This is a genomic window from Dysgonomonas hofstadii (genome assembly GCF_014196915.1).
Taxonomy (GTDB): Bacteria; Bacteroidota; Bacteroidia; order Bacteroidales; family Dysgonomonadaceae; genus Dysgonomonas; species Dysgonomonas hofstadii.
Genome location: NZ_JACIEP010000004.1, coordinates 173015 through 230685 on the forward strand (window position 1 = coordinate 173015; position 57671 = coordinate 230685).

Sequence of the window (57671 nt, forward strand, 5' to 3'; positions counted from 1 at the left end):
ATTATACACTGTATGGCGCTATAGTCACTGCTTTTCTGCTGACAGGAAACCTGCATGCATCCGAATGGACGCTTCCGGTGGATAATACAAATGTTGTAAGCCGTATTAGTACAGATTATGCTTATACGACAAACCGTCCGTCTAAAAAAGACAGATTATTTTCATCTACAGCAGTAGAAAATGAAATAGTCAGGATTAAGAAACTTCTTACCAACAAGAAATTGGCATGGATGTTCGAAAACTGTTTTCCAAACACCCTTGATACCACAGTCAGGTTTTCCAAAGTAAATGGTAAGCCCGATACAAGTGTCTACACAGGAGACATCCATGCTATGTGGTTGCGCGATTCGGGCGCGCAGGTGTGGCCTTATGTGCAGTTTGCCAATGAAGATCCTGCTTTGCAAGAGATGCTGGCAGGTACTATCCTGCGTCAGTTTAGCAGTATTAATCTAGATCGTTATGCTAATGCATTCTATACCGATACCAATGAAACAGGTCACTGGAAGTCTGACATCACCGATATGAAGCCCGGAGTACATGAGCGCAAATGGGAGATAGATTCTCAATGTTACCCTATCCGCCTGGCTTATCAGTATTGGAAGACAACAGGCGATACAAGCGTTTTTCAGGAAGAGTGGCTGAATGCGATTGTAAATATACTGAAGACACTCAAAGAACAACAACGAAAGGATGGTGTGGGTCCATACAAATTCCAACGGAAAACAGAAAGAGCCCTCGATACGCTCAATAATGACGGATTGGGCGCTCCTATAAACCCTGTAGGATTGATCGTATCTTCTTTCCGTCCATCGGATGATGCCACAACACTTCAGTTCCTTATCCCTTCAAACTTTTTTGCAGTAACATCATTACGTAAGGCTGCCGAAATATTGACAGCGGTAAATAAAAATGCGATATTGTCTGAGGAATGTACAGAACTGGCCCAAGAAGTAGAAACTGCTTTGAAGAAATATGCGACATATAATCATCCTAAATATGGGACGATTTATGCATTCGAAGTAGATGGTTTTGGCAATCATCTGCTGATGGATGACGCTAATGTTCCAAGCCTTCTGGCCATGCCTTATCTTGGCGATGTGGATGTTAATGACCCTGTTTATCAAAATACAAGAAGGTTTGTGTGGAGTGAAGATAATCCTTATTTCTTCAGGGGTAAAGCCGGGGAAGGTATCGGTGGACCACATATCGGTTATGATATGGTGTGGCCGATGAGCATAATGATGAAAGCTTTTACCAGTCGGGATGACGAAGAGATCAAATGGTGTATAAAACTACTAATGGATACCGATGCAGGGACAGGTTTCATGCACGAATCTTTTCATAAAGATGACCCTGCTAACTTTACCCGTGCCTGGTTCGCTTGGCAAAATACTTTATTTGGGGAACTTATTCTTAAATTGGTGAATGAGGGTAAAGTTGATTTGTTGAACAGCATAGAAAATAAGTAATATCAATCAACATCCTCTTTTCAGGGGAGCTTTATTTCCGTTTTGAAATATATATCATGAAACAACCTCGATTATTTATTTTTATTCTATCCATGTTTCTGTTTACGGGAGTAGACATACATTCCCAAATAAATATAAACATCCTGTATAAATTAGTCAGCCCCTCGGGTTTAGTTCTCGATAATATGGATAATCCGGCTGATAATGCACCTTTGTTTTTGGCTAAAGACCGTAAGAAAAATGAAGGGCAGGCATGGAAGTTAACAAAACTTGATAATGGTTATTATCTTATATCCAATCCTTTTATTAATAAATCGGTAGATAATGCCAATAAAGCATCGGGGAACGGAAATCAGCTTATTCAATGGAGTACCGATGCCGGAAATACAAACCAGCACTGGAAACTGACTGTTACAGGAACCGGGGCGTATACTATTACCCAGCGAAACAGTGGTATGAACCTTGCATTTACAGGTGAAGATGCAGAAGGGACAAATGTTTACCAGTTGCCCGGTGTTTCCGGTTTATGGAGATTGGTTCCTGCTAAAATGGAAGCACCAAAAGAAGGAGAGAAAAGGAAGAGCAAAAATGATTGGGAAAATGAAGAAATATTTGCTGTCAATAAAGAGTCCGGGCATGCTACATATTATATTTTCCCTTCAGTAGAGAGCCTGAAAGCAGATAAAACATTCGACAAGCCGTGGGAAGAACCGTCTTCTCCGCTAATGTTATCATTGAATGGCAACTGGAAATTTAATTGGGTGAAACAACCTTCCGAACGCCCGAAAGATTTCTATAAGCCGGGCTATAATGTTTCGGCATGGAAAGAGATACCTGTGCCCTCTAATTGGGAAATGCACGGGTATGGAACACCTATTTATACCAACTTTACTTATCCTTTCAAGAACAACCCTCCGTTTATACAAGCTCAACGGGGGTATACCAACGAAATAGAAGTCAACCCGGTAGGGTCATATCGCCGGAATTTTAATGTGCCACAGGATTGGGACGCGAAAGAGATCTTCCTTCATTTCGATGGTGTATATAGTGGTATGTATGTGTGGGTAAACGGGAAGAAAGTCGGATATAGTCAGGGCGCGAACAATGTAGCCGAATTTAATATTACCGATTACGTGAAAGCGGGCAATAATGTGATCGCTGTGGAGGTTTATCGCTGGACAGACGGTAGTTATATCGAAGATCAGGATATGTTTCGCTTGAGCGGGATTCATCGTCCGGTGTATGTGTATGCGACACCCAAGGTGCATGTGAGAGATTATTTCCTTAAATCTGAATTTACAGGAGATGACTATTCCAAAGCTTCTTTCATTGTAGAGACCGATGTGAAAAATTATGGCAAGAAAAAATCTCCGGTAACTACAGTCGACGTTTCACTGTTAGATGCCGGAGGAAAAGAAGTTGTTCGTTTTGTACAAAATATGAAAGAACTGAAATCGAAAGAGAATATGGTCGGCAGCATGAAGGCTGTTATAAACAATCCTTCGCTATGGTCTGCCGAACAGCCTTATCTCTACACTGCTGTAATCTCACTGAAAGATCAGAATGGTAATGTAATAGAGGCTATGTCCTCTAAATTCGGGTTTCGTAAGATTGAGATTAAGAACAAACGGGTATATATAAACAATAAGCAGGTCTTCTTTAAAGGAGCAAACAGGCATGATATCCATCCTCAGTTCGGAAAAGCTGTTCCTACGGAATCTATGCGTCAGGATATACTGCTGATGAAACAGCACAACCTGAATACGATACGCACCAGTCACTACCCTAACGATCCGCGCATGTATGCCATGTTCGACTATTACGGGTTGTATGTAATGGATGAAGCAGACCTGGAGAATCATGGTAACTATTCGATAGGGGATAATCCAAGCTGGCTTCCGGCATTTAAGGATCGGGTAGAAAGAATGATCCACAGGGATAAGAACCATCCGTCTGTTATTTTCTGGTCGATGGGTAATGAGGGAGGCAACGGGAAAAACTATGATGCGGTGTGCAAATTTGCCCGTGAACTTGATCCTTCGCGCCTCGTGCATTATGAAGGGCGAAATGAATCTGCCGATATCGATTCGCAGATGTACCCGTCGATGGAAAGTATGGCGTCGTTTGATCAACGGGATTCGGATAAGCCTTACTTCATCTGTGAATACGCTCATTCTATGGGAAATGCTACAGGTAATCTGGCCGAATACTGGGATTATATAGAAAATAAGTCGCAGAGGTTAATCGGTGGTTGCATTTGGGATTGGGTCGATCAGGGTATAAATATGTACGGAAAACCTGCCGATCAGTATTATCTGGGCGGGGACTTTGGCGATAAACCGAATGACTTCGATTTCGTTTGTAACGGGTTAACTACACCCGATAGAAGAATTACAGCGAAGTTGCTGGAGGTAAAGAAAATTTATCAGTATATCAAGTTATATCCCTTAGCCATAGGCAGTGGAAAAATAGGTGTGGAGAATAAATATGATTTTATAAACCTCGAAGAGTTTAATATATCATGGGAAGTATTGAAAGATGGAGTGATATCCGAGTCGGGAACACTTGCTCCTGTATTTCTCGATCCGGATGATAAAACGGTGTTGACAATTCCTTTTAACAGGAATCTGGAAGCAGGGAAGGAATATCATCTTAATGTATATTTCTCGTTAAAGGGAGATCGGAATTGGGCTAAAGTGGGACATATAGTGGCTTCGGAACAATTTGCCCTTACAAGGCGGTCATTACTGACTCCGGTCGATAATGCCGGACTAACAGAAATAGAAGTGACCGAGAAAGGCAATACCCTGTCTTTACAAGGTTCTGATTTTAAAACAGTATTCGATACCCAAACAGGAAAAATGATTTCCTTGCAATTCGATAACAATGAAATGCTCCATGAGCAAAAAGGGTTTGATCTGAACTGGTACAGAAGTATCAATAATGATAAGTATGCTGATCAAAAATACTATCCGGTGAAAAACAGTGAAATACTATTCACATGGAAAAAGTCGGAAGACGGAAAGTCGGTAATAGTATTGACATCGGCTACTGCTACGATACAAAAAGATAAGCTTGTGGAAATTCCATATCAGGTAAAATACCGGATTTATGCCAATGGTGTCATAGATGTAGACGCGAACTTTTCTTCTCCTGCCGATCCGGCAGTTCACCGGCTGGGATTACAGGTTGTTCTTTCTCCCGAAATGGAAAATGTCAGATATTATGGGCGTGGGCCTCATGAGAATTATTCAGACAGAAAACATTCGGCATTCTTTGGCTTATATAATACAACTGTTACTGGAATGGAACAGGAACATTATGTAAGAACGCAGAGCATGGGAAACAGGGAAGATATAAGGTTTATTGAAATATCGGATGGAAATAACGCTGGTTTGAGAATAGAATCTAAAGACCGTTTAAGTTTCAGTGCGTTACATTTTACAGATGAGGTATTGTGGAAAGCTGTAAACCATTTTAAATTAGACGATATCCGCCGGGCTGAAGTGTATTTGAATCTGGATTGTATTCAGGAAGGGGTAGGCAATGCTAGTTGCGGCCCTGTTACATTACCCGAGTATCAGGTGCCCAAGGCTCAGAGTGTAAGTTACTCGTTCAGAATTAGTAAATTGAAACACTAGATGGTAATTGCATTTTTCTTTGGAAACTTTATCAATGAAGAAAACAATGAGCGAATGTGGCAATATGCCAATGTGAAAATGAAAGAGATGAAAAATAAAGAGGATAAAACATGTAAGAAACAACGTTCATCGGAACGTAGAGTAGCTAATTGGCTCCGCTTTGCTCTGCCGAACGTTGTTTGTCAGGTTTTGTTACTTGTTATGCCGGAGCGAAGCGAAGCATCTGACAACGAAGATCCTTCGTTCCTCGGGATGACAGAAGAAAATAAAAAATGAAATATGTGTCAACTTTGTCAAGTTTTAACAATTTTAATAAAAAGCTGATAGCAAAAAAATGTGTCGGGCAACAAAACAAGAACTAATGAAAATCCTTATCTTATTATTTTGCGGAGTATTGTCTCTGGGTGTATTAAATGCTCAGCAGCAACCACCGGTCGATTATGTAAATCCTTTGGTGGGTACGCAGTCGAAAAGAGAATTATCTACCGGTAACACTTATCCGGCAATTGCCCGTCCGTGGGGAATGAATTTCTGGACACCCCAGACGGGAAAAATGGGTAATGGCTGGACTTATACTTATGATGCGGACAAGATCAGAGGTTTTAAGCAAACCCATCAGCCTAGTCCCTGGATGAACGACTACGGACAATTTTCCATTATGCCCATAACAGGAAAGACGGTGATTGGTGAAGATGAACGGGCCAGCTGGTTTTCTCATAAATCGGAAATTGCAAAGCCCTATTATTATTCTGTTTATCTGGCCGACCATGATATTACAACAGAAATAACGCCGACATCACGTGCAGCTATGTTCCGCTTTACATTTTCGGAAAGCGATAGTTCTTATGTTGTAGTAGATGCATTCGATAAAGGTTCATATGTAAAGATTATTCCTGAGGAGAATAAAATAATAGGCTATACTACAAAAAATAGCGGAGGTGTTCCTCAAAATTTTAAAAACTACTTTGTAATAAAGTTTGATAAGCCGTTCACATTTGCAGCTTCTTTCGCAGGGAATGATATTAAAGAAGGCCAATTGGAGATGAAAGACAATCATGCCGGGGCAGTAATCGGCTTCCCGACTAAAAGACGGGAACAAGTACAAGCCTGTGTTGCCTCCTCTTTTATTAGTTTCGAACAAGCCGAACTCAATCTCAGGGAACTTGCCGATAATAGCTTTGAAGAGATAAAACAGCAGGGTAGGGACGAATGGAATGATATATTAGGCAGGATTGTAGTTGAGGATGATAATATCGACAACCTGCGTACATTCTATTCTTGCCTTTACCGTTCGGTACTTTTCCCACGCAGTTTTTATGAATACAACGCCAGAGGAGAAGTTGTACACTACAGCCCATTCAACGGGAAGGTGTTACCCGGCTATATGTTTGCCGATACAGGTTTCTGGGATACATTCCGCAGTTTATTCCCTTTTTTGAATTTGGTTTATCCTTCGATGAACGAAAAAATGCAGGAATGGCTGGTTAATTCATATGAGGAAAGCGGTTTTTTACCCGAGTGGTCGAGTCCGGGGCATCGTGATTGCATGATAGGAAATAACTCGGCTTCGGTTGTGGCCGATGCATATATCAAAGGTTTAAGAGGTTATGATACCGAAAGCCTGTGGAACGCAATGATGAATGCAACCACACAACATCTGAAAGGTTCGGCTTCGGGGCGTGTAGGGCACGAATATTACAACCGTATCGGATATATACCCAGTAATGTGAACATCAGGCAAAATGTGGCTCGCACATTGGAATATGCATATAACGATTGGACAATCTACCAATTTGGAAAAGCAATAGGAAAACCTGAGGCAGAGCTGGATGTGTTTAAGCAGAGGGCTATGAATTATAAAAATGTTTTCGACCCGGAACATAAACTCATGGTGGGACGGGATGATAAAGGACGTTTTAATCCCAACTTCGAGCCGGAAGACTGGAGCCGGGATTTTACTGAAGGCAACAGCTGGCACTGGAGTTTTTGTGTTTTCCACGACCCTCAGGGGCTTATCGACCTGATGGGAGGGAAGCATGAGTTCAATACAATGATGGATTCGGTATTTATTATTCCTAGCTACAAAGGAATGACCAGCCGTTCGATAATACACGAAATGCGGGAGATGCAGGTGATGGATATGGGACAATACGCGCATGGCAACCAGCCTATCCAGCACATGGTTTATCTCTACAATTATTCGGGGCAAGCCTGGAAAGCCCAATATTGGGTGCGCGAAATTATGGATAAGCTTTATAATCCCAATGCTGATGGCTATTGCGGTGATGAAGATAATGGACAAACCTCTGCCTGGTATGTGTTTTCGGCGATGGGGTTCTATCCGGTTTGTCCGGGTACAGATGAATATGTGTTGGGATCACCTTTATTCAGGAAGGTGATAGTGAAACTTGAAAATGGTAACCAGATAGAAATAACAGCTGATAACAAAAATAGTACCCGTTATGTGGATTCTGTGACAGTAGCCGGCAAACTGTATGAGAAAAATTATCTCACACATGGCATGCTGATGTCGGGTGCAAAAATAAATTATAAGATGTCTCCCGAACCGAATACCATACGGGGAACAAAACCGGAAAGCTTTCCATATTCGTTCTCAAATGAAAATAAGTAAAGAAAAATTTATCAATAATAAGTGATTTTTGATCTCAAAAGCCTTAAAAAGAGGTTAGAAACTGTGGTCTGATCATATTTTACTTTTTATTGAATAGTTTTTACCAGTATTATTTAGTAAATAAACCGATTTTTGTATCGGTGAAGAATTGGGGATTTAACCTAAATAAATCCATGAAAAATCAGGCTATTCTGTTTTGTTGAAAACAATCACTGATATATAAGGCAATTTAAATCAAGAAACAATATATTATGAAAAGAAAGCTTCAGACCTTATTTACTCTATGTTTAATCTGTGCTCTATCCCTTTCGGCACAGGACTGGCAACTAAAGCAAGCCCGTATTATGACTCCTTGGGCAGAACAGGTAGATCCGAACAATCCGTTGCCTGAATATCCCCGTCCTCAGATGGTTCGCGATAGCTGGATGAACCTTAATGGATTATGGGATTTTACCAAAGTCAGTCAAATGGCTTATAGTCCGTCCCAAAGCTTCGGTCAAAAGATACTTGTTCCATTTCCGATGGAATCGGCTATCTCAGGGATAAAAGACACGAATCATGAGGAAAATAAAGGTAAAATATTCCTTTATCGCCGCACATTCGATTTGCCATCGGAAATGAATGGGAAGAATATCCTGCTGCATTTTGGCGCCGTAGATTGGAAATGCCAGATATATGTCAATGGAAAACAGGTAGGAGAGCATAAGGGAGGATTCGATCCTTTCTATTTTGAAATAACCTCAGCTTTGGATAAAACAAAAAAAGAGCAGGAAGTTCAGGTATTTGTACAGGACTATCAGGAATATGGCGGATACCCCCATGGTAAGCAAAAAATCAATGAAAAGGTGATCTGGTATACACCTGTAACAGGTATATGGCAAACGGTATGGATTGAAGCCGTATCGGATATTCATATCGACAAGCTTGTAATGAATCCGGATATTGATAATAAGAAAATTAATATCAAAATCGTGTCGGCTAAAATCGGAGCGTCAACAAAAGCGAATGTGAAGATTTTTGACGGGGAAAAACTGGTCGCATCGAAAACCGGTGTGAATGCAAATGAAAATATAGATATACAAATACCAAATCAAAAGCTGTGGAGCCCGGAATCCCCCTTCCTGTATGATGTAAAGGTTGAACTGGCAGATAATGGCCGTAAAGTAGACGCTGTGGACAGCTATTTCGGTATGCGTAAAATAAGTATGGGGATGCAAAATGGTTATCCTTGTATGATGCTTAATAACGAATACTCTTTTCACTATGGATTTCTTGATCAGGGATTCTGGCCGGATGGGATTTATACCGCTCCGACTGATGAAGCACTTAAATTTGATCTTATAAAATCAAAGGAATTCGGCATGAATATGTCCCGCAAACATATTAAGGTAGAACCTGCCCGTTGGTATTATCACTGCGATAAATTAGGAATATTGGTATGGCAGGATATCCCGAATCCGGGATTTGGTAAAGATGGAAATATACTGGGGGAAGATATGAATATAAGAGATAACTTTCACGATGAGATGGTGCGGATAATGGAGTCCCTGCATAATTATCCTTCCATTGTCCTATGGACTGTATATAATGAGAGTTGGGGGCAACCTGATGATAAAACATCGCAGAAAGGAGTTGATATCGCACGCAAGCAAGACCCTACACGTCTGATAAGTATTGCCAGCGGATGGAATGACTCTGAGTATGGAGATATTAAAGATACACACTGGTATCCCGAGCCAAATATGCTTCCTAATAAAGTGAATAAAAGAGTTTCGGTATGTGGTGAATATGGAGGCATTACCCTCATTGTTGACAATCACCGCTGGATTGGAGGCAGTAATATGAAATATACACAGGTTTATAGTCCGGAAGAACTGAAAGACCGCTTTATTCAGTATGTTAACATGATAAAAGACTTACAGGGTAGCGGATTATGTGCGGCAGTATATACTCAACTGACTGATGTGGAGGATGAGGAAAACGGTGTAATGACGTATGACCGCCGGGTGGTGAAAGTAAATGACGCTCAATTGAAGCAGATTCGCAGTGCTATTGAAAATGTATACAAAACAAATTCATTTATTACTCCCGTTATGAAAATTTCTCAAACATACGATGCGAATAATGAGTGGAAATACCTGATGGCTGATGAGCCGTTGAATTCTGATAACTGGAAAGATATCTCTTTTGCAGACTCTTCGTGGAAAACGGGTAAAGCCGGCTTCGGTCAAGGCGTGAATAAAGATTATCTAATAAATACGAAGTGGGAGACACCATATATTTATTTAAGAAAAAATATTACTTTTGATAAAGTATCAGCTAATGATCTGTCTAAGCTGAAATTACATATATTTCATGATGAAGATTGCGATATATATATCAATGGAATACTGGCTGCTTCTGTAACTGGTTATGTAAACCGTTATGTTTATCTTGATATCAATAAAGAGGCTCTTGCTTCAATCAAGCCAGGAAAGCTTAACCTGGTAGCTGTGAAATGTAAGCAAACCTCAGGCGGACAATTTATCGATTTAGGATTTTCCATTAAAGATTAAATATTATAATAAACAATGAAGAAAACGGCTGCTGTTATTTTGCTATTTATTGGAATCGCATCGAACGTTTTTTCTCAGAAAGAGCAAATAAGCGTTGTAGAGAGACCTTTGACGAATGAATCGAATTCGAATTATGTAACTAATAGGCAGCCTCTTTTACCAGAACATTTTATAAAACTTCCGGTAGGAAAAGTAAAGCCAAAAGGCTGGTTAAGAAAATATCTTGAATTGCAACGCGACGGGCTTACCGGACATCTGGGGGAAATCAGCGCATGGCTCGATAAGAATAATAATGCATGGCTCAATCAGGGTTCTAATGCCGGATGGGAAGAGGTTCCCTATTGGCTGAAAGGCTATGGCAATGTAGCCTATATCCTCGAGGATGAAAAAATGCTGAATGAAACTGAGACATGGATAGAAGCGGTCTTTAAAAGTCAGCAGCCGGATGGCTATTTCGGGCCTGTGAATGAACGGAATGGTAAACGTGAACTATGGGCTAATATGATCATGCTCTGGTGCCTGCAGTCTTATTACGAATATTCGGGAGATAAGCGTGTTACAGATTTAATGACCGGTTATTTCAAATGGCAAATGTCTGTTCCCGACGAAAAGTTCCTGAAAGATTACTGGGAAAACAGCCGGGGAGGGGATAATATATATAGCGTATACTGGCTTTACAATATTACCGGAGACGCATTCTTACTCGAATTGGCAGAAAAAATACATCGTAATACGGCCAACTGGATGATGGATACGACTTTGCCTAACTGGCACAATGTAAATATTGCCCAGGGGTTCAGGGAGCCTGCTACTTATTATATGATGACTAAGGATTCAACACATCTTCGTTCGTCATATAATGTACATGAACTTATCCGCCGGACTTTCGGACAGGTACCGGGAGGAATGTTCGGCGCGGACGAAAATGCACGTCTGGGTTATATCGATCCGCGTCAGGGGACGGAAACCTGTGGGTTTGTCGAACAAATGGCTTCGGACGAAATTATGCTTCGTTATACAGGTGATCCGCTTTGGGCAGATCACTGCGAAAATGTGGCGTTCAATTCTTATCCTGCTGCGGTGATGCCCGATTTTAAGTCGTTACGGTATATTACCAGTCCTAATCATGTACTCAGCGATTCGGAAAATCACCATCCGGGAATCGACAATCGAGGTCCATTTTTATCGATGAATCCTTTCAGTAGCCGTTGCTGCCAGCATAATCACACACAAGGCTGGCCTTATTTTGTGGAAAACCTGATATACGCAACTCCAGATAAAGGAGTAGCGGCGGTGATATATGGAGCATGTGATGCCATAATAAAGGTAGGTGATGGAACCGAGATCAAGATAGCTGAAGATACAAACTATCCGTTTGAGGAAGGAATCAACTTCGTGATAACTACTTCTAAAAGTGAGTCATTTCCATTTTATTTCCGTATTCCAGCCTGGGCTAAAAATGCAGAAGTATTGGTAAATGATAAAAAGGTAAAGGCAGACTTAACTCCGGGTAAATATATACGTATTCACCGTGAATGGAAAAATAATGATAAAATATCTCTTGTCCTGCCAATGTCTTTGGAGTTGAACCGCTGGCAGGTTAATCAGAATAGCGCAAGTGTGAATTACGGGCCTCTCACATTGTCTTTAAATATAAAAGAAGAATACAAAAGGGTAAATAGTGCAGAAACAGCAATCGGGGATTCTAAATGGCAAAAAGGTGCCGATCCGCAAAAATGGCCTACCTGCGAAATATACCCGGCCAGTGCGTGGAATTACGCTTTGGTGCTGGATGGGAATAATCCTTTATCAGATTTTGTTGTGGAAAAACGCGGTTGGCCATCAGATAATTTTCCTTTTGTACAAGCAAACTCACCAATCATAGTAAAAGCAAAGGGACGAAGAGTTCCTTCATGGAAAGTCGATAAATACGGGCTATGTGGTGTTCTGCCAGCACAGGACGTGCAGATGGATAATAAAATAGAAGAGATAACTCTTGTACCGATGGGTGCAGCCCGTCTACGTATTACATCATTCCCTGTTTCTTCGAAATTTAGTCATGGCATAAGAACGGATAATATCAAATAATGTGGTACTTAGCTAGTATCTTTTAACAGGATTTTGTATCTTTGCAGAATGAGAAAGATAAAACGACAATTAACACTTCTATTGTTAATCCTGGCTAACAGTTTTCTGTTGGTTCATGGAGTTTTACCCCATTCTCACCACGATGGTATTGTTTGTTTTTCTTTAGAGGAATTGAAACATCAACACCATTGCTCAGAAAACCATAGTGATATAGGCCATTGCTGTTGTGAGCATGAAAAAGGGCACCATCATTCAAATCAGGAAGACTGTGACCTAAAGGATGTAGTATTGCGTCAGAATAATGATTTGCACGAAGAAATACTTCCATGTCCCAACTGCCTGTCGTTGATGTTTGTCTTGTATCTTCCAAACGAGTTTTATCTCGATATGCCACAACTGGGAAAATGGTTACACGAAAAACCCTATGTAAATAATTATATTCCACCTTTCGTAGGCACAGTCAAAAGCCTGCGTGCACCTCCTGTTTCTTATCTTTTAGCCTGATTGTAATATCAATATTACAATGTTTTTGTCACGGATATCATTCGTGATAGATTATTATTTAAGTCTAAAAAATAAGAATATTAATGAAAAAATATTTAATATATTTTGCATGTCTCATGACTATATTATGGGGCTGCAATTCGAAACAGCAACCAGAAAACGGACCGGAACACGAAACTCATACCGGACATATTCATTCAGATGCTGAAGGAGAAGAATGCAAGGAAGATCACGATCATGAGGAAGCGCATGTTCATGCAGAGGGGGAGGAATGCCAACACGACCATGACCATTCAACAAGCAATAAAGACGAAGCCCACACCGATGAAATCATGTTTACACCCGAGCAGGCAAAAGCTGCCGGGCTGGAAGTAACGAACGTGAACCCATCAACCTTCCATCAGGTGATTAAGACCAGTGGCCAGGTATTATCGGCACAGGGCGATGAGGTTACTATCTCAGCAACTGCAAGCGGTATTGTATCGTTTAATAAATCCTCACTGAACGAAGGATTTTCAGTCAAAGGAGGAGAATCTTTGTTAAGTATCTCTTCCCGAAATATGGTGGGGGGTGATCCTGTATCGGGAGCAAAATCCACCTATGATATTGCACAACGCGAATTTCAACGTGCGGAATCCCTGATCGGCGACAAGCTTATTTCCGAACGGGAATACAACGAGATCAAACTCAATTATGAGAATGCAAAAAACGCTTATCAGGCTATTGGTAGCCGTTCCTCTGCGCGGGGAGTATCAATCTCTTCACCTATTACAGGATATGTGAAAAACAAACTGGTAGGAGAAGGACAATATGTGGAAGTCGGACAGGCATTGATGACTATCACCCAGAACCGTAAATTGCAGTTAAGGGCAGATATCTCAGAACGTTATTATAAGGATATAAGTAATATTACACTAGCCAATTTTAAAACGCCGTATGATGAGTCCGTATACAGTTTGTCGGAATTGAACGGACGTCTTGTATCTTTTGGTAAATCAGCAAACAGCCAGGAGTTTTACATCCCTGTAAATTTTGAATTTGATAATATTGGCCAGATCATTTCCGGCTCCTATGTAGAAGTGTTTCTATTGGGACAAGCCCGTGAAAATGTATTGTCTATTCCGGTCTCTTCATTAACAGAAGAACAAGGTATTTATTATGTTTATCTACAGGTGCATGACGATGCTTATAAGAAGCAGGAAGTAAGGTTGGGTGCCAATGATGGCGTGAATGTGGAAATATTATCGGGAATAAAGAAAGGTGATAAAGTGGTGAGCAAAGGTGCCTATCATGTAAAACTGGCCTCTACATCATCGGCAATACCTCATGCACACGAACACTAAAGGGAGGATTGGATTATGCTGAATAAAATAATACAATTCTCGTTGAACAACCGCTTGGTTGTACTTATCGGTGCAGTGCTTCTTCTTGTAGGAGGACTGTATACAGCTAAGAATATGGAAATAGATGTATTTCCCGACCTGAATGCACCTACTGTGGTGATCATGACCGAGGCAAACGGAATGGCGCCCGAAGAAGTGGAGCGACTCGTTTCTTTTCCTATAGAGACGGCTGTAAATGGTGCGACTGACGTTCGCCGCGTGCGTTCTTCTTCTACTACCGGATTTTCCGTTGTGTGGGTAGAATTTGACTGGGGGACGGATATTTATAAAGCACGTCAGATAGTGACCGAAAAACTGGCGGCATTGGGTGATGCCCTACCCGAAAATATTGGTCAGCCTACTCTTGGCCCTCAATCCTCTATTCTGGGTGAAGTGATGATCATCGGACTAACTGCCGATTCGACTTCCTTGCTCGATCTGCGTACCATTGCCGACTGGACAATCCGTCCGCGTCTGTTATCCACAGGCGGAGTAGCACAGGTTACTGTTATTGGAGGAGATATAAAGGAATACCAGATTCTGCTCGATCCGGGACGAATGAAACATTATAGGATAACATTGGATGAAGTATTGCAGGCTACTCGCAATATGAACCAGAATTCATCCGGAGGCATTCTCTATGAATATAGTAATGAATATATTGTCAGAGGTGTCCTTCAATCTGCCGATGTGGATCAGTTAGGAAAAGCCGTAATAAAAAAACAAGGTGAAAATCCAATACTGATAAGTGATATTGCAGAGGTAAGGATAGGTGCTAAAACGCCTAAGCTCGGTCTTGCTTCAGAAAGGACAAAGCCTGCCGTACTGATAACAGTAACCAAACAGCCGAATACCAATTCGATTGAACTGACCGAAAAACTGGATGCTTCGCTGGCGGAAGTACAAAAGAATATTCCTGCCGATATTAAAATATCTACCGACATTTTCCGTCAGGAGCGTTTTATCAACAATTCGATCAATAACGTTCAGAAGGCTTTGTATGAGGGAGCAATATTTGTTGTTATCGTGCTCTTCATCTTCCTGATGAATGGGCGTACGACCTTTATTTCACTGATGGCCTTACCGTTGTCTTTGCTGTCGTCCATATTGGTTTTAAAGATGATGGGGCTGACTATCAATACAATGAGCCTCGGGGGGATGGCAATCGCTATCGGTTCGCTGGTAGACGATGCGATAATTGATGTGGAGAATGTGTTTAAACGGCTCAGGGAGAATAGGCAACGCCCGATAGAAGAACAGCGAAGTGTTCTTACAGTCGTTTTTGAAGCATCGAAAGAGGTGCGTATGCCGATCCTGAATTCTACATTGATCATTGTTACAAGCTTTATTCCTTTATTCTTCCTGAGTGGTATGGAAGGGCGCATGCTGGTTCCACTCGGAATTGCCTTTATTGTAGCATTGTTTGCATCTACGGTGGTTGCGCTGACTGTGACACCTGTTTTGTGTAGTTATCTGCTGGGTAAGAATAAGAAAGATAAGGAAGAAAAAGAGCCTGTATTTGTTGTAAAACTTAAAGTCTTATATGAAAAAAGTTTGCATTGGGCTTTGGAAAAACAGAAACTGGTACTAGGTATAACTGGAGTTTTATTACTATCGGCTATTGTTATCTTCTTCACTTTTGGACGTAATTTTCTGCCACCATTCAATGAGGGTTCATTTACCATAACAATCAATACATTGCCGGGCATCTCCCTCGAAGAATCGGATGCAATAGGACGGCATGCCGAAGAAGTGATACTTAGCGTACCCGAGATACAGACAGTCGGACGTAAGACAGGCCGCGCCGAACTGGACGAACATTCGTTCGGAGTAAATACTTCGGAGATAGAAGCCCCTTTTATACTAAAAGACCGTTCTCAGGAAGAAATGACCTCTGATCTCAGGGAAAGGCTCAATGCCATTCCGGGTATTAGTGTGGAGATCGGACAACCTATTTCTCATCGTATCGACCACATGCTTTCAGGAACAAAGGCGAATATTGCGATCAAGCTTTTCGGAACAGACCTCAATAAAATGTTTACATTGGGTAACCAGATCAAATCCTCTATCGAAAGTATAGAGGGCGTTGCCGACCTGAATGTAGAACAACAGGTAGAGCGTCCGCAACTAAAAATTACCCCCAAGCGTGAATTGATGGCAAAATACGGTATAACAATGCCCGAATTTTCCGATTTCATTTCCGTGATGCTTTCGGGTGAGGTTATTTCACAGGTATATGATGACGGGAAGAGTTTCGACCTGACCCTAAAAGTAGAAGACGATTATAAAGATCAGGCTGATAAGATACGCAACCTGATGGTAGATGCCGGAGGAACAAAAGTCCCATTCGAATATATTGCGGAGATTACCTCTTCTTCAGGGCCAAATACGGTGAACCGGGAAAATGCACAACGAAAAATTGTGGTTTCGGCTAATGTGGATGGCCGCGATTTGCGGAGTGTGGTAAATGATATTCGCGAAAAGGTTGATAAGGAGATTTCAATGCCCGAAGGTTACCATATAGAATATGGAGGACAGTTCGAGAGCGAACAGGCTGCATCACGCACACTGCTAATTGCATCTGTATTCGCTATCCTTATTATCTTCCTGTTATTGTTTAATCAATTCAAAAATGTGGTGCAATCGGCGGTGATATTACTCAATCTGCCTTTAGCGCTGATTGGAGGGGTATATGCTATATTATTCACTTCGGGTGAGATAAGCATACCTGCCATTATCGGGTTTATATCGCTGTTCGGTATCGCTACACGCAATGGTATTTTACTGATGGCACATTACAATGACTTGGGTAAGATAGGATATTCAGTAAATAAAAGTATTCTGCAGGGTTCACTTGACCGGTTGAATCCTATCCTGATGACAGCATTGTCTTCGGGACTGGCACTTATTCCATTGGCTATTCAGGGTGATCTGCCCGGTAATGAGATTCAAAGCCCGATGGCAAAGGTTATTCTTGGAGGCTTGCTTACCTCTACGCTATTGAATATGTATATTGTACCAATAATATACAGGATGCTTAAAAAACGTAGGGAAGCAATACTGGAGAAAGTTTAATTATATTTTACCATTATGAAAAAAATAATATATATAACCCTCTTGATTGTATTACCTGTAACCGGTTTGCAGTCACAATACGGTTTCGATCCGATATTAAAAAGCATCGAGATAAATAATACTACCCTGAAAGCATACAGGGAGAAGGCCGATGCCGATAAAATAGGAAACCGAACCGGAATAAATCTGGCGAATCCCGATGTGGAAGTCGATTATCTTTGGGGAAATTCTTCGGCAGAAGGGAAATTGGATATGAGTGTAAAACAGACATTCGATTTTCCTACGGCATACCGTTATAAATCACAATTGGCCGATGGCAAGAACAGGCAGATCGACATGGTGTATGAGCAGCAGCGCAAGGACATCTTGCAACAGGCGCGCCTGATTTGTGTAGAGTATACATATCTGACGAAAATGAACGAACAACTGGTGGAGCGCAGACGCCGTTCGAAGGAGTTAGCTGCTGCGCATGCAAAAAGATTTGAACTGGGAGAAATAGACATCCTCGAGCATAACAAGGCTCAACTGGATATGCTGAACATGGCGAAGGCCGTGGATATGAATGAGGTAGAAATAAAATTGCAGTGGAATGAGCTCAAGCGTCTGAATGGAGGACAACCGTTTCCGGATAATATATTGGATTATCCGGCTTATGATCTTCCATTAGATTATGCAGAATGGTTTGAACGCATTAAGGATAATAATCCGTCATTGCTGATTGCGCAGCAAGATATAGAACTAAGCCGTAAGCAAATGCAACTGACCAAATCGTTGAACCTGCCTAAAATAACCGCAGGATATATAACCGAACGCGAAGCGGGCGTATTCTCACATGGAATGTCGGTCGGTATTTCTATTCCTTTATGGGAAGGACGCAATACTGTAAAACATCAAAAGGCGCAGACAATTGCTGCCCAAATGATATACTCCGACTCGAAAAACCAGTTTCAGAATACACTTGGAAGCCAGTACGAAAAAGCCCGTAAACTGTCTGCCTTATTGAAAGAATACAAGCAGATACTGGAAGTAACCAATAATTATGAATTATTGAAAAAAGCTCTGGATAAAGGACAGTTATCCCTTATAAATTATCTGACCGAACTATCGATTTATTACGATACGATGGATAAGTATCTGGAAACCGAGCGTGATTATCAGATGGCAGTTGCAGAGTTGCAACAATGGGAAAAATAGGACTGATAAAGTTTTCAATTTGAGTTAAATAATCGGGTAGCATATCACAATATGCTACCTGAGTTGTTATAATGAAGTTGATTTTTTAACAGACAAAATATTTATTATTATGAGTTTGATCAAAAAATGTTATTTTTGATATTCTAAATTCCGTGCTGATAAAAATTAAATTAGTTTTTGATGACATTGAACAGATATATTATTATAGTAATATTCATAACTCTTGCATTTCCTGTATTCTCTAATAAACCGCACATAGTAAATATAAAAAGGGAAGATTACCGTGCTGCGAATAAGAACTGGTCGATAGGAGAGGATGAGCGAGGTTTCATGTACTTTGGTAACGATGAGGGACTTCTCGAATTTGATGGTATAGAATGGAATCTCAATCGTTTGCCTAACTCTCTGATAACGCGTTCTGTAGCCGTTCTTTCACATAATGTTATCTTCACCGGTAGTTACGAAGAGTTTGGGCGTTGGGACAGGGATATTACCGGGAAACTGGTCTATACATCATTAAGTGATAATTTAGATAAAGCTCTTTTTCGGAACGATGATTTCTGGAAAATATGGATAACCAGCGACTACGTTTATTTTCAGTCATTCACTTCTATATATGTCTATGACTATAAAACCGTAAAGCGTATCTCTTTCGATGGCGGATTCCTCTTCCTTACAAAAGTGAGGGATGAATTTCTTGTTCAGAAGATGCTGGGCCCTTTGTTCAGGCTTAAAGGCTTTATGATGGAAAAAATAGAAGGGAGCGATATTTTCAGTAATACAGATGTCAGGGTTATACTACCATACAAAGAGAAAGAATACCTGATAGGGACAAGTACAAAAGGTGTTTATGTATATGATGGATTTTCTTTCAGGGAATGGAATCCGGCACTTTCTGCCGTAATGACTTCCAATGAACTTAATTGTGGGTTATTGTCATCGAAGGGCACTTATTTTTTTGGAACTATTCTGGACGGGATTTATGAGGTAGACAAAGAAGGGAAAGTTGTAGACCATATATCTTCAAACAATTATTTGCAGAATAATACGGTGCTGTCTTTGTTTGAAGATAATCTGAACAATATATGGGCGGCGTTGGATAAGGGGATTGCCTATATACAATATATCGCGAATATGAGCTGTTATACAGATCCGGGAGGAAATACCGGGGCTGTATATGGAGCTATGCTATGGAACGACAAATTGTTTGTGGGAACTAATCAGGGCGTCTTCTATCTTACACGGGATAATCTGACCCGTTCCGACGCACTTTCAGAAATGACGCTGGTCAATGGTACTCAGGGGCAGGTATGGGCAATGAAGGTTGTGGACGGAAAACTGTATTGCTGTCATAACAAGGGATTGAAAGAGATACACAAAGATCTCTCTGTTACCGATGCATTTTCTATAGGCACTGGGGTATACAATCTGTCAGAAGCCAAAATAAGAGACAAAGATATTTTGCTATTATCTACATACCAGTCATTGAGGATTATTGATAAGAAAACAGGAGAGGTATTCAAACCCGGACAGATATCGGAGCCGATAATTAATGCCGAACTCGATCATATGGGAAATCTTTGGCTCGAACATTTCAACAGGGGAGCCTATCGTTGTCAATTGACAGAAGACTTGTCGGGATTTCGTAGTTTCTCTTATTATGGAGGCAATAACAGCGATGGATTGCCATACAAAATGAAACTTTTTAAAGTGGGAGGACGCATAGTCCTATTGGGTGACAGCAAATTCTATACTTACGATGATATTACCAATGTCATTGTACCGAATAAATTACTTGATGATTGTTTTGCTAATATAAAACATGTAAGACAGGTGATCCCAATTAAGGATAACCTTTTTTGGGCATTAACTAGTTCGTCGGTATATAAGTTTTCATATGACGGATATGAAGCTTCTATCCTCGAAAATTATAATCTCGGGATGAATCTTTCTCTGGTCAATTCGTATGAGAATGTATCTATATTGAATGATTCCACAAGTTTGATCTGTCTGGATAACGGCTTTTTATTATACCGGAGAAATGATGGTGCGGAAACCAGATTAGCTGATAATTTAATGCCTCCCAACATCGAATCGGTAATGACTGAAAATGGCGAAAAAGAAGTTGTTTACAAGGATATTTTTAAAGAAAATGAAATAGCATACGGTTACAATACAGTGACATTCAAATTCTCATCCAGCAATACATTCGCTTCAGATCTGTCTTTTCAATACATGCTCGAAGGTGTGGATTTAGACTGGTCTCTGCCCCTGAAAATTAATAATGTATCGTATGCCCGTTTGCCGGAAGGAAAATATATATTTAAGGTCAGAACCGTCGATAGCCTTGGAAATTACTCCGATACTGTATCTTATGAATTTAAAATACTATCACCGTGGTATCTGACAGTATGGGCATATCTGCTCTATTTCATTATCATAGCTATTGTGCTGTATATAATATGGATGTTGATCTTAAGACGTTATCGTAATCTCCATTTGCAAAAAATCAGACAAAGGGAAACCAGACGTCTGCGCGCTCTTGCCGGAGAACTACAAAATGAGGTAGATCAAAAAAATGCGGAATTACTGACTCAGACATCATTTATTATACAAAAAAATGAACTTATCCTCAGGGTAAGGGATATTGTGGATGATTTTTATACCAAAAATAAAGCCAGCTCACTATTACCCCTGTATCAGAAAATAAATGCACTCCTTAACAACAACATGAATACAGAAGATGACTGGAAAATGTTTTTAATAAAATTTGAAGAAAAACATACAGGATTCTTTAAAAAAATGAAGTCTTTATATCCTCAGTTGACCAATAGTGACCTTCGTCTCTGTGCTTGTCTTAAATTGAATTTAGAAACAAAAGAGATTGCTGCTTTGATGAATTTATCAGTCAGGGCAGTCGAAAATAGTCGCTACAGATTGCGTAAAAAGTTAAATTTACAGCCTTCCCAAAATCTAAATGAATTTTTTCTTACTATTGACTAGTGTTGTGTAAGTATCTGTTTATTATATTTTTACTCCTGAATGAGAGGTAAAAGTGAGGTGCGGGTACTGTTAAAAAATGACCTGGCGTAACGTCGGTGTATTAACTTTTTTAAAGATTTGTTTTGTCTGATTTAATTTTGGTTGTGAAATCTAATATCAGACAACCGGAATGCCATGATGAAGGCTTTAACTATTCCACGAAAGTTAAAGAGGAAAATACATCAAACTATCATTATTTCTCCGTTGTTCATAGCTAGATTTATTTGAAAATGTGTGTTTAAATAAAAAGTAAAACTATGAAAATTAAACCTAAAAGAACATTTACCAAAGGTGTGAATTCTTTTCTGATGAAAGGCTTTTTACTCCTTGCTTGCTTCTTCCTAGTGAGTACTGTAAGTATTTATGCTCAGACTAAGTCTGTTACAGGTACTGTAATAGATGGCCTTAACGAACCTTTGATTGGTGTGAGTGTGAAAGTGCAGGGCACTACAAACGGAACAATAACAGACATTGACGGAAAATATACTCTGTCAGTGGGCAGTGGAGACGTACTTGAGTTTTCTTATGTGGGAATGAAAACCCAACTGGTAACAGTCGGCTCTCAAAATATCATTAATATAACAATGCAGGATGATGCTACCATGCTTACCGAAACAGTGGTAATCGGTTATGGTACTGCAAAGAAACGGGACCTGACAGGATCTATTGCCAGTATAAAAGCTGAAGATATAGCTAACCGTCCGTCGGCCAATCCATTAGCATCTTTACAAGGTAAAATAGCCGGGGTACAGGTTGTAAATACAGGTATCGCCGGACAAGACCCGGAGATCCGTATCCGTGGAACGAACTCTATCAACGGATATAAACCTCTATACGTTGTTGACGGATTATTTAATGATAATATCAACTTCCTGAATTCGGCTGATATTGAATCAATGGAGATACTTAAAGACCCTTCGTCACTTGCTATCTTCGGGGTACGTGGCGCGAATGGTGTTATTATAGTAACAACTAAAAAAGCAAAAGAAGGACAAACATTAGTTAATATCAACACTTCTTTCGGCTTCAAATCTGTTGTCGATAAGATTAAAATGGCAGATGGCGCACAGTTTACCGAATTGTATTCTGAGCAATTAGCAAATCAGGGATCAGATCCGTTCGATTATACTAACTGGAAAGCAAATACCAACTGGCAAGATGAGATATTCCAGACAGCTTTTATCACAAATAATAATATCAGCGTTACATCTTCTACTGAAAAAAATAAATTCTATATGGGTATAGGTTATACTTCGGAAGAAGGAAACCTTAAGCATGAAGAGTTTAATAAAATTACAATCAACTTAAGCAGTGATTATAATATTACAAAGGATTTCCGTATCGGATTCCAATTTAATGGAGCCCGTTCAACACCACTGAATACAGAGTTGGCACTTTATAAAGATGCGGTAAAGAATGCATTGTATTCAGCGCCTATAGCAACTCCTTACAACCAAGCCGAAGGTTTATACAACACTCTTCCTAGCTTCCAAAAAGGACAGATCTCAAATCCGATGTCAATTGTGGAATTACAAAAAGATGTAAATAAAGTAATTGACTACAGAGCTTCGGGTAATATTTATGCAGACCTCACATTCCTGAAAAATTTCAATTTCCGGGTAATGTACTCGTTGGATCACAGGGCTTATGATAGCAGGCTTTACACTCCAAAAAGAACATTATTTGATGTCGATATACAGGAACCATACGTAATGGGTGATGGTAAAACTGCTGTAGAACAACAAAAATTAAATGAAACTAAGGTTCAGGCTGATTATTTGCTTACTTATACTAATAGCTTCAATGGCCATAATATAACAGGAACAGCCGGTTTTACAACTTATTACAACAGTTTGTCCAGCCTTACGGCAAAACGTGGTGAAGGAAATGGGCTGCCTATAGCAAACGATCCGGACAAATGGTTTGTAAGTATTGGAGATGCGGATGCAACTACTACAGGTAGTACACAATGGGAACGCTCTACAGTTTCATACCTTATTCGCGGATTATATAACTACAAGAGCAAATATCTGTTGAATGCTTCATTCCGTCGCGATGGTTCATCTGCATTCTTCTATACAGGAAATCAATGGCAGAATTTCTACTCTGTCGGAGCAGGTTGGATTGTGACAGAGGAAGACTTTATGAAAGATTATACTTTCCTCGATTATCTGAAACTGAAAGGATCATGGGGAACATTAGGTAATCAGAATATGGATAGGGTATATCCGGCCGAGCCGATACTAACAAATACTACATCTGCGGTTTTTGGAGATAATATATATCCGGGATATACGAAAGAATATTTACCGAATCCTAATCTAAAATGGGAAAAGGTTGAAGCCTGGGAAGCTGGTCTTGAAACTTATTTTCTGAGAAACAGACTGAATTTTGAAGGTGTTTATTACAAAAAAAACACAAAAGATCTTTTAGCAGAAGTTCCGGGTATTACAGGTACAGTGCCGGGTTTAGCCAACTTAGGTGAAATAGAAAACAAAGGGGTGGAATTAACTCTTTCGTGGAACGACCGTATTGGCTCTGATTGGAGATATGGTATCAGTGCTAACCTGACCACAATTAAGAACAAAGTGATATCGCTTGTTCAGGATGGTTACAGAATTATAGATGGTACTTCCGGGCTTACACAGGCTTCATATACAGAGGCTGGTTATCCTATCGGATACTTCTACGGATACAAAGTAGAAGGTATATATCAAAACCAGGCGGAAATAGATAGTTCTCCAGAGAATACTTTGGTAGCTGTGCTCCCTGGAGATGTGAAGTTTGCAGACGTCAATGGTGATGGGAAAATCACAACAGCAGACCGTACCATGATCGGAAATCCTACTCCTGATTTTACTTATGGTTTTACTATTAACTTAGGATATAAGAATTTTGACCTATCTGTAGATATGATGGGCGTACAGGGAAATGAGATATACCGTACATGGAATCTTTATGAATGGTCACAATTCAACTTCCTTGAAAGCGCAATGGACAGATGGCATGGTGAAGGAACATCAAACACTCATCCTGTATTGAATAAAAGCCGTTCTATCAATGGAAAAGATTATCCGTCAGAGTTATTTGTAGAAGATGGAAGTTTCTTCCGGATCAGGAATGTACAAATAGGATATACATTTACTCCTGCCCTTCTTCAGAAGATCAGAATGAAATCACTGAGAGTATATGCAAATATACAGAATCTGAAAACCTGGAAAAACAATACAGGCTATTCTCCTGAGATCGGAGGTACGGCGACAGCTTTTGGTATCGATGCCAATCCATATCCTGTACCGGCAGTATATACATTTGGTTTAAATCTTACATTTTAAATAAAATATAAATTGTTATGAAACGTACAATTAATAAATACATATATATAGCAATCGTTGCAATATTAGCTTTTTCGGTTGTCGGATGTAGCGATTTCCTCGACAGAAGTCCGCAGGGAAGCTTCACTGAAGATGATGATACAAGTGGAGGCTTGGAAGCGCAGATTTTCGGGGTATATTCTAAAATGCGCAGTTATAACATTACTGCGGGAATTCCTGCTTTTGCAGTACATATGTTTCGTTCCGAAGATTCCGAAAAAGGTAGTACATCCAATGATGGGCCGGATAATGCTAAATTCTGGGATGATTTCGAATACAATGCATCCAATGGTATATTAGGCACATACTGGAACTTCAATTATGGTATTATTCACGATTGTAATAATGCGATTGACACATTGACTATTATGAATAACCCGGAATTGAATTTGTATGAAGCTGAGGCTAGGTTTTTCAGGGCATATTGCTATTTCAATTTGGTGCGGGCCTGGGGTGATGTTCCTAAAATAGATTTCAAGATAATAGATGCTTCAGAAGCTAATATAGCAAAGAGCCCCGCTGCGGAAATATATGAATTAATCGATGAAGATTTGACTTATGCAGAGAAATATCTGCCGCAAACATGGGAATCTAAATATATTGGCCGTCTTACATGGGGAGCTGCACGTTCCCTTCATGCCAGAACATATATGATGCGTAACGATTGGAATAATATGCTGACAGCATCAGAGGACGTAATCAATTCGGGACTGTATAATCTTGATACACCTGTTGATCAGGTATTCACAGATGCCGGAGAAAATTGTGGACAGTCTATTTTCGAACTGCAATGTACAGCTACTGCAGCCAAGCCTGGAAGTACAGATATTGGTAGCCAATTCTGTCAGGTGCAGGGAGTCAGAGGTTCTGGACAATGGAATCTGGGCTGGGGCTGGCATATGGCTACAACGGAATTAGGAAAGGCTTTTGAATCGGGTGATCCTCGTAAAAATGCAACATTACTATATTTTAGAAGGCCAGGCGAACCAGAAACTCCTGAAAATACAAATACACCGTATAAGGAAGCTCCTGTATCGGAAGCTATGGGTGCCTATTTCAATAAAAAGGCCTATACAGACCCGGCAATGAGAGCTAAATATACAAGAGAAGGTTTTTGGGTGAATATCCGCATCATACGTTATCCGGATGTATTGTTGATGGCTGCCGAAGCTGCTAATGAATTAAGCAAGACTGATGATGCTCTTGACTATCTGGAGCAGGTACGGGCACATGCAAGAGGAGCCGACTCTTCTATCTTGCCGGAAGTAACTACAACAGATCAGGTTGAACTGAGAAAAGCAATACAACACGAAAGAAGAGTTGAATTAGCTCTCGAACCTGATCGATTCTACGACCTTGTGCGTTGGGGAACAGCAAAAGAAGTTTTACACGCTGCTGGTAAGACAGGTTATCAAGACAAGCATGCTCTTCTTCCAATACCTCAGACAGAAATAGATAAATCAAATGGAGTTCTTGTTCAGAATCCAAATTATGCGAATTAAATAAGATTGTTGGTTAGGTATCAAAGTAAGGGCTAGTAATAGCCCTTACTGGTTTTTCGGATTTTCAAAGGTGAATAAAAGATATAAAAGGTAAAAAAATATGAAAAGGTTATTAGTGCTTGTATTAGGCTTTTGTGTTCTTACGATTTCTGCACAGAAGAGTACGGGCTCAAAAGATGCTAAAATGGACAAGTTCATCACTGATCTGATGAACAAAATGACATTGGAAGAAAAAATAGGTCAGCTTAATCTGCCCAGTTCGGGAGATATTACTACAGGACAAGCAAAAAGTAGTAATATTGCCGAAAAAATAAAGAAAGGTCAGGTAGGTGGTCTGTTCAATATAAAAGGCGTTGAAAAAATACGCGATGTTCAGCGTATAGCGGTTGAAGAAACCCGTCTTAAAATTCCGTTGATTTTCGGAATGGATGTTATTCACGGTTACGAAACTGTATTTCCTATTCCATTGGGACTTGCGGCTACATGGGATATGGCTGCTATCGAGCAATCGGCCCGTATAGCAGCTATCGAAGCCAGTGCCGATGGTATCAGCTGGACATTCAGCCCGATGGTAGATATTTCACGTGATGCCCGCTGGGGACGTTTTTCGGAAGGTAGCGGCGAAGATCCGTTCCTCGGTGGAGAAATAGCCAAAGCAATGGTTTACGGATACCAGGGTAGGGGAGATCAGGCTTATAAGCTCAACTCCAACATCATGGCTTGTGTGAAGCACTATGCCCTTTATGGAGCCGGCGAAGCCGGGCGTGATTACAATACGGTGGATATGAGTCGTATCCGTATGTTCAACGAATATATGTACCCGTATCAGGCAGCAGTGGAAGCCGGGGTGGGTAGTGTGATGGCTTCATTCAACGAAGTGGACGGAGTACCTGCTACAGCCAATAAATGGCTGATGACTGATGTCCTTCGCAATCAATGGGGATTCAACGGATTTGTCGTTACCGACTATACAGGTATCAGTGAGATGGTCGATCATGGTATCGGTGATCTTCAGACTGTTTCGGCCCGTGCGTTAAAAGCAGGAATCGATATGGATATGGTCAGCGAAGGATTGTCAACAGTAGGGAAATCCCTGCTAGAAGGTAAAGTTACGCAAGCCGAAATAGATCAGGCTTGCCGTCGTATACTGGAGGCTAAGTATAAACTGGGTTTGTTCGACAATCCTTATAAGTATATTGATGTAAATCGTGCTAAAAAGGAAATATTCACACCAGAGCATCGTGCTGTTGCCCGCAAGATAGCATCAGAAAGTTATGTACTTCTGAAAAATGCAAATAATACACTTCCATTGAAGAAACAGGGAACTATTGCAGTTGTGGGACCTTTGGCTAATACCCGCTCCAATATGCCGGGTACATGGAGTGTGGCAGTAGATCTTGAAAAACCTGCAACAGTTGTTGAAGGGGTACAAGCTGTAGCTGGAAACAAGGCAAAAGTTATATATGCAAAAGGTAGTCATCTGGTAAGCGATGCGAAACTGGAAGAGCATGTTACTATGTTCGGCCGGACGCTTAACCGCGATCAGGAAACACGTTCTAATGAAGAAATGCTGAGAGAAGCATTGGATATATCGAAAAATGCGGATGTCATTGTAGCGGCATTAGGCGAAACCTCTGAATTCAGTGGTGAAGCCAGCAGCCGTACAGATATTGGTATCCCTGATGTACAAAAGGTATTATTACAGGAATTGCTGAAAACAGGAAAACCTGTTGTTCTGGTTCTCTTCTCGGGTCGTCCGATGACACTTACATGGGAAAACGAAAATGTCCCTGCTATTCTGAATGTATGGTTCGGAGGTACGGAAGCTGCTTATGCAATTGGCGACGTATTGTTCGGTGATGTAAATCCTAGCGGGAAGCTTCCGGCAACATATCCTCAGAATGTAGGCCAGATTCCTTTATTCTATAACCATAAGAATACAGGGCGTCCGTTGGCAGAAGGTAACTGGTTCGAAAAATTCCGCAGTAATTACCTCGATGTAAGTAACGATCCGCTTTATCCATTCGGATACGGACTTAGCTATACAACATTCTCATATAGCGATGTTAAGTTAAGTACTGCATCTATCAATAGCACTGGCGAACTCTCAGCAAGCGTAACAGTAACCAATAACGGCAGAGTAGATGGTGCCGAAGTGGTTCAGCTTTATATTCGCGATATTGTAGGTAGTGTTACAAGGCCAGTAAAAGAGCTGAAAGGTTTTGAAAAGATATTCCTCAAGGCTGGAGAGTCTAAAACAGTAAACTTTAAAATCACGCCAGAACTCTTGAAGTTCTATAATTACGATCTTCAATATGTGTTCGAGCCCGGAGATTTTGATGTGATGATAGGAGGAAACAGTAGGGATGTGAAATCGGCAAGGTTCACGCTAAACTAAATGCAAGGATTATAATCCATAAAAGGGATTATAGTTTTCTGTAATCCCTTTTTAAATTTAAAGAAGTATGAAAAAAACTTATATATACGCTACTGTTCTGGCTTTATTGTTGATCGCTGTAAGTTGCAACACCAAAGCAGATAAATCGGAACCGGGAAATAATGCAAACCTATCTGACATATCGGATGAAGCCTTACTCGACAGTGTGCAGCGTCGTACATTCCAGTATTTCTGGGATGGGGCAGAACCTGTGAGTAGAATGGCACGGGAGCGTTTCCATGTAGATGGCGATTATGGTCAACATGATAAAAATACGGTGACCTCAGGTGGTAGTGGTTTTGGCATTATGGCCGTTGTGGCCGGGATAGACAGGGGTTATGTTACCCGGGAACAAGGATTGGAACATTTTACGAAAGTTGTGAATTTCCTCGAAAAAGCAGATTCTTTTCACGGGGTATATCCGCACTGGTGGAATGGCGAGACAGGTAAAGTTGTGGGTTTCGGAGATAAAGATAATGGCGGCGACCTTGTGGAAACGTCTTTCCTTATGCAGGGATTGTTAGCCCTTCATCAATATTATGTGAACGGCACCGATGCTGAGAAGTCACTGGCAACCCGTATCGATAAAATATGGCGTAATGTAGACTGGAACTGGCACCGTAATTCACAGAATATTCTTTACTGGCACTGGAGCCCTGAACATTCATGGGAAATGAATTTCCCTATTCGTGGGTATAACGAATGTCTGATCACATATGTGATGGCGGCTTGCTCTCCCACTCATGGTGTGCCTGCCGAAGTGTATCACGAAGGATGGGCAGAAGGTGGAAAAATTGTCGGTCCGCATCAGGCTGAAGGTTATGACCTGAATATGCGCTATCAAAGTGTGAGTGGTGTAGGTCCCCTTTTCTGGGCGCACTATTCTTTCCTCGGACTTAATCCGACCGGACTGAAAGATAAATATGCCGATTATTTCCAGGAGATGAAGAATTATACGCTTATCAATCGCGCATATTGCATGCGTAATCCGAAAGGCTATAAAGGATATAGTGAAGATGCGTGGGGATTGACGGCAAGTTACTCGGTAAAAGGATATGCTGCTCATGAGCCTAGTGAAGATCATGATCACGGAGTGATTTCTCCTACGGCGGCGTTATCATCTATTGTATATACTCCTGAGGAATCGATGAAAGTAATGAGATATCTCTATAATATGAAAGATGAGGTTTGGGGCCCTTATGGTTTCTACGATGCATATAGTGAAACCGATAACTGGTATCCACAACGATATCTGGCTATTGACCAGGGGCCTATTGCCGTCATGATAGAGAACCATCGTTCGGGTCTGATCTGGAATTTATTCATGAGCCATCCGGATGTGCAAAAAGGACTAAAAAAGCTTGGATTTGAATCCCCCTCATTAAAATAGGTGTTCATGAAGCCAGAAGGTTATGATTTGATTGTAATCTTTTGGCTTTCTTTTTATCTATAGTTTTAGAGTAGTAAGTAGGCAGTAGAAAAAATGAAGAATGAAAAGTGAAATACGTTGTTTACTGATTACTGAAAAAACTGTCACTTTTGTCAGGTTTTAGTTAACTGTCATGCCGGAGCGAGGCGAAGCATCCAAAGAAAGAGATTCTTCATTCCTCAGGATGACAATAAACGAGAAAATTCTGTCCGTTTTGTCATTTTTTAGTTAAAATAATAATGTGGATTTGTTATGAAAATTCTGAAATACAACATATTGATTGCAGTGTTTCTTTTTGGGGGAGGACTTCTTTCCGCTCAGCAAAAGACCTATTGCAATCCTATAAATATAGATTACGGTTACGGACCTATCCCTAACTTTGTGGAATGGGGTAAGCACCGTACTTCAGCCGATCCGGTGATAGTGAATTATAAAGGCGACTACTTCCTTTTCTCTACTAATCAGACCGGATATTGGTGGAGCAGCGATATGCTCAACTGGAACTTTGTTTCCCATCCGTTTCTGCCCGAGGATGTGAAAGCGCAGATCGCTAATAAATGGGACGATCTGTGTGCTCCTGCGGCATGGGTACAGGGTGATTCACTCTGTGTATTTGGTTCCACTTATTCATCTCTTTTTCCTATCTGGGTAAGTACAAATCCAAAAGAGAACCAGTGGAGCAAGGCCGTAGAACATTTCGATATAGGAGGCTGGGATCCTGCATTTTTTGTAGATGATGATGGAAAGCTGTATATGTATAACGGTAGCAGTAATGTATATCCGCTTTATGGTATAGAACTCGACCGTAAGACTTTCCAGCCGACAGGAACACGAAAAGAAATGCTTCTGCTCGATTATAATAAAATAGGCTGGCACCGTTTCGGTGAACACATGGATAATACCTTTCTTAAACCATTTATGGAAGGGGCCTGGATGACTAAGCACAATGGTAAGTATTATCTGCAATGGGGTGGTCCGGGTACCGAATTCAGCCATTATGGTGATGGAGTTGCGGTAGGAAATAACCCACTTGGCCCGTTCGAACATGTATCGTTACCATTCAGTATGAAAGCCGGAGGATTTATCCGTGGTGCAGGACATGGTGCAACATTTCAGGATAATGGCGGTAATTACTGGCACACATCCACAATGGTTATCAATGTGAAGAACAATTTCGAACGCCGTATCGGTATCTGGCCTGCCGGATTTGATAAAGATGATGTGATGTATTGCAATACGGCTTTCGGCGATTATCCATATTATATACCTGATGGAAAAGCTGATCATTTGCGGAGCCGTTTTACAGGCTGGATGCTTCTGAACTATAATAAACCTGTGCAGGTATCTTCCTCATTGGGAACTTATTATGCCAATAATCTTGTAGATGAAGACATAAAAACCTATTGGAGCGCAAAGACCGCCGATAAGGGAGAATGGCTGATAAGCGATCTGGGCGAAGTATCGACAGTGTATGGAATACAGATAAACTATGCCGATCAGGATGCGGAATTCACAGGTAAACAGCAAGGTATTTATCATCAATATATTGTCTACTATTCACTCGATGGAAAGAAATGGCTGGTTCTGATTGATAAGAGCAAGAATAAAAAGGATGTACCTCACGATTATGTAGAACTGGATAAGCCTGTAAAAGCCCGTTACATGAAGATGGAGAATATACACATGCCAACAGGAAAATTTGCCGTTTCCGGATTCCGTGTATTCGGTTTTGGTTCGGGACAAAAGCCGGATGCCGTGAAACAGTTTATGGCACTGCGTTCCGATGAAACCGACAGGCGTAATGGCTGGCTAAAATGGCAGCCAGTGGATAATGCTTATGCTTATAATATTTATATAGGTACAGAGCCGGATAAACTATACAATTGTGTGATGATACACAATAAGAATGAATATTATTACCCGGGAATGGACAGGACAATGCCTTACTATTTTGCAATAGAGGCCATAAATGAAAATGGTACATCGGAATGGGTGAGAGCTGAAGCTTTATAATTATCTTTGAGAATAATATAATTCTAAACTAAATCAGATCATGAAAAAAATTATTCTGTTTTTAACCTTAATTGTTAGCACATTATCTTTGTTTGCGCAGTTCCAGAATGCTTCCATAATGGTCAACGGAAATTCATTGTCGTATAAGATAATGTTTCCCGAAAATTATGATGAAACAAAACAATATCCGCTACTTGTTTTCCTGCATGGGGCAGGGGAGAGAGGTAGTGATAATGAAAAGCAACTTACACATGGAAAGCAGTTTCTGATCGATAATTTTCATACGGGAAATAATCAGGCTATCGTAATAGCTCCACAATGCCCCGAAAATTCATATTGGGCGGGAGTTATCAGGCATCAGATAGGAGATAAAATGCAGATCAAATTTGGTACTGCCGACGAACCTACTCAAACAATGAAAACATTAATGGCTCTTATTCAGGACTGGCTATCTTCGGGAAAAGTGGATACGAACCGTGTCTATATAGGTGGTCTTTCGATGGGAGGTATGGGTACACTTGAATTGCTTTGGCGTATGCCTCAGACTTTTACCGCTGCATTCCCTATTTGTGGTGGTGGCGATCTGAATAAGTTACCGATCTATGCCAAAAGTACAGCTGTATGGCTCTTTCACGGAGATGAAGATAGTGTAGTTCCTGTCGAAAATTCACGGTTGATATATAGCAGACTCAAAGAGCTTGGTTGCGATGTGGAATATACAGAATATAAAGGTGTGAATCATAATAGCTGGGACAATACTTTTCAGGAGAAAGGCCTGGCCGAATGGCTGTTTTCACATAAAAGATAAAATATCTATCAATTGGTTCAGGTAGATAAGGCGAGGTCGTATAAAGGTTGGTTATTTTATAAATAAGCAATATTTTTAGTAATGGTTCAAGGGTTGTATTATCATTATGATAAATACGATCCCTGTTTTTATGAAAATGAATGAGATTTATCTATGTATAGAGAGAGTTAGTAGAAGCCCCCTCTGGTTCTCCTGTGGGGGAGACGCAGAGAGAGTATAAATAGAAATTGAACTAGTACCTTTGCGTCTTTGCGAGAAAATCTGTCATCTTTGTCAGGTTTTAGTTAAGATTATATTCTTCCGTAAAAAATTATTTTTCTCAAATAAAATTTGATAATTAACAAAAAAGAATAACTTTGTATTTCAAAGTTCTTTTTATTTTGTGAGATATGAAAGTTAAACTTATATTACCAGCTTTGGCTGAAGCCGAAAGTCCGTTTTGGAGACCAATAAAATACTCATTATTTCCACCATTGGGATTAGCTACATTAGCAGCTTTTCTGTCTCCAGACGATGAAATAGACTTGCAAGATCAGCATGTCGAGAATCTAAATCTAAATGATGAACCCGATCTGGTAATTATACAGGTTTATATTACAAATGCTTACAGGGCTTATAACATAGCCGATCATTACAGGGCAAAAGGAGCCTATGTATTATTGGGAGGGTTACATGTGACGGCACTACCCGAAGAAGCCGCACAACATGCAGATAGTATATTCCTTGGACCTGCCGAGGAATCATTTCCCCGCTTTCTGGCAAATTTCCGTGATAAGAGGCCACAGAAAGTATATAAATCTGTTACTAGAACATTGAGTAATTTGCCTCCCATCAGAAGAGACCTTATAAAACGGAACAAATATCTTGTGCCCAACTCGCTGGTAGTAACCCGGGGATGCCCTCATCATTGCGATTTCTGCTATAAGGATGCTTTCTTCGAAGGAGGAAAGTCATTTTATACACAACTCGTAGACGATGCTTTGGCGGAAATAGGCAGGCTACCGGGTAAACATCTTTATTTTCTGGACGATCATTTGTTGGGGAATCCACGCTTTGCGCAGGAATTATTCGACGGTATGAAAGGAATGAACCGTGTATTTCAAAGTGCGGCAACTATCGACTCCATTTTGAATGGCGACCTGATAGAGAAAGCTGCAGAAGCCGGACTCAGAAGTGTATTCGTTGGTTTTGAAACATTCTCTCCCGAAAATCTGAAGCAAAGCAATAAGAAACAGAATATAGCACGGAATTATGAAGATGCAGTCAGACGGTTGCATTCATTGGGGATAATGATTAATGGCAGCTTTGTTTTTGGACTCGACCATGATGATAAAGATGTATTCCGGCGAACTGTAGAATGGGGTGTGGAAAATGCCATAACCACAGCTACTTATCATGTTCTTACTCTATACCCGGGTACCCGTTTATTTCAACGGATGGAAACAGAAGGACGGATTATAACCCGTAACTGGGATCTGTATGATACACGCCATGTGGTATATAAAACACATGGATTGACAGCAGAAGAGTTGGAGGAAGGCTATAACTGGTCGTACAAAGAATTCTATAAATGGACAAATATATTCAATGCATCTTTTAAACATGATTCGGCAAAGCACATATTAAAACATCTGTTCTATACAGGCGGATGGAAGAAATTCGAGCCGTTATGGAACTTTATCATTAAAACCGAGGGGCTGAATAAGATGTTGCCTCTGTTGGAGTCAATATTATCGAAAGTGGAGTACGGGAAGAGAGAGCAGGTAAAAGAGATTGAACGGGTAATTGTTTAAAATAAAGGATATTATGACTATGGTATTTACGCTGATTATACTTGTTTATCTTATTATGGTGGAGTCAGTTACATTGTTCATTAAAAACGATTGTATAAGACAGACTATCTCTTCGGCATTTGGGTTTTTATTAAAATCAAAATAGTTTATCTATAGGGAAAAATGGCAATAGATATAATATACCTGCTCTTATATATATTCTTGTCCCATTAGTAGGATTAGCAATATATATAAAGCTGACAATGAAAATGAGAGAAGAGATTGATGATCCTCCTTATTTCAGTATGTTTTTTCTGTTTTATTTATATGGTGGAGTTCTTGTTATAATTTTAACGTCTCTATTTTGGAAATTATCGGGAATGACTGCAATATTAACGTTTTTCCTTATGCTTGCAGGGCCTGTAATAACAGGAATAATAGCTATTTATAATACTAAAAAGAAGAATGACTCTGTTTACCATAAGTGGGTGTTCTATAGTTCAGCCTCTTATGCTGTTGTATTTGCGGGATTACTAATAATGAGTGCGATCATCTCGCTGCTTTAGCTACTTTTTAATCATCAACCTCTCGAAATCCTGCCTGCTTCCATTATATGCATTCAGATCGACAACAGTATTTATACCTTCTATACGTCCACGATTGGTGTATTGCCAGAATGTCCAGTTACGTCCATCGGGAAGATTTGGCTCAGAAAGTATATCACGTATCCAGATGGGGTTTTCGGGAAATTGGTTTATCAGGTAATTTTTGTAAAACTCATTAGTGGTGTAAATAATAGCTTTCCGTTTATAGTGATCCTCTATTATTTCGAGATAGTTCGTTATCTCCAATATAAGATCCTCTTTACGATTGGCTTCCTGACAATTACCTCCATATTCGAGGTCGATCACCGGAGGCAGGTCTATACTGTCGCGGGGAACATAGTGTATGTAATTGCGCGCCTGTTCTTCTCCATCTTTGCAGAAAGTAAAGAAGTGATAGGCCGCAACCGGGATATTATTGCGGATAGCCTCCCGCCAATTCCACTGAAAGAGAGAGTCTTTATGGTTACCTCCTTCTGTAGCTTTGATAAAGGCAAAATGTACGGCTTTTTTATCGATCTTCGACCAGTCTATCGTCTGTTGATGGTGAGATACGTCTATTCCCTGTACGGGATATTCGTCGAATGAAGGGTAATTCATACGGATATATCCGTTAGTATAGGCGATATATAATCCTCCACCGGCAAATATCAGCAGAAGAAAAACGGCTCCAGCAAATAAAATATGTTTCTTTGTCATCAGAGCTTCAAAATTAGTGGGAAATTACAACATTATTCACGAATAATCACACTATTTTTTTTGAAATACTGAAATTATATATATTTTTGATAATAATTATTAATCCAAAACTATTAAACTATGTCAGAGTATAACCAACAAGAAACACAAGAGCCTCAAGAAAGTCAGTTTTCTTCATTTCAGTCGTCTAACACAGATGGCCCCATACAGCCCATCAAACCGGATAACAATTTGGTATTGTCTATTATATCGGCAGTAGTAGGCTTGTGTTCGCCGTGTTGTATCGGTCTCATTTTAGGTATTATTGCCATTGTATTCTCTACTCAGGTAGATTCCAAATATACCGTAGGAGACTACAGAGGTTCTGAGAGTGCAGCTAAAACAGCGAAAATTCTGGCATTAATTGCAATAGGGTTATTCGTATTAAATGCTATCTATGCTATCGTTATGTTTGCTACAGGCGGTATGGATGCTGCATTGGAACAATATAAAATGATTCTCGATCAAATACAATAAGACTGTAACTCTATATTTACTAGAGAAAGGTAATGAAAATTACCTTTCTCTTTTTATATTATGAGAAAATATCTCGGATATATTGTATTTGCAGCGGTTCTCCTGATCGTTGGGTATCTGTATTACTCTTATTACGCCGTCAGTGGCGATTTGTGGAGCAAGCAATGCAGTTTCCATGAATTTACAGGGTTGCACTGCCCAGGTTGTGGAGGACAGCGGGCTTTCTTCGCTCTTCTGCATGGCCATATATTAGATGCATTACACTATAATGCTTTACTTATTATTGGCCTGCCCTTTTTCCTGTACATATTCTTTTTGCTATGTCAGGTCTATATCGCTAAAGACAAGAAGTTCCTGAAGTATTTCAATTTTTCGGCGAAGGTCGGATATCTTTTTCTGATAATACTCACTTTGTTCTTCATACTAAGGAATATTCCCGTTTGGCCTTTTACCTATCTGGCTCCGCCGCAATAGATATTTACAATACCTTCTTGAATCTTTCAAGGAAAATATCAGCCTGCTCCATAGTCAGACATAACGGAGGCAGCAAACGGAATACGTTCGCTCCGGTAACTCCGGTAAACACTTTCTCTTCGAAGAGAAGTTTCGAGCGTTTCTCTTTTATCGGTTCGTCAAATTCCATACCTATCATCAAACCTCGTCCACGAACATCTTTTATCTGGGGAAATTTCCTTAATTCCTGCATCAGGTATTCGCCTACATTATAAGCATTTTCTATCAGCTTTTCTTCTTTCATGATATCTAGTACTGCAATAGCTGCGGCACAGGCGAGATGGTTACCTCCGAAGGTTGTGCCTAATTGGCCATATACAGCCTTAAACATCGGATTGATTAAAACCCCCGACATAGGAAATCCGTTACCAATACCTTTGGCTACAGTAATCAGATCCGCTTCTATTTCTGCATATTGGTGTGCAAAGAATTTCCCACTACGTCCATAACCCGATTGTATCTCATCCAGAATAAGGATTGTTCCCGTCTCGGTGCAAATCTGCCGAAGCTCCTTTAAAAAGCCGTCATAAGGAATTTTTATACCTGCAACACCCTGAATACCTTCTATCAAGACACAGGAGTATTCTTTTGTTTCCAGTTCTTTTCGTACTGATTCTATATCGTTGAATGGAGTGAAAATATAATTCGGATTTATATTCACAGGCGCAGAATATGCAGGAGAATCTGTGGCGGCTACTGTTGCTGATGTCCGTCCATGAAAAGCTTTGCTGAAAGCCAGTACTTTTTTCCTCCCGTTATGGAAAGATGCTAGTTTTATGGCATTCTCATTGGCTTCAGCACCTGAATTTACTAAAAACAGATTGTAGTCCGGATAACCACATTGCTCACCCAGTTTCTGTGCGACTTCCTGCTGCAATTTATTAATAACAGAATTGGAATAAAAGCCGATCTTATTCAGCTGCTCTGTTAGTTTTGCTACATAATAAGGATGTGAATGCCCTACTGAAATAACAGCATGCCCACCATAGAGATCGAGGTATTCATTACCTTTTTCGTCGTACACATAACACCCTTTTCCCTCCACAATGTTTATATCAAACAATGGGAATACATCAAATAATTTCATCTAGTTATTTATTTTGTTAATTATTTCTATCACTTTCTCCTGCCGGATAATATGCATACCCAGGCGTTCATCAGATATACCCTCTTTTAATTTATATGTATAGTGAGGTTGCTCTTCTTTCTTTATTATTTCCATATAGCCGAACCTGATATTCGGTAAATGTTCCAGCTTGTAAGCTGCTTCCACAATATGGGATGATATGGCAAAATATGAATTTCTTACGTTCGTAAAAGCAGAGATAACAGCCAGAGTTCCGTCATAAGCGTCCTTCACATTCGTGCCACGGAACAGTTCATCAAAAATAACCATCATCTTATTTTCGTTCAGTTTACCGGAAACTTCCTTTATGCGGGCTACTTCCGAATAAAAATGACTGTATCCTGAATTTATATTATCTGAAAGGTTTATGGTCGTATACAATCCGGACAAAACATTAATGGTCATTTTTTCAGCCGGAACAGGAAACCCCACATGAGCCAGATAAACAGCGATACCTAATGCTTTAAGGAAAGTCGATTTCCCTGCCATATTAGGACCCGAAACAAAGAGATGATTTCTCTGTGAAACAAATTCTATATTATTCTTCACCGGATTGCTTATAAACGGATGAAATAGTCCGGTTATTGAAATACCAATCTGATCAGAGACCACCTCGGGATAAGAAAAACTATATCTTGCTGCCGTTTTTGCCACAGCCATGAATACATCATATTTGTAGATCAGATTGAGTAAGAATCGTATCCGCTCTTTGTGAATATAGCGAAACATATAGTCGTACTTCGCCATAGTATAAAAACTGTTCTTCTTCAGTTTTTCGATTTGCAGAATATCAGAAAACCCTTCCAATGAAGGTAATGTCAGGACATCTTCATTGTATTTTTTCAAAAGGGCAGGACAATGATTCTGATCGAGAAGAATGGAAAAACGATAAACAATATTGATCAGTTCAATCGTATACTGCACCCCTCTTTCTACTATATAATAATCATTGCTTGGTGCCAATTTGTTAAATATACCTTTTTCAACGGCAAAAAAACGAGTAGGAGGTTTTGTCGGGTAATTTCCCAGATTAAGATAATGCTCTATAAAGTCCAACGAGTTCTTATCTATTTCAAGTTCCCCAGCCAATTTAAAAGATTGGAAGAAAGCGATTGCATTTCTTCTCTCTTTTATCTTCTCATAGTCACTTAAGGGATTCTTTAAATAGTTGTACAGTTTATCTTTCCCTCCTATTGTATATGTGGAATTAAACATTTCAAACACAGATTTCCGATTTTTGACCGTATCAAAAATTTCCAAATCTTTCAGTGTCTGATTGTCTATTTCAAACTTCATTTATTTTGCAAGAGGTCACAGACCTTTTTATTAATTGGTTAAGCTATATATCTATATTATTAATCAGATCTATCAATCCTTCTTTACGGATAATATACATTCCCAGCCTGACTTCCGATACTCCTCTTTTCAGTTTATATGTATATACCGGATGGCCGTTCTCTTCTTGTATATCGAAATAGTAAAACATGATGCGGTCATTATCATCCAACTCTTTTGCCACTTCGACAATATGAGTGGAAATTACAAAAAATGACGTGTGTATACGTGAGAAAGCTGATACAATCGCCAGAGTACCATCGTAGGCATCTTTTACATTTGTGCCTCTGAACAACTCGTCGAAAAGCACCATCATGTTTTTATTTGTCTCTAATTTGTGTGCTACATCCTTTATACGCATCACCTCCGCATAGAAATGGCTGTAACCTGAGTTCAAATTATCTGAAATATTGATCGTAGTGGATAACCCTGACAATGTAGTCAGTTTCATTCTTTTCGCAGGTACAGGAAATCCGGCATGAGCCAGATATACTGATACTCCCAATGCTTTAAGAAAAGTCGATTTGCCGGCCATGTTAGGTCCTGATACAAACAGCAGATTCGATGAACTGTCGAACCTTATGTCATTCGCTATAGCTTCATCCACAAATGGGTGAAACAGGTCTTCTATCTCCAATTGATTTCCACCTCCATTAATAATTTCCGGATACGAAAATCCATATATATCGGCAGTATGTGCTATTGACTGGAAAGCGTCGTATTCATAAATTAGGTCGAGGAAGAATAAGAGGTCATCCCTGTTGGTATAGCGAAACACAAAGTCAAGGTCTGTTATATCTTTAGCCTTCAATCTGGTTTTGTCAATCAGTTCCAGATATTGAGGGTGAGTAAATATCTCTTTCACTCTGTCAACATTCCGTTTCAGATAGGCAGGAATATCATCATCTTTCAGCTTATCTGCCAGTAATAGCGAGAATTTATATATGATGTTCAGTAATTTAACCGTAGCTTCCACACCTGTTTCCATCATATAGTATTCGTTATTCTGCGAGATTTTACTAAACAGTTTCTTTTCTATAGCTGTAAAACGGGAAATACGCTTTGTAGCCATACTGCTATGACGAATATAATATTCGGTAAAATCGAGAGAATCTTTATCTACCTCCATTCCTGCCGGAAAATGTTTCTGGAAAAAGGCTATGGCTTCCTTCCGTTCTATAATTTTTTCAGGATCGGTCAACGGTGAAGACAGGAAGCTATACAACATACGCTTTCCTCCAACGCATTGAGTATGGTCGAACAAGCTGACTACCGATTTTCCCCCTTTGATGGTATCGAAAATCTCCAGATCTCTCTTTGTCTGTTTATCTACTTCAAATCTCATGTGCTTCTGTATTATAAGGTTTATATCTGATAGAGGAAGAAGTTATTAAAAATCCATATAAACCTTATAAATTTTTACTTTTCAATTTTATCTCCAAATCCAATTTGCATATGACTATAAGTAGTATAAAATACCTCTATATAGTCTCCTGATTCTACTTTCTCATAAGATTCTTTCCCTGCCCTATATCTTATATTATTTATAATCAAATAATAAATGTAAGACATTCTTGGATGAGAACCCCACATTTTAGGAAATAAATTACCTAACACCGGAATATATAAATTTCCGCTTCCGGCTTCGTAGCTTTTCGTTTGCTCCTTACTTTGTACTTTTTCTATCTTTGCTGTTTTTACACCACTCTTCACATCGGTGTTGTATTTTTTATTCATTAGGACAGGGAGTAAGAAACAGAAAGGTAAAAGAGAAGCATCTATAATAAGGAAAATACAATCAATTCCATATATAAGATAATAAGCTAATGAAAATAGCAATAAGAAAAAAAATAGCATGGAAGAGAATACATATGCAATTCGCTTTTCACCTTTAATATATTTTATATCATCAACTGTTAATTCTATTTCTTTCATATAACAGTAAAAATATTCGTCCTGATAAATAAATTAAAATGCGCTCGCTTTCAACTTTAACCCCTCTGTTTCCTCCAGTCCGAAAATCAGGTTCATATTATGCACAGCCTGCCCCGATGCTCCTTTTATCAGATTATCGATACATGAAAGAACAAGCAGTTTGTTTCCATGCTTTTCAAAATGCAAGATACATTTATTTGTATTGACCACCTGTTTCAGATCAGGATTCTTTTCGGTAATGGTTACAAATGGACTGTCGTTATAATATTCTTTATAAAGTTTCTCTGCATCGTCCAAGGTCCCTTCATATTTCAGATATGTAGAAACAAAAATACCTCTGGTGAAATTACCCCGAACAGGTATAAAATTGATCTCTTCGATGAAATCGTTTTGCAACTGCTCTAAAGACTGGCGAATTTCAGTCAGGTGCTGATGTTCGAAAGCCTTATATACAGAGATATTATTATCCCTCCAACTGAAATGCGAAGTAGCCGACGGTTTTACCCCTGCCCCTGTTGAGCCGGTTATGGCATTTACATGTATTTCATTGTTTAGCAACCCAGCCTTGGCCAAAGGCAACAGGCCTAACTGTATAGCAGTGGCAAAACAGCCCGGATTGGCGATATAATTTGCTTTCTTTATCTTTTCTTTATTTAACTCAGGCAATCCATAAACGAAGTTATTTCCGTCAGCCTTATGGCGATAGTCGGTAGATAGGTCAATAATTTTCAGATGTTTTGGAATATCATTAGCTTCCATAAACTTTTTAGTATCGCCATGAGCTGTACAAAAGAATAATACATCAATCTTATCGTAAGGGAACTCGTTAGTAAAACTTATTTCCGTTTCACCAAGTAACCCACTATGTACGTCATATAGTTTGTTTCCGGCATTGCTTGTGCTATTCACAAAAACAAGCTCTACTTGTGGATGATTTAGTAATATTCTTATCAGTTCTCCGGCAGTATAACCTGCGCCGCCTATTATTCCTGCTTTTATCATTTCTTTTTGTTTTATTTCAAAAGGTGTTTTTCTACTCCTTCAAAAGTTATTTGAACCGGGTTGATAAAACCATTTTCATCGAAAGTCATCTTATCTATACAGGTCTCACGGTGATCACGGGCAGTATCTCCTTTCGGACGCCGGTGATACACAATATAGTAATCTTCTGTACCGGGAACGTGTATAACCGAATGGTGTCCGGCACTGGTAGCTACATTTTCATCTTGCTCCAGTATTGTATTGATTCTTTCGAAAGGCCCGAAAGGATTGTCGGATATGGCATAAGCGACTTTATAATCAGGACCACCCCAGCCGCCTTCCGACCACATGAAGTAATATTTTCCATCACGAATAAACATGAAGGGGCCTTCAACATAGTTTTCAGGAGTTACTTCTTTAAAAATTGTTCCGTCTTCGAAAGGTAGAAATCCTGTGAAATCGTCATTCAGCTTTGCAACATTACAATGACGCCATCCGCCATAATACATATAATAACTTCCGTCTTTATCTTTGAATACAAACTGATCTATCGGTTGTGCCCCGTTATGAAATTTATCAATAAGCGGTTTTCCCAGATGATCTTTAAATGGGCCTTCGGGTTTATCAGCGACAGCTACACCGATGCCTCCGTATTGCTCGTCATTCTGAATGTCATTCCCTGCGAAAAACAAATAGTATTTATCATCCTTCTTCACTACGGCCGGTGCCCACATCGCCATTTTTACCCATTTCACTGCACTTGTATCCACTATACGTTCGTGTTTTGTCCATGTTACCAGGTCAGTGGATGAAAAGGCATCCATAAATACCTGCTCTTCATATAGCGCCGAATAGGTAGGGTAAATCCAGTATTTGCCATCGAAGATCATTCCTTCCGGATCGGCATACCAGCCTTCGAATACAGGATTACCCGACATTGGTTTAACTTCTGATGCAGTTTTGCATTGGTAGAGAATAAAAGATATTGCCACGACTAAAAGAGTGAAGATTGTTTTTTTCATTCGATTTTGATTTATGGTTATTTATTTCTTATTCTTCTCTTGCACACTATGGAATATTTTTGTGGGGATCGCATATATCTTAGTGAATCCTTTGGCATCATCCGAAGTCCAGGCTTTGTTTATCTCGCCATATTCGCCGAAATCAGCTTTCATCAGATCGAAGTCACTTTCCGCACCGACAAGCGTATAACGATAAGGATGAAGTTCAACAATCACTTTTCCTGTTACATTTTGTTGAGAACTGTCAAGGAAAGCTTCTATGTCACGCATCACAGGCTCAAGATACTGTGCTTCGTGCAGAAACATACCATACCAGTTACCGGTCTGATCTTTCCAATATTGCTGCCACTTGGTCAACGTATGTTTTTCCAGCATCTTATGTGCGTTAATAATCACTAATGGTGCAGCAGCTTCGAACCCTACACGACCTTTGATCCCTATGATAGTATCTCCGATATGCATATCTCGTCCGATAGCATAAGCTGAAGTTATTTCCTCTATTTTTTGTATGGCTTTTACCTTATCGGTATATTTTTCTCCATTCACCGCACTGATCTCTCCTTTATCAAAACTGATAGTAAGAATTTCTGACCCTTGTTTTTTCAATTGTGATGGGTAGGCTTCTTCTGGTAAGGTCTGTTCCGATTTCAGTGTTTCCTTTCCTCCGATACTTGTTCCCCAGAGTCCTTTGTTAATGGAGTATTCCATCTTTGCAAAGTCGGCCTCGTAGCCATGCTCTTTCAGGTAATTGATCTCATATTCGCGAGTAAGGATCATGTCGCGTGTAGGAGTAATGATTTCGATTCCGGGGGCAAGCACATCGAAAGTCAGATCGAAACGTACCTGATCATTTCCCGCTCCTGTACTGCCATGAGCAACAGCATCGGCTCCGATTTCCTTTGCATAATTGATAATAGCGATCGCCTGAAAAATACGTTCAGAACTTACAGATATCGGGTAGGTACCGTTACGAAGTACATTTCCGAATATCATGTATTTAATGCTTTTTTCGTAATATTCATGTGTAATATCGAGGCTGACATGCTTAATGGCACCCAGTTTGTATGCTTTTTCTTCTATTACTTTCAAATCTTCGGGAGTGAATCCGCCTGTATTGGCTACGGCTGTATAAACATCATAACCCATATCAGCAGACAGATATTTTGCACAAAACGATGTGTCCAGCCCCCCACTGAAGGCTAAAACTACTTTTTTCTTCATTTTAGTTGTTTTTTTAATTCTTTTATCAGGTTTTTTATTTCTTTCTTTTCTTTCTGTTTTTCGGGATCGAATAGCATGGCTGTACAAATACAATATTTGCGTTCGGTGCGTGTCAGTATATCATAGTTGACGCAACCCTGACATCCCCTCCAAAAGGCTTCATCGTCTGTTAATTGGGCAAACGAAACAGGCACATATCCAAGTTCGGTATTGATTTTCATTACAGCCGCACCTGATGTCAGACCAAATACTTTAGCGGTAGGGAACATAGCCCTGGCCAGTGAAAAAGCATGTTGTTTGATTTTCTTTGCCAGACCATGTTGACGGAATTTTTCAACGACAATCAGCCCTGAATTTGCCACAAACTGTTTGTTACCCCACGATTCTATATAACAAAATCCGGCAAACTCATCACCCATCAGGGCGATAATTGATTTACCCTCCCTCATTTTCAGTTCGAGATATTCGGGGCTACGCTTGGCAATGCCTGTGCCACGCACTTTTGCAGCCGCTTCTATTGTATCAAGTATAGTCTGTACATAAGGCAGGTGACTTTCGTTTGCTATCTGTATCGTTAGTTGTTGCTCTTGTTCCATTGGCTTTTCTACCACGAGTTCGTCTATATTATTCATTGCTGTGATCTGATTATTCTATGTCGGGAATAAATGTTGAAAGTGATTTTAAAACTTCTTTTCTGCTTATATTGTCTCTGGGAATCAGTAGTATGGTGTCGTCCCCCGCCACTGTGCCAAGAATGTACTCGTTAGCCCTGCGGTCTATTTCTCCGGCAATAGCCATTGCATAGCCCGGCCGGGTTTTCATTACTGCCAGATTGCCGGAAAATTCGATGCTGATGAAGCCGAAAGATGACATGGGAGCACTATCTTCATGTATCACCCCGTCCGATAACTGGTATGTATATGTTCCTTTCGAGGTCGGAACTTTAACTATCTTCAATTCTTTGATATCGCGGGATAATGTCGCCTGAGTCAGCTCAAATCCTTTATTTTTCAGTATGTTGAGAAGCATATCCTGACTATTTACATCTGTAGTCTGCAATACTTCTTTTAGTATTCTATGTCTGTATTTCTTTGTCATGATGGTATAAATATACAAAAACTATGCAAAAATATACAATATTCTGCATAGTAAATAATTTTTGAGAAATAAAATATGGATATATAGTTAAAAAGGCTTACTTCGATATACTTCTACTTCTTTGCTTCCATCTTCTGATATAAAAAAAGAAAAAGTCAATGTCATATAGAAGGGTACAACCATCCCTCCGGTCTTACCCGGAGCCCACTTCGGCATTTTTTTTATAATTCTGATGACTTCTTTATTGATATCCTCATCTGTACCTTTCATTATTTTAATATGTTTATCAGGTATATTACCTTTTTTCATTACTGCAAAACGTATTACAACATCACCTTGTTTTTTATCCTTAATAAATAATTTCGGGTATTTTATATTCCGTCTAACATACCTCTGCATAATAGAGTCTCCCCCGGGAAATTGAGGTTGAATTTCTGTATTGATAGGAATAAAAGGTTTTTCTCTTACTTCTTCTTTATGAGCTTTTAGCTCTTCTAATGTAATTTGATTCTGTAATGTAACACTATCCGGTTTAATACCTAAATCTACGATCAGGGAATCGGTATTGAAAGACGTATTAAGTAAAAAGAGTAATAGTAAAGATTTCATATGACTTCTGTGTTTTCTTTATAGATGATTTTCTGATAGGAATTCCACAAATTCAATGCTTTGTTTTTATATTATTTTCTTTGTGATAAGCCTTTCTATATTTGTTATTTAATTAAATTTTCTATATTTGTCTACAGAATCACAAAGTACTCTTGCGTATAAACAATTCATTCAATAAATATGAGCGAGCAACAAGAAAGAAAAAGCCCTATTATTCCGGTTTTAGAATCAACTATCCCCAATGCAAAAACAACAAAAGTTACAGTTGACGATTCTTTTGCCCGTATTATAGTTTACGAAAAGGAGGATTTATCAAATGATGAGATATTCATCCTATTAAACATCCGTACTTACACCAAGATGGATATTGATAAACATTATGTCAGGAGTAAAGATGGAATTGACCAACATAGTTATACTATTTACAATATCCTTATTTGATGTGTTCGTTTATTTATATCTGACTTCTTTAAAAGCAAACCTGTATAACATACCATCTTCCGCTTCGAGGACAAGTCTTCCATTTGTTTCAATGTCTTTTATCCGGGCACGAAAGTCTGTCTCTCCGTTATTATATAAATGATAACCGCTGCGATGGAAAAGGCATTGTTTATATTCATCTCTTATTTGAGAAATTCCACCGCCCATCATTTGCAAGTATCGCATCATTATTTTGCTATGAACTTCGTTTTGCATCGATTCCAAAGAATATGATCGTCCGGTAATTTGAGTCAAAGAGACAGGATTAGGGGCATTACTTCTAAATTCTTTCTGATTGATATTGATCCCTATTCCACAAACTGATTCTTTAATTAAATTTTCTTGTAATGCATTTTCAATAAGTATGCCGCAAATCTTTTTATCTCTCCAATATATATCGTTAGGCCATTTTATAGATATATCGTCTGTATAAACATTTAAGAAATCGGCGACACCTAACGATATTGCCTGCGATATAATAAACTGTTCGCTGGCCTTGATTATTTGAGGATAGAGTACGATGCTGAATAACAAATTCTCCCCTCTATCCGATTCCCAAGTATTCCCCTGCTGTCCTTTCCCTGCCGTTTGATAGCAGGAAAAGACAATCGTACCTTCGGCAAGTCTTTTTTCTGAAAGAAGCTGCTTCAGGTAGTTATTTGTAGAATCAGTCTCCTGTATGTGAATTACTTTGGCAAGCATGATAGATTATTATATTCTTCCTGTTGCTTCTTCGGTAGTTTTTTTATCACTTCATCTACCGAATGCTGGATAAGCTCTTTGATCAGATTATCAGGGACATCGCTTTCTATTACAACTGTATTCCATAATCTTTTATTGGAATGATAGCCCGGAAATATTCCCGTATACTGTTCCCGCAGCATTATCGCCCTCTCAGGATCACACTTCAGATTCAGCCAGAATTCCCCGTCTTTACTATCTAATGCTATATAGGCAAACATTTTATCCATAACCTTAAAAACCAAAACATCTTCGCCAAAAGGAAAAGATTCTGTCGCCCCTTTTATCATAAGGCAGGCTTCGCGTGCTTCTTCTATATTCATAAGATTATATGTATATCAATTTACCGGTGCTAAAAAAGCGTCATCTATATGTTCAATCTCAAAACCCTGTCCATTCCAGATAGCGGCTATCACATCGAAACGGGCAGGCAGGTCAATATCATTCTCTTTCAGATAAAAGTCAGCGGCTTCTACTATTCGTTTTATTTTGCCTTTTGAAACTGCTTCTTCAGGGTTTCCCCATTGGGAAGAACTACGAGTCTTCACTTCGGCAAAAACAATGAACTCCTCGTTACTGGCGATGATGTCTATTTCATATTTTTCATAGAGCCAATTACGTTTGATTATATCATAACCCTTTTGCCTGAGATAACGTACGGCCGCATCTTCGCCACGTTTGCCAAGTTCGTTGTGTTCTGCCATTTTTTAGTTACAAAGTTACGAATTCCAAATTACAAGGCGCTTTATTTGCTTATTGTAAACAGGAACTATATTGACCGTATCTTCTGTCAGGCAATATTCCACAGAGTCCTGTAAATTATTTGCTTCAAGACGTTTGATATGTTCTGTCCGGTTGATATATTTTCTCACATCAGCTTTTGCTTCATTCCACATAGATAGTGCGACCTGAGTTGCATCAGAAGCAGAGGTATACCCTCTATCTATCAAACGTCTCGCCAAAGCACCTCCATAAAGAGAGTCTTCAATATTAAAACGGTTATTCCACCCTGCACAAAGGACGATCACATCTTTTTGTTTTTCAAAGCAAAAGTCCGCAACAGCATCTATATTGGAAAAGGCTCCGATAATCAGTATCTCCGCATCATTTGCCATTTCGATAGCCTGCGTGCCATTTGTAGTTGTAAATACCACATCTTTCCCGCTTACCTTATCTTCAGTATAATCGAATGGGGAATTACCGAAATCGGCAAAATCACAGCGTTTTACATTGCGCTCTGCCCCTACAAGGAATCCTTTTGCTTTATAATCCTGTGCCTCCTCAATACTCGCGACAGGGATTATAGATCGTGCCCCGTTATTCAATGCGGCACACATCGTAGTTGTTGCTCTGAAAATATCCACGACAACAACAATTTTATTCTCACCATCCTGCGAATAATACGGATAGAGAGCAGGAGTAAAACAAATATCTACTTTCATCTTTATAAAGCAGCTCTAAGTCTGACTAAACGTTCCATCAAGCCCTCCAGCTGATCTAGCGGCAACATGTTTGCCCCATCTGATTTTGCATTTGCCGGATCGAAGTGTGTTTCGATGAATAGTCCGTCTACACCTGTAGCAATACCGGCCTTACACATTGTTTCAATTAATTTAGGCTGGCCTCCGGTCACCCCTGAAGCCTGATTTGGTTTTTGCAGACAGTGAGTTGCATCCAGTACTACCGGGAAGCCAAACTCCTTCATCTCGGGGATTCCCCTAAAATCGACAACAAGATCAGAATAGCCAAAGGAAGTCCCTCTGTCAGTTATGATTACATTGTTATTTCCGGAATCAACAACTTTTTGTGCAGCAAACTGCATACCCCCTGGCGCAAGAAATTGTCCCTTCTTTATATTCACAACCTTACCTGTTTTGGCGGCAGCTATCAGCAAATCAGTCTGACGGCAAAGAAAAGCTGGTATCTGTAATATATCTACATATTCGGCAGCCATTTCAGCTTCATGAGTTTCATGTATGTCGGTTACTGTAGGCACACCGAAAGTGTCATGTACTTTACGCAGGATTTTCAACGCTTTTTCATCACCTATCCCGGTAAAAGAATCTACTCGTGAACGATTTGCCTTGCGGTACGAACCTTTAAATACATAAGGTATATTGAGCCTTGATGTAATATTTATTACTTTATCTGCGATGCGAAGTGCCATTTCTTCGCCCTCTATTACGCATGGTCCGGCAAGGAGGAAGAAATTATCATTTTTAAGATCTGCTAAATTCATTATTTATAGATTGTATTTAAGTTTTTATTCCTTTCAAAGATACAAAGATTATGCCGCTAAGTAAATACCCCGGATGAAAACTTTTACATTTGAGCCGGAGAACAAATAGACTCTGAGCCCCAGAGCAAAATAAACATAATTCTAAAATCTTATATTTGTAGTTGTTAAAAAATTCATTTCTTAATGATTTAAAAAAACATATTGATTTTTTGTTCAATCCAGGAATAATATTTAAAATTGTGACGACTTAATATCACGAACACATCAAACGGTAACTTAAAGAACAGAGATCAATAAGAAAGAGCTATTAAAAAGATATTGCAGCAACTAAATTTTCTATCAGGAAACATAACAGTTCCGGAATTTAAAACACTATATTAATCAAAATAAGTTTATGGAAACAACAGTAAAACTTTATTCGTTGAGCTACAAAGATGTTAAAACATACATGTTTGCAGCCCTTTTCATTATCGGAAATATTGCATTACCTCAGCTTTGCCACTTGATTCCGGGAGGAGGCCTGACATGGTTGCCTATCTATTTCTTTACATTAATCGCTGCTTACAAATACGGATTCCGGGTAGGATTGCTGACTGCCATACTTTCTCCGTTAGTAAATTATTTACTATTTGATATGCCAGCATTGGGAGCATTACCGGCCATCATAGCAAAATCGGCCATACTTGCCGGAGCTGCTGCTTATCTGGCCCATCGTTTCGATAAGGTTTCTATTCTTGCGATAATCGGGGCTGTATTGGCATATCAGGTAGCGGGTACACTTGTAGAATTTGCTATTGAAAAAGATTTCTTTGTTGCTATACAGGATTTCCGTATCGGTATTCCGGGAATGCTGGTACAGGTATTCGGAGGATATGCACTGTTGAAAGCTATTGCTAAAATCTGATTGCAATAAGTTATGTACGATAAAACTTTTGAAGAGGTTTTCGAGCGTTTCCGTACGATACCTTTTAATGAAGATTTCGATATGATAGTTGCTATTGCCAATGGAGGAATAATACCGGCAGCAATACTTAACCAACGGTTAAATATCGAAATTCAGTTGTTAAAAATAAATCTGCGGGATAGCAATCAGAAACCAAAATATGATAGTCCCCAATTAATGGCTCCGATAGATTTCGACTACAAAAACAAACGCATCCTTTTGGTAGAGGACAGGGTGAAAACCGGAGCTTCCCTTTTGTATGCCTGCAAATTGCTCGAAGGAGCAACATATGTAAAAACTTTTGCAGTCAATGGAAAAGCCGATTACGCATTATACAATGAGGACTGCTTTAAATTCCCATGGTTATTATAACATTAAGGTCGCAGACCTATTTATTGTCTATCCAAGTATAACTCTTATTGGTAGTTATTACTTTCAAATGCAATATTAAATATTAACATTTACTTAAACATAAATTTTCAGAAAATAAATATTGGAACCTAAAATATCATGGACAGACGGAATTTTTTAAGAGCAATGGTACTTGCCGGAGCTGTAGCTACGGTAAAGTCGAGCGAAGGGATGGATATACTGGCACAGACTGTTAACAGCACCCAAACGGGAGCCAAGGTTGATATAGTGGCAGTAATGGGTGGCGAACCCGAAGCTATGTTCAGGCGTGCCATAACTGAATTGGGTGGCATGAGCAAATTTATAAAAAGTGGACAAAAAGTTGTTGTGAAGCCAAATATAGGATGGGACAAGACTCCTGAACTAGCCGGGAATACCAACCCTAAGCTGGTGACGGAAGTTATCCGTCAGTGTCTTTCGGCAGGAGCAAAAGAGGTTACGGTATTTGACCATACCTGCGACGATTGGGTGAAATGTTACAAAAACAGTGGAATAGAAGATGCTGCAAAAGCCGCCGGAGCAAAAGTCGTACCTGCGCATGAAGAATCTTACTACAAAGAAGTAAGCCTGCCAAGAGGAGTAAAACTGAAAAGTGCAAAGATACACCAGGCCATTATCGATTGTGACGTATGGATCAACCTGCCTGTATTGAAACATCATGGAGGTGCCAATCTCACAATGTCGATGAAAAATTATATGGGTATAGTATGGGACAGAAGAATATTTCACCGTACCGACCTGCAGCAATGTATTGCCGATATATGCACTTATTCTAAAAAACCTGTACTTAATATTGTAGATGCATATCGTGTCGTTCAGATTAATGGTCCGCAAGGACGTTCTGCCGCCGATGTAGTCAATCCGAAAGGATTGTTTATATCGCAGGATATCGTGGCTGTAGATACCGCTGCTGCTAAATTCTTCGGGCAGATCAGGGAAATGCCGCTCGACCATGTAAAACATTTATCAGCAGGCCAATCACTCAGTCTGGGCACGATGGATATAGATAAGCTGAACATTAAACGTATCAAAATCTAACAAACTCATATGCTTAAAAAACTGCGGGTAAGCTTATCTGTTGTATTCTTTGCCCTGATAACATTTTTCTTTCTGGATTTCAGGGCGGTAATGCCAGATGAGTTCCATTGGCTGGCACATTTGCAGGTAGTCCCTGCAATTATAGGGGGCAGCATAGGTATATTGATTTTTCTGGTAATACTCACGCTACTGTTTGGGCGTATCTATTGCTCATCCATTTGCCCGATGGGTATTTACCAGGATATAGTGGCATGGATATCTAAAAAGGTTGCCGGAAAAAAGAAAAGATATAGTTATAGCAAAGCAAAAAATATATTACGATGGATTGTATTTGCCATAGCAGCTATCAGTCCATTTGTGGGATTAACTTTTGTCTTGGCATTGGTAGATCCTTACAGTGCATTCGGACGTATGATTACCAATATATTCAAGCCTGTCTACATGAGTGGTAATAATGTGTTGGAGAGCATATTTACCAGCTTTGGCAATTATACTTTTTATAAGGTGGATGTCGTTGTGATGAGTGTTTTCTCGCTTATTATAGCTATCGCCACATTGCTGGCAATAGGATTTTTTGCATGGAAACATGGCCGTACTTATTGTAATACTATTTGTCCGGTTGGAACTTTGTTAGGCTTTGTCAGCAAGTTCTCCTTATTTAAAGTAAGAATCGATGCAGAAAAATGCAATGCCTGCGGACTGTGCGCCATGAAATGCAAAGCATCATGTATCGACAGCAAAAATCACGCAGTTGACAGCAGTCGCTGTGTGGACTGCTTTAACTGTCTGGGCAGTTGCAACAAAGGTGCTTTGACCTTTGTTCCGTATAAGAAAAAAGAGAAGCAAGTAGTTCTTGCTACAGAGTCTGTTGATAGCAATAAAAGGCAATTCTTAACCACAGCTATTACCACAGCTGTGACAGTCCCGGCTGTAATGGCTCAGGATAAGATAAACGATCTTATTTCAGATAAGGATATCCCGACGAGGCAAACACCTATAAGTCCTCCAGGTGCTTTAAGTTCCGATCATTTGCTAAGTCACTGTACCTCCTGTCACCTGTGTATCAGTCGTTGTCCTTCACGTGTGATCAAACCTGCCTTTATGGATTACGGGCTGGGAGGGATTATGCAACCTGTGATGACATACGAAAAAGGCTTTTGTAACTACAATTGTACTGTTTGTACAGATGTTTGTCCAAACAGGGCGTTGGTGAAGTTAGAGATGGAAGAAAAGCATATGACGCAGATAGGACGTGTACACTTTGTACATGACATCTGTGTGGTTGTTACAGATAAAAATAATTGTGGGGCATGTGCCGAACACTGTCCTACCCAAGCTGTAACGATGGTTCCATATGATGGGGGAGAAGGATTAACTATTCCTCATATTAACCCTGATATCTGTGTGGGCTGTGGTGGCTGCGAATTTATTTGTCCTGTGCGTCCCAATCGTGCTATTTTTGTAGAAGGCAATAAAGTGCACCGGCGAAGGGAAGCATTCGACGTAGAAGAGAAGGAAGAGCTTATAATCGATGATTTCGGTTTTTAATATATGAAGAGAGGGACTCAATGTCCCTCTCTTTTATTTATAATAATGTACTGGCTATTTCCGATAATTTGCTTCGTTCACCTTTTAACAGGTTTACATGGGCAAAGATATCCTGCCCGGTCATCTTATCTATCATATATGCCAGCCCGTTCGATTGCGCATCCAGATAGGGCGAATCTATCTGTTGCAAGTCACCGGCAAATATCATCTTAGTTCCCTCACCAGCACGGGTTATGATTGTTTTTATCTCATGTGGGGTTAGATTTTGTGCTTCGTCTATAATGCAGATCATTTCCGATAGGCTTCGCCCCCTGATATAGGCTAAGGCTTCTATTTCGAGTCTTTTATCTGTCTGAAGCTGTTCTATATTACGATATTCTGCACCGCCATAAGCTATATGGGATTTTATAACACCCAGATTATCGAATAATGGCTGCATATAAGGCATGATTTTCTGCTTTTCGTCTCCTGGGAGGAAGCCTAATTCCCTGTTACTTAATGCAACAATAGGACGTGCCAATAAGATCTGGTTATATTCTCCGCTTTGCTTTAATGCAGATGCCAGGGCAAGCAGAGTTTTACCGGTTCCGGCTTTTCCGGTGAGGGCAACCAGCTTTATTTCAGGATCGAGTAATACCTCAAAAGCAAATGTTTGTTCGGCATTGCGGGGCAAAATTCCATAGCAGGTTTGTTTCTCTATTCGCCGTATCTTATTGACAAATGGGTTGTACCGGGCCAATACGCTTTTTTTACCGTTCTTCATTACAAAACATTCATTTGGATTGACAGGATTTCCCAAATCAAGAGAATCGAAATCGATACCCTCTGCCGAAGAGTATAACTTATCTATTGTTGCCGTATCGATATTGGCAAATACTTTGTGCTGTTTCTCAAATATAAAGATATCGGCCACCTTATCATTTATATAGTCTTCGGCGAGCAGGCCAATGGAACGGGCTTTCATCCTCAAATTTATATCTTTGGTAACCAGAATAGTCTTTGTTTTGGGATCACGCTCCGCTATTTCCATCACAGCAGACAGAATGCGATGATCAGGTATCCGTTCGGGAAACATTTCGCTTACCCGCTCCTGATCCTTAATACCCGTGGCCACGAAAAGATTTCCCATTCCGCTTCCCAACGATGTCCCATTGGTAAATAAACTATCGTCGGTTATCACATCCAGTTGACGCAGAAACTCCCGTGCATTATAATTGATCTGGTCATTACCTTTTTTGAATTTATCGAGTTCTTCCAAAACTACGATAGGAAGGTATATATCATTTTCCTCAAAATTATCCAGACATCTGAAATCGTGTAGTATCACGTTTGTATCAAGTACAAAATTCTTTTTCTTCTTTTTTGCCATAAAATATATCTATATTCGGTTATATAACATAAATATAGTCTTTTTGTGCTGATTTCTTATGATAATAAATATGAATAATTGCTAATACAGATCAACATTTTCAATAAAAAAAGCTGCTCCCATCATAGGAGCAACTTCAACCTTTTGATAACCAAATTGACTTCTTACCTTTTTTATAGCTTCTTTAAACCTTTCGTCTGCGATTTATCTACGTCGAATACACTTATCGCATAACCTCCGGCAGGGGCACATTGTTGTGAAAGTTTAGATTTGTTTGTAACCACGACTTTACGTATTTCGTATGCCTCGGGATTAGTTTTGTAATGTGCATTCTTTGCATCGCTGTATATTGTTGCAATGTATGTTTTGTCCGGATCGAGAAAGTCGAATGTGAGATTCGATGTGCGGCCGTTTTCATCGCAAACACTTCCTATAAACCAGTTGTTTGTCCCTTTAGCCTTGCGGGCTACTGTCACATATTCACCCGGCTCGGCTTCCAGATATTTGCTGTCGTCCCAGTCAAGAGCTACGTCTTTGATGAACTGGAATGCATCGAGATGCTGATTGTATGTCTCTATCAGGTCGGCAGCCATCTGCAACGGGCTGTACATAGTCACATAAAGTGCCAGTTGGTTTGCAAGCGTACTGTTTACATGAGAGTTGTTATCCGGATTGTATTTGCTTACATCCATATTGAAAATTCCCGGAGTATAATCCATCGGGCCACCTATTAATCGTGTAAATGGCAATACGGTTACATGGTTTGGTTTGCTTCCTCCGAATGCCTGATATTCTGTTCCACGGGCAGATTCATTACCTATCAGGTTAGGCCATGTACGGCGAACTCCGGTCGGACGTACGGCTTCGTGTGCATTAACCATGATCTTGTAATCGGCGGCTTTTTCGAATGCATATTGGTAATGGTTTACCATCCATTGTCCGTAGTGATGCTCTCCTCGAGGGATGATATCGCCCACATACCCGCTTTTCACTGAATTGTAACCGTTGTCTGCCATAAACTGGTATGCTTTATCCAGGTGACGTTCATAGTTACGGACAGATGATGAAGTCTCGTGGTGCATCATCAGTTTTACTCCTTTACTTTTGGCATAAGAGTACAGCTCTTTTATATTGAAATCAGGGTATGGAGTCACAAAGTCGAAAACATAATCCTTCGAATTTCCGAACCAGTCTTCCCAGCCTTCGTTCCATCCTTCTACCAATACGGCATCCAGTCCGTGTAGGGCAGCAAAATCTATATATTCTTTTACATGAGCAGTGTTAGCTCCATGTTTACCGTTCGGCTTTGTTTTGGTATAATCCGTGATACCTAGTTGAACGCTTGGTAGGTCATTAGTGTAAGCCCATGTGCTTTTTCCTGTGATCATTTCCCACCATACGCCTACATATTTCACAGGCTTGATCCATGATGTATCTTTGATTTTGCTCGGCTCATTCAGATTTAGTGTTATATTTGAAGCCAGTATATCACGTGCATCGTCACTTACGATTACTGTACGCCATGGCGTATTACATGGAGCCTGCATATATCCTTTATATCCCTGTGCATCGGGAGTAAGCCACGATTCGAATACCATATTCTTGTCATCCAGATTGAGATGCATACATGAGTAATTGATCAGGGCTGCTTCATGTAGGTTGATGTATAAGCCGTCATCGGACTTCATCATCAAAGCTGTTTGTACTCCTGTCTGAGAGAAAGGAGTCTGCGATGAGTTCGGCGTAATGGCTTTACTCATCAATCCCCTGATTTCTGAAAGTTTTGATGTAGTATAATCATACTCCTGTGTGTCGTAATCGCCCGGAATCCATATCGCTTTGTGGTCTCCTGCCATAGCAAACTGAGTCCGTTCTTCTTTTATAACGAAGTAAACCAGATTATTTTGTTCCGGGAATTCGTAACGAAAGCCGAGTCCATCGTCAAATACACGAAACCGGATCAGGATGTGCCTGTCTGTAGATCTTTGATTAAGGGTAACAGCCAGTTCATTGTAATGATTACGGATATTTTTTGTTTCGCCCCATACAGGCTGCCATGTTTCATCGAATGCAGATATTTTTGAATCGGTTATATCAAATCCGTTGAGTAGAGATACTTTATCCTCTTTTTGTTCTTTTTCCACCCTTTTTACAGAAAAATCGTTAAAGTCATTATTAGCATTGCTGTTATCTTTTAGTTCCAATCCAAGTTTGCTAGGCTTGATTACATCTTTACTTTTATAAGTGAGACTGTATGTTGGTACACCACCCGCTTGTAGTGAAAATTTAAGACTTATATTTCCGTTTGGGGATTTTACTTCCTGAGCA

44 protein-coding genes (2 of these 44 running past the window's edge) are annotated in these 57671 nt (G+C 39.8%); 26 read left to right on the top strand and 18 right to left on the bottom strand.

From position 1 onward, the window contains the following. The 19 genes from GGR21_RS06720 to GGR21_RS06810 form a co-directional block, all read left to right on the top strand. Positions 1-1469, top strand: the 3' portion of a protein-coding gene (locus GGR21_RS06720; protein WP_183306433.1) for a glycoside hydrolase family 125 protein. The gene continues 13 nt to the left of window position 1, outside the view; the window shows 1469 of its 1482 coding nt (coding positions 14-1482); the start codon falls outside the window, past its left edge; its stop codon occupies positions 1467-1469. Positions 1470-1525: 56 nt separating this feature from the next. Then, positions 1526-5110, top strand: coding sequence for a glycoside hydrolase family 2 TIM barrel-domain containing protein (locus GGR21_RS06725; RefSeq protein WP_183306434.1), 3585 nt, complete (start codon positions 1526-1528; stop codon positions 5108-5110). Next, complete coding sequence (locus GGR21_RS06730) at positions 5111-5386, top strand: hypothetical protein (RefSeq protein WP_183306435.1); 276 nt, start codon at positions 5111-5113, stop codon at positions 5384-5386. It abuts the gene before it with no gap. Positions 5387-5471: 85 nt separating this feature from the next. Further along, positions 5472-7742: a GH92 family glycosyl hydrolase gene (locus tag GGR21_RS06735; protein WP_183306436.1), complete on the top strand. Its 2271-nt coding sequence runs from the start codon at positions 5472-5474 to the stop codon at positions 7740-7742. A 251-nt stretch (positions 7743-7993) separates the two neighbouring features. After that, complete coding sequence (locus tag GGR21_RS06740; protein ID WP_183306437.1) at positions 7994-10297, top strand: glycoside hydrolase family 2 protein; 2304 nt, start codon at positions 7994-7996, stop codon at positions 10295-10297. Between the two features lie 15 nt (positions 10298-10312). Beyond that, entirely contained in the window at positions 10313-12385 is a 2073-nt protein-coding gene (locus GGR21_RS06745; protein WP_183306438.1) for a beta-L-arabinofuranosidase domain-containing protein, read from the top strand. 48 nt (positions 12386-12433) lie between these two features. Beyond that, entirely contained in the window at positions 12434-12889 is a 456-nt protein-coding gene (locus tag GGR21_RS06750; RefSeq protein WP_183306439.1) for a hypothetical protein, read from the top strand. Positions 12890-12972: 83 nt separating this feature from the next. Continuing rightward, on the top strand, positions 12973-14232 hold the full coding sequence (locus GGR21_RS06755) for an efflux RND transporter periplasmic adaptor subunit (protein ID WP_183306440.1): 1260 nt from the start codon (positions 12973-12975) through the stop codon (positions 14230-14232). A 15-nt stretch (positions 14233-14247) separates the two neighbouring features. After that, complete coding sequence (locus GGR21_RS06760; protein WP_183306441.1) at positions 14248-17346, top strand: efflux RND transporter permease subunit; 3099 nt, start codon at positions 14248-14250, stop codon at positions 17344-17346. Between the two features lie 15 nt (positions 17347-17361). Further along, positions 17362-18540 (top strand): TolC family protein, encoded by a 1179-nt coding sequence (locus GGR21_RS06765; RefSeq protein ID WP_183306442.1) that lies wholly within the window; start codon positions 17362-17364, stop codon positions 18538-18540. Positions 18541-18720: 180 nt separating this feature from the next. Then, positions 18721-21543, top strand: a complete 2823-nt coding sequence (locus tag GGR21_RS06770; RefSeq protein ID WP_183306443.1) for a triple tyrosine motif-containing protein — start codon at positions 18721-18723, stop codon at positions 21541-21543. Positions 21544-21839: 296 nt separating this feature from the next. Continuing rightward, positions 21840-24917, top strand: coding sequence for a SusC/RagA family TonB-linked outer membrane protein (locus tag GGR21_RS06775; RefSeq protein WP_183306444.1), 3078 nt, complete (start codon positions 21840-21842; stop codon positions 24915-24917). 17 nt (positions 24918-24934) lie between these two features. Continuing rightward, positions 24935-26458, top strand: coding sequence for a RagB/SusD family nutrient uptake outer membrane protein (locus GGR21_RS06780; RefSeq protein WP_183306445.1), 1524 nt, complete (start codon positions 24935-24937; stop codon positions 26456-26458). A gap of 100 nt (positions 26459-26558) precedes the next feature. Continuing rightward, positions 26559-28856 carry a beta-glucosidase BglX gene (bglX, locus tag GGR21_RS06785; protein WP_183306446.1) on the top strand — a complete coding sequence of 766 codons (2298 nt, stop codon included), beginning with the start codon at positions 26559-26561 and terminating at the stop codon, positions 28854-28856. A 67-nt stretch (positions 28857-28923) separates the two neighbouring features. After that, on the top strand, positions 28924-30285 hold the full coding sequence (locus GGR21_RS06790; protein WP_183306447.1) for a glucoamylase family protein: 1362 nt from the start codon (positions 28924-28926) through the stop codon (positions 30283-30285). A 291-nt stretch (positions 30286-30576) separates the two neighbouring features. Then, positions 30577-32337 carry a family 43 glycosylhydrolase gene (locus GGR21_RS06795; protein ID WP_183306448.1) on the top strand — a complete coding sequence of 587 codons (1761 nt, stop codon included), beginning with the start codon at positions 30577-30579 and terminating at the stop codon, positions 32335-32337. 40 nt (positions 32338-32377) lie between these two features. Further along, positions 32378-33145, top strand: a complete 768-nt coding sequence (locus GGR21_RS06800; protein WP_183306449.1) for a carboxylesterase family protein — start codon at positions 32378-32380, stop codon at positions 33143-33145. A gap of 389 nt (positions 33146-33534) precedes the next feature. After that, positions 33535-34938: a B12-binding domain-containing radical SAM protein gene (locus tag GGR21_RS06805; RefSeq protein WP_183306450.1), complete on the top strand. Its 1404-nt coding sequence runs from the start codon at positions 33535-33537 to the stop codon at positions 34936-34938. A gap of 242 nt (positions 34939-35180) precedes the next feature. After that, a complete protein-coding gene (locus GGR21_RS06810; RefSeq protein ID WP_183306451.1) occupies positions 35181-35483 on the top strand; it encodes a hypothetical protein in 303 nt (100 codons plus the stop codon). Here the strand turns inward: GGR21_RS06810 and GGR21_RS06815 are convergent, their stop codons facing one another. Continuing rightward, positions 35484-36218, bottom strand: coding sequence for a glycoside hydrolase family 25 protein (locus tag GGR21_RS06815; protein ID WP_183306452.1), 735 nt, complete (start codon positions 36216-36218; stop codon positions 35484-35486). Positions 36219-36338: 120 nt separating this feature from the next. Here GGR21_RS06815 and GGR21_RS06820 point away from each other — a divergent pair, with 120 nt between their 5' ends. Next, positions 36339-36734 (top strand): CD225/dispanin family protein, encoded by a 396-nt coding sequence (locus GGR21_RS06820; RefSeq protein ID WP_183306453.1) that lies wholly within the window; start codon positions 36339-36341, stop codon positions 36732-36734. Between the two features lie 60 nt (positions 36735-36794). After that, positions 36795-37208, top strand: coding sequence for a DUF2752 domain-containing protein (locus GGR21_RS06825; RefSeq protein ID WP_183306454.1), 414 nt, complete (start codon positions 36795-36797; stop codon positions 37206-37208). A 4-nt stretch (positions 37209-37212) separates the two neighbouring features. On the opposite strand, the gene GGR21_RS06830 is transcribed toward GGR21_RS06825, so the two are convergent. The 10 genes from GGR21_RS06830 to GGR21_RS06875 all read right to left on the bottom strand — a co-directional run bounded on the left by GGR21_RS06830 (position 37213) and on the right by GGR21_RS06875 (position 46574). Next, positions 37213-38334, bottom strand: coding sequence for an aspartate aminotransferase family protein (locus GGR21_RS06830; RefSeq protein WP_183306455.1), 1122 nt, complete (start codon positions 38332-38334; stop codon positions 37213-37215). Continuing rightward, positions 38335-39669 (bottom strand): MutS-related protein, encoded by a 1335-nt coding sequence (locus tag GGR21_RS06835; protein ID WP_183306456.1) that lies wholly within the window; start codon positions 39667-39669, stop codon positions 38335-38337. Between the two features lie 43 nt (positions 39670-39712). Beyond that, positions 39713-41053 carry a MutS-related protein gene (locus tag GGR21_RS06840; RefSeq protein WP_183306457.1) on the bottom strand — a complete coding sequence of 447 codons (1341 nt, stop codon included), beginning with the start codon at positions 41051-41053 and terminating at the stop codon, positions 39713-39715. Positions 41054-41127: 74 nt separating this feature from the next. After that, positions 41128-41643 carry a hypothetical protein gene (locus tag GGR21_RS06845; protein WP_183306458.1) on the bottom strand — a complete coding sequence of 172 codons (516 nt, stop codon included), beginning with the start codon at positions 41641-41643 and terminating at the stop codon, positions 41128-41130. A gap of 33 nt (positions 41644-41676) precedes the next feature. Continuing rightward, a complete protein-coding gene (argC, locus tag GGR21_RS06850) occupies positions 41677-42645 on the bottom strand; it encodes an N-acetyl-gamma-glutamyl-phosphate reductase (protein ID WP_183306459.1) in 969 nt (322 codons plus the stop codon). A gap of 11 nt (positions 42646-42656) precedes the next feature. Beyond that, the gene (locus tag GGR21_RS06855) at positions 42657-43562 is read right to left on the bottom strand and encodes a glycoside hydrolase family 43 protein (protein ID WP_246348022.1); all 906 of its coding nucleotides are present in this window, start codon (positions 43560-43562) and stop codon (positions 42657-42659) included. Positions 43563-43667: 105 nt separating this feature from the next. Then, positions 43668-44867 (bottom strand): argininosuccinate synthase, encoded by a 1200-nt coding sequence (locus tag GGR21_RS06860; RefSeq protein WP_183306461.1) that lies wholly within the window; start codon positions 44865-44867, stop codon positions 43668-43670. Then, a complete protein-coding gene (locus tag GGR21_RS06865; protein WP_221232958.1) occupies positions 44864-45463 on the bottom strand; it encodes a GNAT family N-acetyltransferase in 600 nt (199 codons plus the stop codon). The genes GGR21_RS06860 and GGR21_RS06865 overlap by 4 nt, the downstream gene beginning before the upstream one ends. 49 nt (positions 45464-45512) lie before the next feature. Then, positions 45513-45965 (bottom strand): arginine repressor, encoded by a 453-nt coding sequence (gene argR, locus GGR21_RS06870; protein ID WP_183306463.1) that lies wholly within the window; start codon positions 45963-45965, stop codon positions 45513-45515. An 87-nt stretch (positions 45966-46052) separates the two neighbouring features. Next, entirely contained in the window at positions 46053-46574 is a 522-nt protein-coding gene (locus tag GGR21_RS06875; RefSeq protein ID WP_183306464.1) for a TonB family protein, read from the bottom strand. A gap of 180 nt (positions 46575-46754) precedes the next feature. Here GGR21_RS06875 and GGR21_RS06880 point away from each other — a divergent pair, with 180 nt between their 5' ends. Beyond that, positions 46755-47015 (top strand): hypothetical protein, encoded by a 261-nt coding sequence (locus GGR21_RS06880; RefSeq protein WP_183306465.1) that lies wholly within the window; start codon positions 46755-46757, stop codon positions 47013-47015. A gap of 9 nt (positions 47016-47024) precedes the next feature. Here GGR21_RS06880 and GGR21_RS06885 read toward each other — a convergent pair whose 3' ends face one another. From GGR21_RS06885 to kdsA, 5 genes are read right to left on the bottom strand one after another with little or no spacing between them, the layout of a single operon-like run. Further along, entirely contained in the window at positions 47025-47756 is a 732-nt protein-coding gene (locus GGR21_RS06885) for a biotin--[acetyl-CoA-carboxylase] ligase (RefSeq protein WP_183306466.1), read from the bottom strand. Further along, a complete protein-coding gene (locus GGR21_RS06890; protein WP_183306467.1) occupies positions 47741-48118 on the bottom strand; it encodes an MmcQ/YjbR family DNA-binding protein in 378 nt (125 codons plus the stop codon). The genes GGR21_RS06885 and GGR21_RS06890 overlap by 16 nt, the downstream gene beginning before the upstream one ends. Positions 48119-48133: 15 nt before the next feature. Further along, positions 48134-48499 carry a YraN family protein gene (locus tag GGR21_RS06895; protein ID WP_183306468.1) on the bottom strand — a complete coding sequence of 122 codons (366 nt, stop codon included), beginning with the start codon at positions 48497-48499 and terminating at the stop codon, positions 48134-48136. A gap of 15 nt (positions 48500-48514) precedes the next feature. Next, positions 48515-49237, bottom strand: a complete 723-nt coding sequence (locus GGR21_RS06900) for a 2-phosphosulfolactate phosphatase (protein ID WP_183306469.1) — start codon at positions 49235-49237, stop codon at positions 48515-48517. Between the two features lie 2 nt (positions 49238-49239). Continuing rightward, entirely contained in the window at positions 49240-50034 is a 795-nt protein-coding gene (gene kdsA / locus GGR21_RS06905) for a 3-deoxy-8-phosphooctulonate synthase (protein ID WP_183306470.1), read from the bottom strand. 394 nt (positions 50035-50428) lie between these two features. On the opposite strand from kdsA, the gene GGR21_RS06910 reads away from it, so the two are divergent. The 4 genes from GGR21_RS06910 (at position 50429) to GGR21_RS06925 (ending at position 53974) form a co-directional block, all read left to right on the top strand. Further along, positions 50429-50938, top strand: a complete 510-nt coding sequence (locus GGR21_RS06910; RefSeq protein WP_183306471.1) for an ECF transporter S component — start codon at positions 50429-50431, stop codon at positions 50936-50938. Positions 50939-50950: 12 nt separating this feature from the next. Continuing rightward, on the top strand, positions 50951-51349 hold the full coding sequence (locus GGR21_RS06915; RefSeq protein ID WP_183306472.1) for a phosphoribosyltransferase: 399 nt from the start codon (positions 50951-50953) through the stop codon (positions 51347-51349). A 138-nt stretch (positions 51350-51487) separates the two neighbouring features. Beyond that, positions 51488-52426 (top strand): DUF362 domain-containing protein, encoded by a 939-nt coding sequence (locus tag GGR21_RS06920; RefSeq protein ID WP_183306473.1) that lies wholly within the window; start codon positions 51488-51490, stop codon positions 52424-52426. Between the two features lie 9 nt (positions 52427-52435). Then, positions 52436-53974 (top strand): 4Fe-4S dicluster domain-containing protein, encoded by a 1539-nt coding sequence (locus GGR21_RS06925; RefSeq protein ID WP_183306474.1) that lies wholly within the window; start codon positions 52436-52438, stop codon positions 53972-53974. Positions 53975-54011: 37 nt separating this feature from the next. Here the strand turns inward: GGR21_RS06925 and GGR21_RS06930 are convergent, their stop codons facing one another. Then, positions 54012-55343 (bottom strand): PhoH family protein, encoded by a 1332-nt coding sequence (locus GGR21_RS06930; protein WP_183306475.1) that lies wholly within the window; start codon positions 55341-55343, stop codon positions 54012-54014. A 173-nt stretch (positions 55344-55516) separates the two neighbouring features. After that, positions 55517-57671 carry the 3' portion of a glycoside hydrolase family 97 protein gene (locus tag GGR21_RS06935; protein WP_183306476.1) on the bottom strand. The gene runs 62 nt beyond the window's last position, so 2155 of the gene's 2217 nt are visible here — the last part of the coding sequence; its start codon lies beyond the right edge, outside the window; the stop codon is at positions 55517-55519.

Bases quoted from the DNA above. Each gene is read 5' to 3' on its own strand.
- GGR21_RS06725 (WP_183306434.1), top strand. From the start codon at position 1,526: ATGAAACAACCTCGATTATTTATTTTTATTCTATCCATGTTTCTGTTT.
- GGR21_RS06730 (WP_183306435.1), top strand. From the start codon at position 5,111: ATGGTAATTGCATTTTTCTTTGGAAACTTTATCAATGAAGAAAACAAT.
- GGR21_RS06735 (WP_183306436.1), top strand. From the start codon at position 5,472: ATGAAAATCCTTATCTTATTATTTTGCGGAGTATTGTCTCTGGGTGTA.
- GGR21_RS06740 (WP_183306437.1), top strand. From the start codon at position 7,994: ATGAAAAGAAAGCTTCAGACCTTATTTACTCTATGTTTAATCTGTGCT.
- GGR21_RS06745 (WP_183306438.1), top strand. From the start codon at position 10,313: ATGAAGAAAACGGCTGCTGTTATTTTGCTATTTATTGGAATCGCATCG.
- GGR21_RS06750 (WP_183306439.1), top strand. From the start codon at position 12,434: ATGAGAAAGATAAAACGACAATTAACACTTCTATTGTTAATCCTGGCT.
- GGR21_RS06755 (WP_183306440.1), top strand. From the start codon at position 12,973: ATGAAAAAATATTTAATATATTTTGCATGTCTCATGACTATATTATGG.
- GGR21_RS06760 (WP_183306441.1), top strand. From the start codon at position 14,248: ATGCTGAATAAAATAATACAATTCTCGTTGAACAACCGCTTGGTTGTA.
- GGR21_RS06765 (WP_183306442.1), top strand. From the start codon at position 17,362: ATGAAAAAAATAATATATATAACCCTCTTGATTGTATTACCTGTAACC.
- GGR21_RS06770 (WP_183306443.1), top strand. From the start codon at position 18,721: ATGACATTGAACAGATATATTATTATAGTAATATTCATAACTCTTGCA.
- GGR21_RS06775 (WP_183306444.1), top strand. From the start codon at position 21,840: ATGAAAATTAAACCTAAAAGAACATTTACCAAAGGTGTGAATTCTTTT.
- GGR21_RS06780 (WP_183306445.1), top strand. From the start codon at position 24,935: ATGAAACGTACAATTAATAAATACATATATATAGCAATCGTTGCAATA.
- bglX (WP_183306446.1), top strand. From the start codon at position 26,559: ATGAAAAGGTTATTAGTGCTTGTATTAGGCTTTTGTGTTCTTACGATT.
- GGR21_RS06790 (WP_183306447.1), top strand. From the start codon at position 28,924: ATGAAAAAAACTTATATATACGCTACTGTTCTGGCTTTATTGTTGATC.
- GGR21_RS06795 (WP_183306448.1), top strand. From the start codon at position 30,577: ATGAAAATTCTGAAATACAACATATTGATTGCAGTGTTTCTTTTTGGG.
- GGR21_RS06800 (WP_183306449.1), top strand. From the start codon at position 32,378: ATGAAAAAAATTATTCTGTTTTTAACCTTAATTGTTAGCACATTATCT.
- GGR21_RS06805 (WP_183306450.1), top strand. From the start codon at position 33,535: ATGAAAGTTAAACTTATATTACCAGCTTTGGCTGAAGCCGAAAGTCCG.
- GGR21_RS06810 (WP_183306451.1), top strand. From the start codon at position 35,181: ATGAAAATGAGAGAAGAGATTGATGATCCTCCTTATTTCAGTATGTTT.
- GGR21_RS06815 (WP_183306452.1), bottom strand. From the start codon at position 36,218: ATGACAAAGAAACATATTTTATTTGCTGGAGCCGTTTTTCTTCTGCTG.
- GGR21_RS06820 (WP_183306453.1), top strand. From the start codon at position 36,339: ATGTCAGAGTATAACCAACAAGAAACACAAGAGCCTCAAGAAAGTCAG.
- GGR21_RS06825 (WP_183306454.1), top strand. From the start codon at position 36,795: ATGAGAAAATATCTCGGATATATTGTATTTGCAGCGGTTCTCCTGATC.
- GGR21_RS06830 (WP_183306455.1), bottom strand. From the start codon at position 38,334: ATGAAATTATTTGATGTATTCCCATTGTTTGATATAAACATTGTGGAG.
- GGR21_RS06835 (WP_183306456.1), bottom strand. From the start codon at position 39,669: ATGAAGTTTGAAATAGACAATCAGACACTGAAAGATTTGGAAATTTTT.
- GGR21_RS06840 (WP_183306457.1), bottom strand. From the start codon at position 41,053: ATGAGATTTGAAGTAGATAAACAGACAAAGAGAGATCTGGAGATTTTC.
- GGR21_RS06845 (WP_183306458.1), bottom strand. From the start codon at position 41,643: ATGAAAGAAATAGAATTAACAGTTGATGATATAAAATATATTAAAGGT.
- argC (WP_183306459.1), bottom strand. From the start codon at position 42,645: ATGATAAAAGCAGGAATAATAGGCGGCGCAGGTTATACTGCCGGAGAA.
- GGR21_RS06855 (WP_246348022.1), bottom strand. From the start codon at position 43,562: ATGTCGGGTAATCCTGTATTCGAAGGCTGGTATGCCGATCCGGAAGGA.
- GGR21_RS06860 (WP_183306461.1), bottom strand. From the start codon at position 44,867: ATGAAGAAAAAAGTAGTTTTAGCCTTCAGTGGGGGGCTGGACACATCG.
- GGR21_RS06865 (WP_221232958.1), bottom strand. From the start codon at position 45,463: ATGGAACAAGAGCAACAACTAACGATACAGATAGCAAACGAAAGTCAC.
- argR (WP_183306463.1), bottom strand. From the start codon at position 45,965: ATGACAAAGAAATACAGACATAGAATACTAAAAGAAGTATTGCAGACT.
- GGR21_RS06875 (WP_183306464.1), bottom strand. From the start codon at position 46,574: ATGAAATCTTTACTATTACTCTTTTTACTTAATACGTCTTTCAATACC.
- GGR21_RS06880 (WP_183306465.1), top strand. From the start codon at position 46,755: ATGAGCGAGCAACAAGAAAGAAAAAGCCCTATTATTCCGGTTTTAGAA.
- GGR21_RS06885 (WP_183306466.1), bottom strand. From the start codon at position 47,756: ATGCTTGCCAAAGTAATTCACATACAGGAGACTGATTCTACAAATAAC.
- GGR21_RS06890 (WP_183306467.1), bottom strand. From the start codon at position 48,118: ATGAATATAGAAGAAGCACGCGAAGCCTGCCTTATGATAAAAGGGGCG.
- GGR21_RS06895 (WP_183306468.1), bottom strand. From the start codon at position 48,499: ATGGCAGAACACAACGAACTTGGCAAACGTGGCGAAGATGCGGCCGTA.
- GGR21_RS06900 (WP_183306469.1), bottom strand. From the start codon at position 49,237: ATGAAAGTAGATATTTGTTTTACTCCTGCTCTCTATCCGTATTATTCG.
- kdsA (WP_183306470.1), bottom strand. From the start codon at position 50,034: ATGAATTTAGCAGATCTTAAAAATGATAATTTCTTCCTCCTTGCCGGA.
- GGR21_RS06910 (WP_183306471.1), top strand. From the start codon at position 50,429: ATGGAAACAACAGTAAAACTTTATTCGTTGAGCTACAAAGATGTTAAA.
- GGR21_RS06915 (WP_183306472.1), top strand. From the start codon at position 50,951: ATGTACGATAAAACTTTTGAAGAGGTTTTCGAGCGTTTCCGTACGATA.
- GGR21_RS06920 (WP_183306473.1), top strand. From the start codon at position 51,488: ATGGACAGACGGAATTTTTTAAGAGCAATGGTACTTGCCGGAGCTGTA.
- GGR21_RS06925 (WP_183306474.1), top strand. From the start codon at position 52,436: ATGCTTAAAAAACTGCGGGTAAGCTTATCTGTTGTATTCTTTGCCCTG.
- GGR21_RS06930 (WP_183306475.1), bottom strand. From the start codon at position 55,343: ATGGCAAAAAAGAAGAAAAAGAATTTTGTACTTGATACAAACGTGATA.